Annotated in this window: 53 protein-coding genes and 1 pseudogene (1 of these 54 cut by a window edge); 49 read left to right on the plus strand and 5 right to left on the minus strand. The window is 63.4% G+C overall.

Going from position 1 to position 56,623, the window contains the following annotated elements; all coding sequences use genetic code 11:
• Positions 1-410 (plus strand): annotated as a pseudogene (locus ACYVB7_RS18520) (methyl-accepting chemotaxis protein); the annotation flags it as partial.
• 6 nt (positions 411-416) lie between these two features.
• Here the strand turns inward: ACYVB7_RS18520 and ACYVB7_RS18525 are convergent.
• Positions 417-1,238 carry an IclR family transcriptional regulator gene (locus tag ACYVB7_RS18525; protein ID WP_460510222.1) on the minus strand — a complete coding sequence of 274 codons (822 nt, stop codon included), beginning with the start codon at positions 1,236-1,238 and terminating at the stop codon, positions 417-419.
• A 174-nt stretch (positions 1,239-1,412) separates the two neighbouring features.
• On the opposite strand from ACYVB7_RS18525, the gene ACYVB7_RS18530 reads away from it, so the two are divergent.
• The 14 genes from ACYVB7_RS18530 (at position 1,413) to ACYVB7_RS18595 (ending at position 16,828) form a co-directional block, all read left to right on the plus strand.
• Positions 1,413-2,174, plus strand: a complete 762-nt coding sequence (locus ACYVB7_RS18530; RefSeq protein WP_460510224.1) for a Rossmann-fold NAD(P)-binding domain-containing protein — start codon at positions 1,413-1,415, stop codon at positions 2,172-2,174.
• 32 nt (positions 2,175-2,206) lie between these two features.
• Complete coding sequence (locus ACYVB7_RS18535; RefSeq protein ID WP_460510226.1) at positions 2,207-3,718, plus strand: sugar ABC transporter ATP-binding protein; 1,512 nt, start codon at positions 2,207-2,209, stop codon at positions 3,716-3,718.
• Positions 3,719-3,761: 43 nt separating this feature from the next.
• Entirely contained in the window at positions 3,762-4,760 is a 999-nt protein-coding gene (locus tag ACYVB7_RS18540; RefSeq protein WP_460510228.1) for an ABC transporter permease, read from the plus strand.
• 74 nt (positions 4,761-4,834) lie between these two features.
• Positions 4,835-5,776 (plus strand): ABC transporter substrate-binding protein, encoded by a 942-nt coding sequence (locus tag ACYVB7_RS18545; protein WP_460510230.1) that lies wholly within the window; start codon positions 4,835-4,837, stop codon positions 5,774-5,776.
• A gap of 81 nt (positions 5,777-5,857) precedes the next feature.
• Complete coding sequence (locus ACYVB7_RS18550; RefSeq protein WP_460510232.1) at positions 5,858-6,712, plus strand: fumarylacetoacetate hydrolase family protein; 855 nt, start codon at positions 5,858-5,860, stop codon at positions 6,710-6,712.
• Between the two features lie 33 nt (positions 6,713-6,745).
• Entirely contained in the window at positions 6,746-8,035 is a 1,290-nt protein-coding gene (locus ACYVB7_RS18555) for an L-fuconate dehydratase (protein ID WP_460510234.1), read from the plus strand.
• Positions 8,035-8,913, plus strand: coding sequence for an amidohydrolase family protein (locus tag ACYVB7_RS18560; RefSeq protein ID WP_460510236.1), 879 nt, complete (start codon positions 8,035-8,037; stop codon positions 8,911-8,913). The genes ACYVB7_RS18555 and ACYVB7_RS18560 overlap by 1 nt, the downstream gene beginning before the upstream one ends.
• Positions 8,914-8,927: 14 nt before the next feature.
• Positions 8,928-9,704 carry an SDR family oxidoreductase gene (locus ACYVB7_RS18565; RefSeq protein WP_460510238.1) on the plus strand — a complete coding sequence of 259 codons (777 nt, stop codon included), beginning with the start codon at positions 8,928-8,930 and terminating at the stop codon, positions 9,702-9,704.
• A gap of 38 nt (positions 9,705-9,742) precedes the next feature.
• On the plus strand, positions 9,743-10,087 hold the full coding sequence (locus ACYVB7_RS18570) for an L-rhamnose mutarotase (RefSeq protein WP_460510391.1): 345 nt from the start codon (positions 9,743-9,745) through the stop codon (positions 10,085-10,087).
• 18 nt (positions 10,088-10,105) lie between these two features.
• A complete protein-coding gene (locus ACYVB7_RS18575; RefSeq protein WP_460510240.1) occupies positions 10,106-11,116 on the plus strand; it encodes a zinc-binding alcohol dehydrogenase family protein in 1,011 nt (336 codons plus the stop codon).
• Complete coding sequence (locus ACYVB7_RS18580) at positions 11,116-12,255, plus strand: mannitol dehydrogenase family protein (RefSeq protein WP_460510241.1); 1,140 nt, start codon at positions 11,116-11,118, stop codon at positions 12,253-12,255. Before ACYVB7_RS18575 ends, ACYVB7_RS18580 begins: the two co-directional genes overlap by 1 nt.
• Before the next feature lie 13 nt (positions 12,256-12,268).
• Positions 12,269-13,801 carry a UxaA family hydrolase gene (locus tag ACYVB7_RS18585; RefSeq protein WP_460510243.1) on the plus strand — a complete coding sequence of 511 codons (1,533 nt, stop codon included), beginning with the start codon at positions 12,269-12,271 and terminating at the stop codon, positions 13,799-13,801.
• A gap of 5 nt (positions 13,802-13,806) precedes the next feature.
• The gene (locus ACYVB7_RS18590; protein ID WP_460510245.1) at positions 13,807-14,763 is read left to right on the plus strand and encodes a sugar kinase; all 957 of its coding nucleotides are present in this window, start codon (positions 13,807-13,809) and stop codon (positions 14,761-14,763) included.
• A gap of 229 nt (positions 14,764-14,992) precedes the next feature.
• A complete protein-coding gene (locus ACYVB7_RS18595; protein ID WP_460510393.1) occupies positions 14,993-16,828 on the plus strand; it encodes a methyl-accepting chemotaxis protein in 1,836 nt (611 codons plus the stop codon).
• Positions 16,829-17,001: 173 nt separating this feature from the next.
• Here ACYVB7_RS18595 and ppc read toward each other — a convergent pair whose 3' ends face one another.
• Positions 17,002-19,869, minus strand: coding sequence for a phosphoenolpyruvate carboxylase (gene ppc / locus ACYVB7_RS18600; protein ID WP_460510247.1), 2,868 nt, complete (start codon positions 19,867-19,869; stop codon positions 17,002-17,004).
• A gap of 168 nt (positions 19,870-20,037) precedes the next feature.
• Here ppc and hemC point away from each other — a divergent pair, with 168 nt between their 5' ends.
• Genes hemC through ACYVB7_RS18620 form a run of 4 tightly spaced genes read left to right on the plus strand, consistent with a single transcriptional unit; the run spans position 20,038 to position 24,688 of the window.
• Complete coding sequence (gene hemC / locus ACYVB7_RS18605) at positions 20,038-21,006, plus strand: hydroxymethylbilane synthase (RefSeq protein WP_460510249.1); 969 nt, start codon at positions 20,038-20,040, stop codon at positions 21,004-21,006.
• 56 nt (positions 21,007-21,062) lie between these two features.
• Positions 21,063-21,965, plus strand: coding sequence for a uroporphyrinogen-III synthase (locus ACYVB7_RS18610; protein WP_460510251.1), 903 nt, complete (start codon positions 21,063-21,065; stop codon positions 21,963-21,965).
• Positions 21,966-21,980: 15 nt separating this feature from the next.
• On the plus strand, positions 21,981-23,387 hold the full coding sequence (locus ACYVB7_RS18615; protein ID WP_460510253.1) for a uroporphyrinogen-III C-methyltransferase: 1,407 nt from the start codon (positions 21,981-21,983) through the stop codon (positions 23,385-23,387).
• Positions 23,388-23,389: 2 nt separating this feature from the next.
• Positions 23,390-24,688 (plus strand): heme biosynthesis protein HemY, encoded by a 1,299-nt coding sequence (locus tag ACYVB7_RS18620; RefSeq protein WP_460510255.1) that lies wholly within the window; start codon positions 23,390-23,392, stop codon positions 24,686-24,688.
• Positions 24,689-24,822: 134 nt separating this feature from the next.
• Here ACYVB7_RS18620 and ACYVB7_RS18625 read toward each other — a convergent pair whose 3' ends face one another.
• A complete protein-coding gene (locus tag ACYVB7_RS18625; RefSeq protein WP_460510257.1) occupies positions 24,823-27,747 on the minus strand; it encodes an Rne/Rng family ribonuclease in 2,925 nt (974 codons plus the stop codon).
• A 535-nt stretch (positions 27,748-28,282) separates the two neighbouring features.
• Here ACYVB7_RS18625 and ACYVB7_RS18630 point away from each other — a divergent pair.
• From ACYVB7_RS18630 to galU, 6 genes are all read left to right on the plus strand, one after another.
• Positions 28,283-29,269 carry an RluA family pseudouridine synthase gene (locus ACYVB7_RS18630; RefSeq protein ID WP_460510259.1) on the plus strand — a complete coding sequence of 329 codons (987 nt, stop codon included), beginning with the start codon at positions 28,283-28,285 and terminating at the stop codon, positions 29,267-29,269.
• 110 nt (positions 29,270-29,379) lie between these two features.
• Positions 29,380-29,688 (plus strand): H-NS histone family protein, encoded by a 309-nt coding sequence (locus ACYVB7_RS18635; protein ID WP_460510261.1) that lies wholly within the window; start codon positions 29,380-29,382, stop codon positions 29,686-29,688.
• Between the two features lie 132 nt (positions 29,689-29,820).
• Positions 29,821-30,495, plus strand: a complete 675-nt coding sequence (locus ACYVB7_RS18640) for an HAD family hydrolase (protein ID WP_460510263.1) — start codon at positions 29,821-29,823, stop codon at positions 30,493-30,495.
• The gene (locus ACYVB7_RS18645; RefSeq protein ID WP_460510265.1) at positions 30,495-30,899 is read left to right on the plus strand and encodes a Rieske (2Fe-2S) protein; all 405 of its coding nucleotides are present in this window, start codon (positions 30,495-30,497) and stop codon (positions 30,897-30,899) included. Before ACYVB7_RS18640 ends, ACYVB7_RS18645 begins: the two co-directional genes overlap by 1 nt.
• A gap of 50 nt (positions 30,900-30,949) precedes the next feature.
• Positions 30,950-31,909 carry a S49 family peptidase gene (locus tag ACYVB7_RS18650; RefSeq protein ID WP_460510267.1) on the plus strand — a complete coding sequence of 320 codons (960 nt, stop codon included), beginning with the start codon at positions 30,950-30,952 and terminating at the stop codon, positions 31,907-31,909.
• A 46-nt stretch (positions 31,910-31,955) separates the two neighbouring features.
• Positions 31,956-32,846 (plus strand): UTP--glucose-1-phosphate uridylyltransferase GalU, encoded by an 891-nt coding sequence (gene galU / locus ACYVB7_RS18655; RefSeq protein ID WP_460510269.1) that lies wholly within the window; start codon positions 31,956-31,958, stop codon positions 32,844-32,846.
• Between the two features lie 33 nt (positions 32,847-32,879).
• On the opposite strand, the gene ACYVB7_RS18660 is transcribed toward galU, so the two are convergent.
• Positions 32,880-33,683 (minus strand): SAM-dependent methyltransferase, encoded by an 804-nt coding sequence (locus ACYVB7_RS18660; RefSeq protein WP_460510271.1) that lies wholly within the window; start codon positions 33,681-33,683, stop codon positions 32,880-32,882.
• Positions 33,680-34,294, minus strand: a complete 615-nt coding sequence (locus ACYVB7_RS18665; RefSeq protein ID WP_460510273.1) for a Maf family protein — start codon at positions 34,292-34,294, stop codon at positions 33,680-33,682. The genes ACYVB7_RS18660 and ACYVB7_RS18665 overlap by 4 nt, the downstream gene beginning before the upstream one ends.
• Before the next feature lie 25 nt (positions 34,295-34,319).
• Here ACYVB7_RS18665 and ACYVB7_RS18670 point away from each other — a divergent pair, with 25 nt between their 5' ends.
• From ACYVB7_RS18670 to ACYVB7_RS18785, 24 genes are all read left to right on the plus strand, one after another.
• Entirely contained in the window at positions 34,320-34,898 is a 579-nt protein-coding gene (locus ACYVB7_RS18670; protein ID WP_460510275.1) for a YceD family protein, read from the plus strand.
• A 95-nt stretch (positions 34,899-34,993) separates the two neighbouring features.
• Positions 34,994-35,176, plus strand: a complete 183-nt coding sequence (gene rpmF / locus ACYVB7_RS18675) for a large ribosomal subunit protein bL32 (protein ID WP_460510277.1) — start codon at positions 34,994-34,996, stop codon at positions 35,174-35,176.
• An 87-nt stretch (positions 35,177-35,263) separates the two neighbouring features.
• Positions 35,264-36,319, plus strand: a complete 1,056-nt coding sequence (gene plsX, locus ACYVB7_RS18680; protein WP_460510279.1) for a phosphate acyltransferase PlsX — start codon at positions 35,264-35,266, stop codon at positions 36,317-36,319.
• 8 nt (positions 36,320-36,327) lie between these two features.
• Positions 36,328-37,347 (plus strand): beta-ketoacyl-ACP synthase III, encoded by a 1,020-nt coding sequence (locus tag ACYVB7_RS18685; protein ID WP_460510281.1) that lies wholly within the window; start codon positions 36,328-36,330, stop codon positions 37,345-37,347.
• A 41-nt stretch (positions 37,348-37,388) separates the two neighbouring features.
• The gene (gene fabD, locus ACYVB7_RS18690) at positions 37,389-38,333 is read left to right on the plus strand and encodes an ACP S-malonyltransferase (RefSeq protein WP_460510283.1); all 945 of its coding nucleotides are present in this window, start codon (positions 37,389-37,391) and stop codon (positions 38,331-38,333) included.
• Complete coding sequence (gene fabG / locus ACYVB7_RS18695) at positions 38,330-39,079, plus strand: beta-ketoacyl-ACP reductase (RefSeq protein ID WP_460510285.1); 750 nt, start codon at positions 38,330-38,332, stop codon at positions 39,077-39,079. Before fabD ends, fabG begins: the two co-directional genes overlap by 4 nt.
• A 116-nt stretch (positions 39,080-39,195) precedes the next feature.
• Entirely contained in the window at positions 39,196-39,435 is a 240-nt protein-coding gene (acpP, locus tag ACYVB7_RS18700; protein ID WP_460510287.1) for an acyl carrier protein, read from the plus strand.
• 7 nt (positions 39,436-39,442) lie between these two features.
• Positions 39,443-40,690, plus strand: coding sequence for a beta-ketoacyl-ACP synthase II (fabF, locus tag ACYVB7_RS18705; RefSeq protein WP_460510289.1), 1,248 nt, complete (start codon positions 39,443-39,445; stop codon positions 40,688-40,690).
• 455 nt (positions 40,691-41,145) lie between these two features.
• The gene (rpoE, locus tag ACYVB7_RS18710) at positions 41,146-41,787 is read left to right on the plus strand and encodes a sigma-70 family RNA polymerase sigma factor (protein ID WP_460510291.1); all 642 of its coding nucleotides are present in this window, start codon (positions 41,146-41,148) and stop codon (positions 41,785-41,787) included.
• 35 nt (positions 41,788-41,822) lie between these two features.
• Positions 41,823-42,518 carry a hypothetical protein gene (locus tag ACYVB7_RS18715; RefSeq protein ID WP_460510293.1) on the plus strand — a complete coding sequence of 232 codons (696 nt, stop codon included), beginning with the start codon at positions 41,823-41,825 and terminating at the stop codon, positions 42,516-42,518.
• A gap of 115 nt (positions 42,519-42,633) precedes the next feature.
• Complete coding sequence (locus tag ACYVB7_RS18720) at positions 42,634-43,584, plus strand: MucB/RseB C-terminal domain-containing protein (RefSeq protein ID WP_460510295.1); 951 nt, start codon at positions 42,634-42,636, stop codon at positions 43,582-43,584.
• Between the two features lie 104 nt (positions 43,585-43,688).
• Positions 43,689-45,185, plus strand: a complete 1,497-nt coding sequence (locus tag ACYVB7_RS18725) for a DegQ family serine endoprotease (RefSeq protein WP_460510297.1) — start codon at positions 43,689-43,691, stop codon at positions 45,183-45,185.
• 124 nt (positions 45,186-45,309) lie between these two features.
• Positions 45,310-47,121, plus strand: a complete 1,812-nt coding sequence (lepA, locus tag ACYVB7_RS18730; RefSeq protein WP_460510299.1) for a translation elongation factor 4 — start codon at positions 45,310-45,312, stop codon at positions 47,119-47,121.
• A complete protein-coding gene (gene lepB / locus ACYVB7_RS18735) occupies positions 47,121-48,104 on the plus strand; it encodes a S26 family signal peptidase (protein WP_460510301.1) in 984 nt (327 codons plus the stop codon). Before lepA ends, lepB begins: the two co-directional genes overlap by 1 nt.
• Positions 48,105-48,156: 52 nt before the next feature.
• Positions 48,157-48,501 (plus strand): DUF4845 domain-containing protein, encoded by a 345-nt coding sequence (locus ACYVB7_RS18740; protein ID WP_460510303.1) that lies wholly within the window; start codon positions 48,157-48,159, stop codon positions 48,499-48,501.
• Positions 48,498-49,184, plus strand: coding sequence for a ribonuclease III family protein (gene rnc, locus ACYVB7_RS18745; RefSeq protein WP_460510305.1), 687 nt, complete (start codon positions 48,498-48,500; stop codon positions 49,182-49,184). Before ACYVB7_RS18740 ends, rnc begins: the two co-directional genes overlap by 4 nt.
• Positions 49,181-50,206 (plus strand): GTPase Era, encoded by a 1,026-nt coding sequence (gene era / locus ACYVB7_RS18750; RefSeq protein ID WP_460510307.1) that lies wholly within the window; start codon positions 49,181-49,183, stop codon positions 50,204-50,206. The genes rnc and era overlap by 4 nt, the downstream gene beginning before the upstream one ends.
• Before the next feature lie 44 nt (positions 50,207-50,250).
• Positions 50,251-51,024 (plus strand): DNA repair protein RecO, encoded by a 774-nt coding sequence (gene recO / locus ACYVB7_RS18755; protein ID WP_460510309.1) that lies wholly within the window; start codon positions 50,251-50,253, stop codon positions 51,022-51,024.
• A gap of 21 nt (positions 51,025-51,045) precedes the next feature.
• Entirely contained in the window at positions 51,046-51,813 is a 768-nt protein-coding gene (locus ACYVB7_RS18760; RefSeq protein ID WP_460510311.1) for a pyridoxine 5'-phosphate synthase, read from the plus strand.
• 22 nt (positions 51,814-51,835) lie between these two features.
• Entirely contained in the window at positions 51,836-52,237 is a 402-nt protein-coding gene (gene acpS / locus ACYVB7_RS18765) for a holo-ACP synthase (RefSeq protein ID WP_460510313.1), read from the plus strand.
• Complete coding sequence (gene nagZ, locus ACYVB7_RS18770; protein ID WP_460510315.1) at positions 52,234-53,343, plus strand: beta-hexosaminidase; 1,110 nt, start codon at positions 52,234-52,236, stop codon at positions 53,341-53,343. The genes acpS and nagZ overlap by 4 nt, the downstream gene beginning before the upstream one ends.
• A 13-nt stretch (positions 53,344-53,356) precedes the next feature.
• Positions 53,357-54,655, plus strand: a complete 1,299-nt coding sequence (locus ACYVB7_RS18775) for an HD-GYP domain-containing protein (protein ID WP_460510317.1) — start codon at positions 53,357-53,359, stop codon at positions 54,653-54,655.
• Positions 54,652-56,334: an ATP-binding protein gene (locus ACYVB7_RS18780; RefSeq protein ID WP_460510319.1), complete on the plus strand. Its 1,683-nt coding sequence runs from the start codon at positions 54,652-54,654 to the stop codon at positions 56,332-56,334. The genes ACYVB7_RS18775 and ACYVB7_RS18780 overlap by 4 nt, the downstream gene beginning before the upstream one ends.
• A gap of 68 nt (positions 56,335-56,402) precedes the next feature.
• Positions 56,403-56,623 carry the 5' end (the start) of a DUF1569 domain-containing protein gene (locus tag ACYVB7_RS18785; RefSeq protein ID WP_460510321.1) on the plus strand. It continues 322 nt past the right edge of the window, so the window shows 221 of its 543 coding nt (coding positions 1-221); the start codon lies at positions 56,403-56,405; the stop codon falls past the right edge of the window.

Genomic DNA, 56,623 nt, shown 5'->3' on the forward strand with positions numbered 1-56,623 from the left:
TGACCCAGCAAAACGCGGCGCTGGTGGAAGAAATGGCGGCAGCGGCCTCGTCACTCAACACCCAGGCGCAAGACCTGGTGCAGACCGTGGCCGTGTTCAAACTCTCGGCCCAAGACGGCCAGCGGGCCAGCGCACCCCGCGCAGCGGCGGCAGCACACGCCACACCCGCGGCGGCTCAGCGCAAAGCCCCGGCGGCCCGTTCCCTGGCGGCCCCGGTGAAGACGGCGGCCAAAGCGCTGCCGGCGGCCCAAGCCAGTGCCAAGGCCAGCGCCAAACCGGCGGCGGGCAAGTCGGCGGCGGAGCCCAAGCCGACAGCCAAGCTGCCCGGAGCGACGGCAGCGGCCACCTCCACCAGCACGGCCATCGCGCCCAAGGCCAAGGGTGGGGATGAGGACTGGGAAACGTTCTGAGCGCCGTCAGCGCATGTTCTTCTGGAACTCGGCCACGCCGTCGGTCAGCGACAGGGCGGCCGCGGCTTCGCGCAGGTATTCCCGCACCTGCTCACGCGGTGGGCTGATGTAGCCGTCGATCAGGCGGATGTAGGGGCAGGTGAGGGCCGCCAGGGCGCTGCCATCGGGGCCGCAGATGGGGAAGGCGATGTCCGTCACCCCGAAGGTCTGGGCGCTGTCCCGGTCGATGTAGCCGTCGTGTCGCACCATGGACAAGGTGTTGAGCAGGGCGGGCATGTCGATCTGTTTTTCGCCTTGCAAGGGCAGGTGTTCGGCCAGCATGCGGTCACGGCTGGCGGGGTCGGCAAAGGCCAGCAGCAAATGGCCCGAAGCCGTGTCCAGCAAACTCACCCGGCTGCCGCGTTGGACGGAAAAGCTCCAGCCCCGTGGGCTGTTCATCTGGGCGCTGATGAGCACGTTGCCCCGGTCGTACACACCCAGGTGGCACGACTGCTCGGCCCGGCGCGAGAACTCGTCCATGATGGGCAGCGCCTGGTTGATGAGCCGACTCAGCGGGGGGTGCATGTTGGCCAGCGCAAACAGCTTCAGGCTCAGGGCGTAGCGGTCACCTCCGGCGCTGCGACGCACGTACTGCCGGGCCACCAGCCGCTCCAGCATGCGGTAGATCTCACTGGGGCCACGCCCCATTTCCTTGACGATTTCGGCGCGTGTCAGGCCTTGGGGCTGGCTGGCCAGCAGTTCCAGGATGTCCAGACCTTTGTCCAGGGCAGGTGCCCGGTACTTGTCCGCTGCCTCGGCGGGGGAGGTGGATGCGTTGACGTCGCTCATGAAAATCAATGGTGAATGGTCGGGTTCATCAGTGATGAACAGGGTGGCAGGTTAGCCGATGTTTTCAAAGTTTGCTTGTTCTGAATGGTCATAGGGTTTTCCTGGGTGTTTTTGATGGTTGGTGGTGTTTATGATTTTCATCAGTGAATCAACAGTTTATATACAAACACTCACATGGCCAACGACAGACTTGCAGGCAAAACCGTTTTCATCACCGCCGCGGCGCAGGGCATTGGCCGGGCCAGTGCCATTGCCTGTGCCCAGGAAGGTGCTCGGGTGGTGGCCACCGATGTGAATGCGGCGTTGCTGCAGGAGCTGGCCTATGAACACCCCGCCATAGCCGTGCAGGTCATGGACGTGTGCAGCGATGCCCAGGTGCAGTCGGTGGCGGCCAGCGTGGGTGCGGTGGATGTGTTGTTCAACTGCGCGGGCATCGTGACCAACGGCACGCTGCTGGACGGGTCGGACGAGGATTGGATGCGCAGCTTCGACATCAACGTGCACGGCATGTACCGCGTCACCCGTGCCTTGCTGCCGGGCATGCTGGCCCGCGTGGCGGAGTCGGGTGGCACGGCGTCGGTCATCAACATGGCGTCCATGGCGTCCAGCATCAAGGGATTTGTCAACCGCTGCGCCTATGGGGCCACCAAGGCCGCGGTCATCGGGTTGACCAAGTCGCTGGCGGCGGACTATGTGAAGCAGGGTTTGCGTGCCAATGCGCTGTGTCCGGGCACGGTGGATACACCTTCTTTGCGTGGCCGCATTGCGTCCGCCGCTGATCCGGTGCAAGCTGAAAAGGATTTCATTGCCCGTCAGCCCATGGGGCGTCTGGCCACGGTGGATGACATCACGCCCATGGTGGTGTACCTGGCCAGCGACGAGTCGCGGTTTGTGTCAGGGCAGGCGCTGTTGGTGGACGGTGGCGTCACCATCTGAAGCCGCATCGCAGTCAACACATCAAAGCAGTCATGGACGCCAAAGACGCAGCGTGTTTGATCCGGGCCGAGGGCTTGGGCAAGGCCTTTCCGGGTGTGGTCGCGTTGGACGATGTGTCGTTCGATCTTCGCGGTGGTGAAGTGCATGCCCTGATGGGGGAGAACGGTGCGGGCAAGTCCACGCTGATGAAAATCCTGGCCGGTGTGTACCGCAAGGACAGCGGGCGGTTGTGGGTGCACGGCGAGGAGGTGGACTTTCACACCCCCGCGCAAGCCCAGGCCAAAGGGGTGGGCATTGTTCACCAGGAGTTGCACCTGGCGCAGCACCTCACGGTGGCGCAGAACATGTACATCGGGCGGGAGGCTCACCGCTGGGGTTGGTTGGACGAGGGGCGCCTGAACCGCGACGCCGCCGTGCTGTTCGAGCACCTGAACGTCAAGCTTGACCCGGCTGCGCAGGTGTCGGGCTTGACGGTGGCGGCCCAGCAGATGGTGGAGATTGCCAAGGCGCTCACGTTCCGTTCGCGGGTGCTCATCATGGACGAGCCCACAGCCGCGCTCAACACCCGTGAGGTGGAGGAGCTGTTCCGGGTCATCCGGCAGTTGCGTGACGAGGGGGTGGGCATTGTCTACATCTCCCACAAGATGGATGAGATCCAGCGCATTGCCGATCGGCTGACGGTGATGCGTGATGGCAAGACCATCGCCTCCGTGCCCGCCGACACGCCCATGCCCCAGGTGGTGGCCATGATGGTGGGGCGGGAGATCAAGGCCCATGTCAAAGAGGTGCCTGACACGTCCGGCAACCCCGTGCTGCTGGAGGTGAAGGGCCTGAGTCGGGGCCGGGCGGTGCAAAACGCCAGCCTGACGGTGCGGCGAGGCGAGATCGTGGGCCTGGCCGGTCTGATGGGGGCGGGGCGCACCGAGCTGGCCCGTCTGGTGTTTGGGGCCGACCGCCGCGAGTCCGGCGACATCTGGGTGGATGGCCAAAAAATCGACATCCGCTCCCCCAAGGATGCGGTGCAAGCGGGCATTGGCTACCTCTCCGAGGACCGCAAGATGCTGGGCCTGGCCACGGGCATGAATGTGGAGGCCAACGTCACCTTGGCCAGCCTGCACCGCTTCAAGCGTGGGGTGGGTTGGCTGCACCACAAGGCCATGCGCGAGCACGCCCACGAGCTGGTGAAGAAGCTGCGGGTGAAAACCCCGGGGCTGGACCAGACGGTGCGTTTGTTGTCCGGGGGCAATCAGCAAAAGGTGGTCATGGCCAAGTGGCTGCTGCGGGATTGCCAGGTGTTGTTCATCGACGAACCCACCCGGGGCATTGACGTGGGGGCCAAGGCCGAGATCCACCACCTGCTCAACGAGTTGGCGGCGCAAGGGCGGGCCATTGTGGTCATTTCGTCCGAGCTGCCTGAGGTGCTGTTGCTGAGCCACCGGGTGGTGGTGATGTGTGAAGGCCGCATCACCGGCGAACTGCCGGGCGACACCGCCACCCAGGAGCAAATCATGGCGCTGGCCACGCAGCGCACCGCGTTGGCCTGAGTGCCCACCCCTTTGTATTCAAGCCATTTCTGACCGTTTGTTCATGACCACTCCCGCTTCTTCCTCCCAGCCATCGCCCGTCAAGTTCGCCTGGTCGGGCCAGGCCAAGCAAAAGCTGCTGGCCTTTGCCAGTTTGGTGGCGCTGATTGCCGTGTTCTCGGTGTTGCGTCCCGATGCGTTCATGACGCAGGACAACATCATCGGCATCCTGCAATCCACCACGGTGATCGGGGTGCTGGCCATTGCCAGCACCTTCGTCATCATCACCTCGGGCATTGACCTGTCGGTGGGCGTGCTGATGACGTTCTGCGCCGTCATGGGCGGGGTCTTCATGGTCAAGATGGGTTTGCCCATGTGGGCCGGGATTCCGTTGACCCTGGTGGTGGGGGCCCTGGTGGGGGCCATTTCCGGCTTGACCATCACGCGCTTGCGGGTGCCGCCATTCATTGCCACGCTGGGCATGATGATGTTGCTCAAAGGCCTGTCGCTCATCATCACCCAGACCCGTCCCATCTACTTCAACGATGTGGAGGGCTTCGACCAGATCTCGCTGGGTTCGGTGTTGGGCGACTGGATGCCCCTGCCCACCGGGGTGCTGGTGTTCTTTGTGGTGGCGGGGGTGTCGTCGCTGGTGCTCAACAAAACCCTGTTGGGGCGCTACACCTTTGCCTTGGGCAGCAACGAAGAGGCGGTGCGCCTGTCGGGCGTCAACGTGGATCGCTGGAAGGTGGTCGTCTACACCTTCAGCGGGGGCATTTGCGCCATCTCGGGGCTGCTGATTGCCTCCCGCCTGAACTCGGCCCAGCCTGCGCTGGGGCAGGGCTACGAACTTGACGCCATTGCCGCCGTGGTGATTGGCGGAACGTCCCTCAGTGGGGGCGTGGGAACCATCCTGGGCACGGTGATCGGCGCTTTCATCATGAGTGTGCTGATCAACGGGCTGCGCATCATGTCGGTGGCCCAGGAGTGGCAGATGGTGTTGACGGGCCTGATCATCATTTTGGCCGTCTACACCGACAACCTTCGACGCAACAAGTCCTGATCCCCAGGGCCGTCGCGGCGCAATTCAACCGTGCTTTGCTTTTTCACCGTGCGTTCAATCAAAGGAGACTTTTCATGATCACCAAACGCAAACTCGTGGCTCTGTCCGCCGTGCTGGCATTGGCGGGCTTTGGCCCGGCCGTGAATGCCCAGGAGGTGTACATCCCCCTGGTGTCCAAGGGGTTCAATCACCAGTTCTGGCAGGCCGTCAAGCAAGGGGCGGACCAGGCGGCCAAGGAATTCAAGGTCAAGGTGTCGTTTGAGGGACCTGAAACCGAGCAGCAGGTGGACAAGCAGATCGACATGTTGTCGGCCGCCATCGCCAAGAAGCCCCAGGCGCTGGGCTTTGCCGCGCTGGACAGCAAGGCCGCCATTCCGCTGCTGAAAAAGGCCCAGGCCGCCAAGATTCACGTCATTGCGTTTGACTCGGGTGTGGACAGCGACATCCCCGTCACCACCGCCACCACGGACAACGTGGCCGCCGCGGCCCTGGCCGCCGACAAACTGGCCGAAAAGATTGGCGGCGAAGGTGAAGTGGCCGTGATCGCCCACGACCAGACCAGCCGCACCGGCGTGGACCGTCGCGACGGTTTCCTGAACCAGATCAAGGCCAAGTACCCCAAGATCAAGGTGGTGGATGTCCAGTACGGTGGCGATCAGCTCAAGTCGGCTGAAATCGCCAAGACCCTGTTGCAGGCCCACCCCAAGCTCAAGGGCATTTTCGGCACCAACGAACCCGGGGCCATCGGTGCCGGCAAGGGCATGAAGGAAGCCAAGAAAACCGGCGTGGTGATCATCGGCTTCGACTCTGGCAAGGCCCAGAAGGACATGATCAACGACGGCACCATCGCCGGCTCCATCACCCAGAACCCCGTGGGCATTGGCTACCGCACGGTGGAAGCAGCGGTCAAGGCCATCAAGGGTGAGAAGCTGCCCAAGATCATCGACACCGGCTTCTACTACTACGACAAGACCAACATCAACGACCCCAAGGTGGCTGCGGTTCTGTACGACTGATCGCCTGTGGTGATGGCCCCTGCGGGGGCTGTCACCGGGGGTGATTCCCTCTCTTTTATTCTTTCCCCAGAGGCAAATCAAGTGAAATTGTTGCGATATGGCCCCGTTGGCCACGAAAAACCCGGCATGCTGGACGCTCAAGGCCGTGTGCGGGACCTCAGCGCGTTGGTGACCGACATCGCGGGTGACGTGTTGTGCCCCGAGGGTCTGGAGCGCCTGAAAGCCGTGGACCCCGACAGCCTGCCGCTGGTGGATGGGGCGCCGCAACAAGGCTTGCGTCTGGGGCCTTGTGTGGGCCGTGTGGGCAAGTTCGTCTGCATCGGCCTCAACTACTCCGACCACGCGGCGGAAAGCGGCATGCAGGTGCCTCCCGAGCCGGTGGTCTTCAACAAATGGACCAGCGCCATCATCGGCCCCAACGATGACGTTCGCATTCCCCGCGGGTCGCTCAAGACCGACTGGGAAGTGGAGCTGGGCGTGGTGATTGGCCGCGGCGGTGCCTACATCCGCCAGGAAGATGCGCTGTCGCATGTGGCGGGGTATTGCGTCATCAACGACATCTCGGAACGCGAGTACCAGCTGGACCGCAGCGGCACCTGGGACAAGGGCAAAGGCTGCGACACCTTTGGTCCCCTGGGCCCCTGGCTGGTGACGGCCGACGAGGTGCCCGACCCCCACAACCTGGGCATGTGGCTGGACGTGGACGGCCAGCGCCAGCAAAACGGCAGCACCCGCACCATGGTGTACCGGGTGGACTTCCTCATCAGCTACCTCAGCCAGTTCATGAGCCTGCAGCCGGGCGACGTCATTTCCACCGGCACGCCACCCGGGGTGGGCATGGGCAAGAAGCCCCCCACCTACCTGCGTGCCGGGCAAGTCATGCAACTGGGCATTGACGGCTTGGGCACGCAGATGCAGCGCACTGTCGACGCCTGAGTTCTTTCCGTACTTTTCAAATCGCTTTCACCCATGACTGTCATCCGGTCCATGCGCGTCCTGGACGTGCGCTTCCCCACCTCCACCCGCTTGGACGGGTCGGACGCCATGAACCCCGATCCCGACTATTCGGCAGCGTATGTGGTTCTGGAAACCGACGATCCGACACTGCAGGGCCATGGGTTGACCTTCACCATCGGGCGCGGCAACGAAGTCTGCTGCGCCGCCATCGAGGCCATGCGCCACCTGGTGGTGGGGCTGGACATGGACTGGGTGGTCGAGGACATGGGGCGCTTTTGGCGTTTCATCACCTCCGACAGCCAGTTGCGCTGGATCGGCCCTGACAAAGGGGCCATCCACCTGGCCACGGGCGCCGTTGTCAACGCCGTGTGGGACTTGTGGGCCAAGATGCGGGGCTTGCCCCTGTGGCAACTGGTGGCGGAAATGTCACCCGAAGAGCTGGTGCGCTGCATCGACTTCCGCTACATCACCGATTGCATCACCCCGCAAGACGCACTGGCGCTGTTGCGCCAGCGTGCCCAGGGCAAGGCCGAGCGCATCGCAACGCTGCGCGCCGAAGGTTACCCCTGCTACACCACGTCAGCGGGCTGGCTGGGGTATGACGATGACAAACTGCGCCGACTGTGCCAAGAGGCCGTGGACGCGGGCTTCAACCACATCAAGCTCAAGGTGGGGCGTGACCTGGAGGACGACATCCGCCGCCTTCGCATCGCCCGGGAGGTGCTGGGGCCTGATCGCAAACTGATGATCGACGCCAACCAGGTGTGGGAAGTCGACCAGGCGGTGGATTGGGTGCGGCAGCTGGCGTTTGCCCAGCCCTGGTTCATTGAGGAACCCACCAGCCCGGACGATGTGGAAGGCCATCGCGTCATCCGTGCCGGGGTGTACCCGGTGCAGGTGGCCACGGGCGAGATGTGCCAGAACCGCATCATCTTCAAACAGCTCATCATGCGCGGTGCCATCGACGTGGTGCAGATCGACTCGTGCCGCCTGGGCGGCGTCAACGAAATCCTGGCCGTCATGCTCATGGCCGCCAAACACAACCTGCCGGTGTGCCCGCATGCCGGGGGGGTGGGCCTGTGTGAGTACGTGCAGCACCTGTCCATGATCGACTACCTGTGCATTGCGGGCACCCGCGAGGGCCGTGTCATCGAATACGTGGACCACCTGCACGAGCACTTTGTCGACCCCTGCGTGGTGCGCAACGCGGCCTACATGCCGCCCAGCCGCCCGGGCTTTTCCATCGAAATGAAGGCGGAGTCGTTGGCGCAGTACCAACACCGTCCGCAAGCCCTGCCGTGATGAAGATCGACAGCCATCAGCACTTCTGGCGTTATCGGCCCGAAGACTATCCCTGGATCACCCCCGACCTCGGGGTCTTGCAGCGGGATCGTTTGGCTGCCGATGCCCAACCGGGCTGGACCGAAGCCGGGGTGAGTGGGTGTGTGGCGGTGCAGGCCCGCACCATCGAAGCCGAAAACGCCGACTTGCTGGCCATGGCGGCCCAAGACCCGCGGATTCGGGCCGTGGTGGGGTGGGTGGACCTCACCGCCCCCACCGCAGCGGACCGTCTGGCGCATTGGGCTGAACACCCCCGTTTCAGGGGCGTGCGCCATGTGCTGCAGGGTGAGCCCGATGTGGACGCCTGGGTGCAGCAGGTGCAGGTGAACCGCGCCCTGGCCACGGTGCAGCGCCTGGGCCTGGTGTACGACGTGCTGGTGTACAGCCACCAATTGGGCCGCCAGGTGTTGGATTTCTGCGCCCGCCATGGCAATCATTGGCTGGTGCTGGACCATGCCGCCAAACCCCCGTTGGCGGCCACCTTGGAGGGCGATGCCGAGCCCCTGCGCCTGTGGCGCAGTCACATCCAGGCGCTGGCCCGTTTGCCCCATGTGGTGTGCAAGTTGTCCGGCCTGGTGACCGAACTGGGGGGTGTGTCGCCCCAAGGACTCAGCGCGGTGCAACGCACCCTCATTCACCAGGTCATGGACCACGTGCTGGACTGCTTTGGTCCGGACCGGATCTTGTATGGATCGGATTGGCCGGTGTGCGAAGTGGCCGTGCCCATGGCCGAGGTGCATGCCCTTTCCAACCACTGGGCCAGCAGCCGTTTGAGCGAGTCGCAGCAGCAGGCCTTTTGGGCCGACAACGCCCAGCGCTGCTACCAGTGGGCCGACTGAACAGGAGTTTTTTCATGGATTTGCAACTCAAGCACAAAGTCTTCATCGTCACCGGCGGTGGCGCGGGCATTGGCGGCGCCATCTCCGAGGTGCTGGCCCAGGAAGGCGCCATCGTGGTGGTCTTCTCCAAAAGCAAACCCGCTGACGACTGGTGGCAGCAACTGGCCAGCCACCCGCAGGGTTGCCAGTTTGAACAGGTGGAACTGTCCGACGCCGACGCATGCCGGGTGGCGGTTGACCGGGTCATTCAACGCTGGGGCCGTCTGGATGGTTTGGTGAACAACGCAGGCGTCAACGACGGCGTGGGGTTGGACGCGGGTCCGGATGCCTTTGTGGCCTCGCTCCACCGCAACCTGGTGCACTACTACACCATGGCTCACCTGTGTGTGCCCCACCTCAAGGCCACGCGCGGCAGCATCGTCAACGTGTCCTCCAAGACGGCGGTGACCGGGCAGGGCGGCACCAGCGGGTACACCGCCTCCAAGGGCGCCCAGCTGTCGCTCACCCGCGAATGGGCCGCCTCCTTGCTGGCTGACGGCGTGCGCGTCAATGCCCTGATTCCCGCCGAGGTCATGACGCCGCTGTACCAGCGCTGGATTGCCACCTTCCCCGACCCAGAGGCCAAGCTGGCCGACATCACGCGCAAGATTCCGCTGGGTCAGCGCATGACCACGGCCGAGGAAATGGCCCGCACCTGCGTGTTTTTGCTGTCGCCCATGTCGTCGCACACCACGGGCCAGTGGTGTTTTGTCGACGGGGGTTACACCCACCTGGATCGGGCGCTGACATGAGTGCAGACCACACCCTTTCCAGTGTCCCGGGTGCACCTGTGCGTTATGCGCTGGCCCTGGACCTGGCCGACGACCCCCAGCTGATCGCCGAATACGAGCGTTACCACCAGGCGGTGTGGCCCGAGGTGTTGGCACACCTGCAAGCCCAGGGCGTGACGCGCATGGACATCTACCGCCTGGGCACCCGCATGTTCATGCTGATGGAGGTGGACCCCACCCGATACACCCCCGAGCGCATGCGCCAGGCCAGCGAGAACGATCCGGTCATCCAACGCTGGGAGGAACTCATGTGGACCTTTCAGCGCCCCACGCCATGGACCCCCGACGGTGAGAAATGGGTGTTCATGAAACCCGTGTTCGAGTGGAGCCCCGTGGGCTCCTGATTTTCAGGATCTTGAAAAATGTTGTCTGTTGTTTGCGCTTCGCCCCGTGATCTGGTGGCCCAGCACAGTGAAAAACCGGTGCGCCAGCCCGGTGAGGTGCTGATCCGGGTGCGCCGGGTGGGTGTGTGTGGGACCGACTTGCACATCTTCACCGGCCACCAGCCCTACCTGAGCTATCCCCGTGTGATGGGGCACGAGTTTTCGGGAACGGTGGACGAGGCCGATGCCGACGCCGGTCTGAACGTGGGGGACAGGGTGTATGTCATGCCCTACCTGTCGTGTGGCCGCTGCGTGGCCTGCCGCCAGGGCAAGACCAACTGTTGCACCCACATCCAGGTGCTGGGGGTTCACCGCGACGGGGCCATGGCCGAGTACCTCAGCGTGCCGCAGGCCTTTGTGCACAAGGCCGAGGGCATCTCCTTGGACCAGGCGGCCATGCTGGAATTCTTGGCCATCGGGGCCCACGCGGTGCGCCGGGGCGATGTGGCCGCGGGGCAGCGCGTGCTGGTGGTGGGGGCGGGCCCCATCGGTTTGGCCGCCATGATTTTTGCCCGGCTGCGGGGCGCAACGGTGGTGGCCTTGGATGGCCGCCAGGACCGGCTTGACTTTGCCGCCCAGCACGCGGGTGCCACGGCGGCGGTGGCGCTGGGCGAGGGCGACGAAGACCGTTTGTCGGCACTCACCCAAGGGGAGTTTTTCGACGTGGTGTTCGACGCCACCGGCAATCCCCAGGCCATGGAGCGGGGGTTCCGCTTCATCGCCCACGGCGGGCGGTATGTGCTGGTGTCCATCGTGCAGGGCAACATCAGCTTTTCCGACCCCGAGTTCCACAAACGTGAAGCCACGCTGTTGAGCAGCCGCAACGCCACGGTGGAAGACTTCGAAACCGTGATGGCCGCCATGCGCCGTGGCGACGTGCCCGATCAGGCACTGGCCACCCATCGGCTTCAGCTGGCCGAACTGCCCACCGCGTTTGAACGTTTGCTGGACCCGCAGCAGGCGGTCATCAAGGCCATTGTGGAGTGCTGATGGCCGATCGTCGGGTCAACCCCATATTGCAGTTTGGAACCAGCCGCTTTCTGCAAGCGCATGTGGACTTGTTCGTGTCCGAGGCGCTGGACCGGGGCGAGGCCCTGGGCGGCATCACCGTGGTGCAAAGCACGCAAAATCCGGCCAGCTCGCAGCGGACCCAGGCCTTCTGCCGCCCCGAGGGCTACCCAGTGGTGGTGCGCGGCCTGTCCGAGGGCCAGGCCGTCACCACGGAAAAGACCTGCCGCGCCATCCGCAAGGCCCTGAACGCCCGCACCCAATGGGACGAGGTGCGTGCAGACATGTGCAACGGCACCGCCGTGGTCATCTCCAACACAGGTGACAGCGGCTGGTTGCTGCACGACACCGACGGCCCGCACCTGCTGGCCACGGGGCAGGCGGCCCCCGAGTCCTTTCCGGCCAAGCTGCTGGTGTTGTTGCACGACCGTTGGCAACACGTGCCCCAGCAAGCCTTGACGGTGTTGCCCTGCGAGCTGGTTGCCAACAATGGGGACCAGCTGCATGCCACCGTGGCACAGCTGGCGAGCGCATGGCAATGCGACGCCGCGTTCATGGATTGGTTGCCCCGCGGTGTGGTGTGGGGCAATTCGCTGGTGGACCGCATCGTGTCCGAGGCCTTGGAGCCCGTGGGTGCGGTGGCCGAGCCGTACGCCCTGTGGGCCGTGGAAAACCAGCCCGGGCTGCAGCTGCCGTGCCGTCACCCCGACATTGTGCTCACCGACAACCTGGCGGTTTTTGAGAAGCAGAAGCTCCATGTGTTGAACCTGGGGCACACCGTGCTGGCCGACCTGTGGTTGAAGCTGGCCCAAGGCGCCGACATGACCGTGTTGCAGGCCATGCAATACCCCGTGATGCGGGATTTGCTGGAACACATTTGGCAACACGAGGTGTGGCCGGTGTTTGATGCGGTGGGCCAGGGCGCACAGGTCCAGGGCTACATCGCCCAGGTGCGGGACCGATTGCTCAACCCCTTCCTGGCCCATCGCCTGGTCGACATCGCCCAGAACCACGCCCTCAAGAAGCAACGGCGCATTGGTGCCTTCATCCAGTGGGCGGAAAGCCAGGGCTTGTCGCTGGCCTTTCCCCGCCTGCAGCAGGTGCTGCAGGACACGAACTGACCTTCCCTGACCGATGGACATGACCCCCTCCCCGTGCAGCGCCTGGCTGCTTTCCGACCAAGATGACGTGGCCGTGGCCCGTGCGGCCCTGAACCCGGGAGACCGTTTGCCCTTGGGGGGCGGTGTGTTGGTGGTGCAGGCCATTGGCGCTGGCCACAAGGTGGCGGTGCGTGCCGTGGCGGCGGGACAGCCGGTGCGCAAGTACGGTCAGGTCATCGGCGTGGCCACGCAGGACATTGCGCCCGGGCAGCACGTTCACTCGCACAACCTGGGCATGGCCGACCATGCCACCGCCACGGCGGTGGGGGCGTCGTACCAGCCCCTGCCACGGGTGGCGGTGCCTGCGCAGTTCGAGGGGTATGTGCGCAGCAATGGCCGCGTGGGCACCCGCAACCATGTGGCCATTGTGTCCACGGTCAATTGTTCGGCCTCGGTGGCACGGGCCTTGGCCCAGGCGTTTTCAGGGGACGCCTTGGCTGCTTACCCGGGTGTGGATGGTGTGGTGGCCGTGACCCACGGCAGTGGCTGTGGCATGCGGGGCGAGGGTGAAGGGTTCGACATCCTCCAGCGCACCTTGTTGGGCTACGCCACCCACCCCAACGTGGCCGCCGTGCTGTTGGTGGGCTTGGGGTGCGAGGTCAACCAGGTGTCGGCCCTGGCCGAGCGGGTGCAGGCCCTGGCCCATGGTCCGGTGCAAACCCTGGGCATCCAGAGCGCGGGCGGTACGGCGGAGGCCATTGCCCAAGGCAAGGCGCTGCTGCACAGCTTGCTGACCCATGCCAGTGCCGCGAAGCGCAGCCCCGTGCCCGCCAGCCATCTGGTGGTGGGCTTGCAATGCGGCGGGTCAGATGGTTATTCCGGCATCAGCGCCAACCCCGTGCTGGGGGCGGCGGTGGACCGGTTGGTCAGCCACGGGGCCACGGCCATCCTGTCGGAAACCCCCGAAATTTATGGGGCCGAACACCTGCTGACCGCTCGCGCCGTCAATGCCGATGTGGCCCAGCGCCTCATGCAGCGCGTGCAGTGGTGGGAGGCCTACGCTCGGCAACATGGCGCTTCGCTGGACAACAACCCCTCTCCGGGCAACAAGGCCGGTGGACTCACCACCATCCTGGAAAAGTCCCTGGGGGCGGTGGCCAAGGCGGGCCGTTCGGGGCTGATGGACGTGCTGGCGTATGCGCAGCCGGTGCAAACGCCGGGCCTGGTGTTCATGGACACGCCGGGCTACGACCCGGTGTCGGCCACCGGGCAAGTGGCGGGTGGGGCCAACCTCATTTGCTTCACCACCGGGCGGGGGTCCACGTTTGGCTGCAAGCCCACGCCGTCGCTCAAGATCGCCAGCAACACGCCGTTGTACGAGCGCATGCGCCACGACATGGACTTCAACGCCGGGCAGGTCATCGACGGCGTGGCCAGCGTGGAGGCGTGTGGTGAACAGTTGTTCCAGTCGCTGCTTGAGGTGGCCAGCGGTCGCCCCACCGCCAGCGAGGTCCTGGGCCTGGGCGACATGGAATTTGTGCCCTGGCAACTGGGCGCGGTGATGTGATGCCCATGCACACCGAAGTGGACGTGCTCACCCTGGGTGAGGCCATGGTGCTGTTTGCCGCACAGGACGAAGGCCCGCTGGCCGAAGTCCAGCGGTTTGCCAAATTTGCCGCCGGGGCGGAGCTGAACGTGGCCATCGGCCTCAGCCGCCTGGGCTGGCGGGTGGCTTACCTCAGTCGGCTGGGTCAGGATTCCCTGGGTCAGTACCTGCTGGGCGTGATGCAGCGCGAGGGCATCGCCACCCACGGCGTGCGGGTCAGCGACGTTCACCGCACGGGTTTCATGCTCAAGTCGCGCGAGACGCAGGGGGCTGATCCCCAGGTGGAGTACCACCGCAAGGGCTCGGCGGCATCGACCATGGGGCCGGACGATCTGAAACGCCTGGTGCAGTCCAAGGCCAGGCACCTGCACATCACCGGCATCAGCCCGGCGTTGTCGCCCAGCTGCCACGAGCTGGTGCTGGTCGCCATCCGCTGGGCTAAGGCCCAGGGCATGACGGTGTCGTTCGATCCCAACCTGCGCCCCCGCTTGTGGGCAAGCCCACAGGCCATGATCGACACGCTCAACGCCGTGGCCGCCTTGTGCGACTGGGTGCTGCCCGGCCTGGCCGAGGGGCAAACCCTGACCGGGGCAAGCCACGCCGAAGAGGTGGCCCGGTTCTACCTGGACGCAGGTGCCCAGCATGTGGTGGTCAAGCTGGGGCGAGAAGGAGGCTACGGGGCCCATTGGGCCAGCGCCCAAGGGCAGCAGGCCACGGTGCCCGGCGTGCCCGTGCCGCAGGTGGTGGACACCGTGGGCGCGGGCGACGGTTTTGCCGTGGGCGTGATCAGCGGGGTGCTGGAGGGCTTGGGTTGGCCCCAGGCCGTGGCCCGTGGCAACGCCATCGGGGCCCGGGTGGTGCAGTTTCCGGGCGACAGCGACGGGCTGCCGCGCCGTCACGAGCTGGGTCCGTTGACCCTTTGAGCCGCTGCACAGGCCTGCCGACGGGTTGTTTCCGTGGCCGTTTCGTGCCGCCGCCGGTGAATTGTTGTGCTTACACCCAAGAGCGCCGGTCATCGACCACGTTTTTGAGTTCATGGTGTTGTCATTCTGTTGACCTTCCCGCACACTGGCGCACCAGCGCGGTGCCAGCTCCAGGTGGGGGTATCACGCCGAATAACTTAACTGTGTGGGAAACACCATCATGAAAAACATGACCGTTCGAGCCAAACTGACGTGGGCGTTTAGCGTGCTGGCCGCCATGGTGCTGCTGATTGGCAGCATGGCGCTTCGCGAGTTGGGTGCCGCCAACGAAGAGTTTCAGAACTTTGTGGAGGGCATCTATGCCCGCCTGGCCACCGCCAACGCGTTGATGAACGTGGTGAACGACCGGGCCATCGCCGCCCGCAACATCGTGCTGGTGACCAAGCCCGAAGACTTGCAGGCCGAAAAAGAGGCGGTGACCAAGGCCCATGTCGCGGTGGGCAAGAACTTGGCACACCTCAAGCAGATGGTCGCCACCCAGCCTGGGGTGAGTGACGAAGCCAAGCGCCTGGTGGCCGAGATCGACGCGGTGGAGCAAAAGTATGGCCCCGTGGCCCAAGCCATCGTGGAGCTGGGTCTGAACCGGCAGAACGAGGCCGCCATTGCCAAGATGAACGACGAGTGCCGCCCGCTGTTGAAAGCGTTGAACAACGTGGTTGACCAGTTCGTGGTCTTGAGCAAAGCCAACTCCGCCAAGCTGGAGGCCGACGCCAAAGAGACTTACGCCACCCAACGTGCCCTGATGATCAGCATTGCCGTGCTGGCCCTGGTGGTGGCCGTGGTGGCGGGGGCCTTGATCACCCGCAGCCTGGTGGGCGCCCTGGGGGCAGAACCTGCCGAGCTGTCCGACGCGGTCAGCCGCGTGGCCGATGGCGACCTGAGCACCCAACTCCATGTTCAGGCGGGAGACACCACCAGCGTGATGGCCGCGGTGGCGCGCATGCAGCAATCCCTGATCCGCGTGGTCTCCTCGGTGCGCCAAGGCTCGGACGGCGTGGCCACGGCCTCCACGCAGATTGCCCAAGGCAACCAAGACCTCTCGGGCCGCACCGAAAGCCAGGCCAGCGCGCTGGAAGAAACGGCCTCCAGCATGGAAGAGCTGGGCTCCACCGTCAAACAAAACGCCGACAACGCCCGCCAGGCCAACCAACTGGCCATGAGCGCCTCCACCGTGGCCGTGCAAGGTGGGGAAGTGGTGAGCCAGGTGGTGGACACCATGAAAGGCATCAACGAATCCAGCCGCAAGATCGCCGACATCATCACCGTCATCGACGGCATCGCCTTCCAGACCAACATCCTGGCCTTGAATGCGGCGGTGGAAGCCGCACGGGCCGGTGAGCAAGGGCGAGGCTTTGCGGTGGTGGCGGGAGAAGTGCGCAGCCTGGCCCAACGCAGTGCCCAGGCGGCCAAGGAAATCAAAGACCTCATCAGCGCCAGCGTCGAACGCGTGGAAGAAGGCACCCACCTGGTGGACAAGGCGGGAGAGACCATGACCGAAATCGTGACCAGCATCCGGCGGGTCACCGACATCATGGGAGAGATCAGCGCGGCCAGCAGCGAACAAGCCAACGGCGTGGGGCAAGTGGCCGAAGCGGTGCAGCAAATGGACCAAGCCACGCAGCAAAACGCGGCGCTGGTGGAAGAGATGGCGGCAGCGGCCTCATCGCTGAACACCCAGGCGCAAGAACTGGTGCAAACCGTGGCCGTGTTCAAACTCTCGGCGCAAGACGGCCAGCGGGCAGGCGCGCCCCGTGCCACGGCAGCACACGCCACACCCGCTGCGGCTCAGCGCAAAGCCCCGGCGGCCCGTTCCCTGGCGGCCCCGGTGAAAACGGCGGTCAAAGCGCTGCCAGCGGCCCAAGCCAGTGCCAAGGCCAGCGCCAAACCGGCGGTGGCCCCCAAGCCAGCGGCCAAGCTGCCCGGGGCGACGGCAGCGGCCACCTCCACCAGCACGGCCATTGCCTCCAAAGCCAAGGGTGGGGATGACGACTGGGAAACGTTCTGAGCGGACGCCAACCTGAGCGGTTGGCCCCCCATTTGCCCAGGCCCGACGGCACGCTGTGCCGATCGGGCTTTTTTCATGGGCGCTTGCGTGGTTTGAGATTCATGAGAAAAATGCTTCTAGCGCTTTATAAGAAAGCGCAAGCAGCTATCAAATAAATAGCGTTTGATGCGCACTCAACCGGTGTTGCGCAAACCCGCCGCAATGCCGTTGATGCTGATGTGGATGCCGCGTTTCACCCGGTCGTCCACCACCTCGCCGCGCTGCGTGGCCGCGCGGTGGCGGCGCACCAGTTCCACCTGCAGGTGGTGCAGCGGGTCGATGTAGGGGAAGCGGTGGCGCATGGAGCGCTCCAGCGCGCTGTTGTCCACCAGCCGTTGGGCCTTGCCGGTGATGAGGTTGAGGGCATCCACCGTCAGGTGCCACTCCGCTTCAATGGCGGCGAACACCTTTTTGCGCAGGCGGGTGTCGGTCACCAACTCGGCATAACGGCGGGCCAGGGCCAGGTCGCTCTTGGCCAGCACCATGTCCATGTTGGACAACAAGGTGCTGAAGAACGGCCACTGCGCATGCATTTGTTGTAGCAGCTTCTTATGCAGGGACAAGCGACGGGGGCCATTTTGGTTGAGGAACGCGTGCACGGCAGAGCCAAAGCCGAACCAGCCCGGGAGCGTCAGGCGGCACTGGCCCCAGCTGAAGCCCCAGGGGATGGCGCGCAGGTCCTCGATGCGTTGGGTGGCCTTGCGCGAGGCGGGGCGGGAGCCGATGTTGAGTTCGGCGATTTCGCGCAGCGGCGTGGCGTTGAAGAAGTAGTCGGCAAAGCCGGGCGTCTCGTACACCAGGGCGCGGTAGGCGGCCATGCTGGCCTCTGACAGCGCCTGGGCCGCCTGAAGGAACTCGGGGGCGGCGGGCTGGGTGGATTGCAGCAGCGTGGCTTCCAGCGTGGCGGCCACCAGGGTTTCGAGGTTGCGCCGCCCGATGTCGGGGTTGGCGTATTTGGAACCGATGACTTCACCCTGTTCGGTCAGGCGGATCTGGCCGCGCACCGTGCCCGGGGGTTGCGCCAGGATGGCCTGGTAGCTGGGGCCGCCGCCACGCCCCACCGTGCCGCCGCGGCCGTGGAACATGCGCAATTCAATGTTGTGGCTGTTGGCGAGCTGCTCGAACAGGTCCACCAGCGCCAGTTCGGCCTTGTACAGCGACCAGTTGCTGGTGAAGATGCCGCCATCCTTGTTGCTGTCGGAGTAGCCCAGCATCACGTCCTGTTCGCTGTACTGGCCCGGGCCGCCGCGTTGGACCATGTCGGCCACGCCAGGCAGGGCGTAGTACTCGCGCATGATGGTGGCGGATTGCTGCAGGTCTTCAATGGTTTCGAACAGCGGCACCACGATCAGGTCGGCCTCTGCTTGTTCTGCCAGCAGGCCGCGCATCAGGCCCACTTCCTTTTGCAGCAGCAGCACCTCCAGCAGGTCGCTCACCGTTTCGGTGTGGCTGATGATGTAGTGGCGGATGGCGTTGGCCCCGTAGCGCTGGCGCATGCGCAGGGCGGTTTCGAAAATGCTCAGCTCGCTGCGAGTCCAGTCGCTGTAGCTGGCACCCATCACGCGCAGGGGGCGGGCGTCGTTGAGCAGGCGCAGCAGCAGTTCGCGCTTGGCGGTTTCGTCCAGCGCGGTGTAGTCGGGGCAGATGCGGGCGGTGGCCAGCAGCTCGGCCAGCACGGTTTCGTGCTGATCGGAGCTTTGGCGCAGGTCCACCGTGGCCAGGTGAAAGCCAAACACCTCCACCGCACGGATCAGCGGTGCCAGGCGCTGGCGCACCAGGGCCTGGCCGTGGTGGGCGTTCAGGCTGGCTTCGAGGGTGCGCAGGTCGGCCAGCAGCTCGTCGGCCTGGGCATAGGGGTTCTGCGGGGCCACGGCATGGCGGGCGGCGGTGGTGCCGGTCAGCTCGGTGAGGGTGGCGGCCAGCCGGGCGTACATGCCGGTCAAGGCCCGGCGGTAGGGCTCATCCATGCGGTGGGCGTTGGTGTCGGGCGAGCTTTGCGCCAGGGCGCGCATCTCGGGGGTCACGCCGGTCAACATCTCGGACATGGACAGTTCGCCGCCCAGCCAGTGGATTTCGGTCAGCAGGTGGCGCAGCACCACTTCGGACTGGCGGCGCAGCGCGTATTCCAGCGTGGGCGCGGTCACGAAGGGGTTGCCGTCGCGGTCACCGCCAATCCACTGCCCCATGCGCAGGAACGGGGGCACCTGGTCGGACGCCTGGGGCAGTTCCAGCAGGTCTTCCAGGTCGCGGTACAGGCGGGGAATCTGGGTGAGGAAGGTGGCTTCGTAGTAGGTCAGCGAGTTTTCGATTTCGTCGGCCACGGTCAGCTTGGTGAAACGCAGCAGCCGGGTCTGCCACAGCTGGGTGACGCGGGCGCGGATCTGGGCCTCGTTGTCGGCCAGTTCGCGGGGCAGCAGGTGCTCGCGGGCGGCCAGCAACTGGGCAATGGCCCGCTCGGCGTCCAGGATGGCCTTGCGCTGCACCTCGGTGGGGTGGGCCGTGAGCACCGGGGACACATGGGCGTGCGCCAGCGTGCGGGCCACGGCCTGGCGGGAAATGCCGGCCTTCTGGATGCGCTGCAGCGCCATGTCCAGGCTGCCGGGTTGCACGTCGCCCTCGCGTTCGTGGATGGCCCGGCGGCGGATGTGGTGGCGGTCTTCCGCCAGGTTGGCCAGGTGGCTGAAGTAGGTGAAAGCGCGGATCACGCTCACCGTCTGGTCGTCGCTCAGGCCCTTGAGCAGCTTCTTCAAGGTTTTGTCGGCGGCGGCATCGGCGTCGCGGCGAAAAGCCACCGACAGCTGGCGGATCTGCTCGATCAGGTCGAAGGCGGCCTGGCCCTCCTGTTCCCGGATCACGTCACCCAGCAAACGGCCCAGCAGCCGGATGTCCTCGACCAAGGGGCGGTCTTTGTCGTCTTTGCCGTGGCCGGAAGGGGTCAAGGCAGCCTGGGGCGAAACAGGCGCGGCGCGGCGCGGCGCGGGGCGTCGGGCGGGGGTGTTCATGGGGGGTGTCCGGAAGGGGGGAGGGGGTACGGGTCATGCTAGCATCCTGCACCCTCAAAAACCCCGTTTTTTGGGTTACCAAACGGGTACTTTTTGGGCACCTTTCAGCCTCCCGACAGCCTTCGTCAGGGTTGACGGGGGCGTCCCTCCGCTCCAGCCGTCCTCGCCATGTCCGCACCTGCGTCCGTCTCCCCTTTGAACCTGACCATCGCCACCCGCGAAAGCCGGTTGGCCTTGTGGCAGGCCGAACATGTGCAGGCGCTGCTGCAAGCCCAAGGCCACACCGTCACGCTGCTGGGCATGACCACTCGGGGCGACCAGATCCTGGATCGCACCCTCAGCAAGGTGGGCGGCAAGGGCCTGTTCGTGAAGGAGCTGGAAACTGCGCTGGCGGAAGGTCGGGCTGACCTGGCCGTGCATTCGCTCAAGGACGTGCCCATGGAGCTGCCCGAGGGCTTTTCCCTGGCCTGCGTGATGGAGCGCGAAGACCCGCGTGACGCCTGGGTGTCGCCCCACTGTGCGGGTTTGGCAGACCTGCCGGAAAACGCGGTGGTGGGCACCTCCAGCCTGCGCCGCCTGGTGCTGCTGCGTGAAGCCTTGCAGCGCCTGGATCGCAACGATGTGCACATCGAACCCCTGCGCGGCAACCTGGACACCCGCCTGCGCAAGCTGGACGAGGGACAGTACCAGGCCATCGTGCTCGCTGCTGCGGGCCTCAAGCGCCTGGGCTTGGCGGCGCGCATCCGGCAGGTGTTTGAGCCCGAATCCATGCTGCCGGCCGCGGGGCAAGGGGCCTTGGGCATCGAGATTTGCAGCCACCGCGCCGACGTGGCCGCTGCGCTGGCCCCGCTGGCCCACCTGCCCACCTGGCTGTCGGTGGCCGCCGAGCGGGCCGTCAGCCGGGCCATGGGCGGCAGTTGCTCCATGCCGCTGGCGGCGTTTTCCCGCTGGCAAGCCGATGGCGCGCTGAAGCTGGAAGCCGCCTGGGGTGAAGAATTGGTCAGCGCCCCCCTGGTGCGCACCGAGGCGCAGCGTTCGGTGGCTTCGTTGGACGAGGCCGAGGCATTGGGCCGTGAAGTGGCCCTTGGACTGGTGGCTGCAGGCGCCCGTCGTGCCGACCTGCCTTCGGTCTCCTGAGGATTGCCTGGCCCTGTGCCCAACCCGTCGCGGAGTAGCCTGTGCCCCCTCCTGTGTTGAAACCGCGCACACCACTGCCGCCGGTGGTGGTGACCCGGCCTGCGGCCGAGGCGCGTGTCTGGGCGTCGGCCCTGGCACGGGCGGGCAGCGTCACCACCGAGTTGCCGCTGATCGAATTCGGCCCGCCGAGTGACCTGGCCGCCTTGATGCACTGCCGGGAGCATTGGACGGAGTACACCGCGGTCATGTGGGTCAGCCCCCAGGCGATTGCTGCCTTTGACGTGGCAAGCTTGATGTCAAAAGGCAAGCTACCGCTTGATTGGCATGACTTTTCTGCTATCGAAATGAGTTGGGTGGACGGTGCCGATGCGCGTCCATTGAGGGATCTGGGGGAACCTCAGGGACCTCGTTGCTGGGTGCCAGGTCCGGGGTCCGCCCGGGCGTTGCGGGTGGCGGGGGTGCCCAGCGTGGTCATCGACCAACCTCGGGCCGACGCCGAACAGTACGACTCCGAAGCCCTGTGGGCGGTGGTGAGCGAGCAGGTGCGGCCCGGTTTTCGTTTGCTGGTGGTGCGCGGCCAGTCGCCGTCGGCCTCTCCGGCATCGTCTTCGGTCGAGGGGCAAGGGCGCGACTGGTTGGCCGACCAGGTGCGAGCCAAGGGCGGTGTGGTCCATGCGTGTGCGGCTTACGCCCGTTCGTGTCCCCGGTGGGCGGTGGCCGATCACGTGCGGGCGAACGCCGCTTTGAACGCAGATGCCGTCTGGCTGTTCAGCAGTTCCGAAGCGGTGGCGCACTTGGCGCGGTTGAAACCGGGTCAGGATTGGTCGGGAACCCGGGCGTTGGCCACCCACCCGCGCATTGCCCTGGCCTTGCAGACACTGGGTTTTGGCCAGGTGGTGCGCAGCCGTCCGTCGCTGGCAGAGGTGTCGAGCACACTGGCGGACATGGCCCCAACCTAAAATGGGTCGCAACCCATGACTGAATCGACCTCATCCCCTTCCGCTTCCACGGCTTCGGACGCTGCTGACGTTGCGACACCGGGAACTGCCGCGCCCACCCCTGGGGGGGAGTCGGTTGGCAAACCCGCGGTGCCGCCTGCGGCGCCGCGTGCCCCAGCGCCTGCGTCTGGCGGGTGGTTCACCATGGTGCTGCTGGGGGTGGCTCTGGTGGCGTTGCTGCTCAGCGGCATGCTGTGGCAGCGTTTGGACCACATCCAGCAGGAGTTGGCCAAGCGCGCGGCGTCGGTGGCTGACGAGTCGGAGCAATCCCGGGAGACCGCCGAAGAAGCCAAGACCCTCACCCAAGAGTTGCAGGCACGGCTGACGGTGGCCGAAGTGAAGTTGTCGGAGGTCAGCCTTCAGCGCACCCAATTGGAAGAGCTGATGCTCAGCGTGTCCCGCTCCCGCGATGACACCTTGGTGCTCGACATCGAGTCGGGCATTCGCCTGGCCATCCAGCAGGCCGAACTGACCGGCAGTGCACAGCCGCTGGTGTCGGCCTTGCAGGCGGCCGACCGCCGCATCGCCAAGGCCGCCCAACCGCGGCTCAATCCGGTCCAGCGCGCCATGGCGCGGGACTTGGAGCGCATCAAGGCCTCGTCTGTGGCCGATTTGCCGCTGTTGGCGGCCCGGCTGGACGAGTTGGCCCGCTCGGTGGACGACTGGGTGCTGACCCAGGCGGCGCCCGTCTCCCGGACCAAGTCTGCGGTGCCCGCGGTGGCCAAGTCCACACCGGTGGTGTCGTCTGTTGCTCCTGTGTCGCCAGCACCGCGCCAGCCGCCAGATTCCACACCTGCAGAGGCGGAGGATGCGGGTCCACCGTCAACGCCCGTGGCGGCGTCCAGCGGTGCCGCCGATGGAGCCGAGGCCTCGCCGCCCACGGCCGCCGCGACGCCTGCAGCGCCCAAACCCGCACCCGTGCACAAGGCCAACAAGAGTGGGCGCACAGCGCCAGTGGCTGCGGAGCCTGCTCCCAGTGCCATGAGCGGGGGCTGGGCGGGGTGGTCACTTCGGATTCGCAGCCTGTGGGACGATTGGATGCGGCAGGTGGCTCAGGCTGGGCGAGATCTGGTGAGGGTCAGCCGCATTGACGAGCCCGATGCCGTGCTGCTGGCTCCCGAACAAGCGGTGTTCATGCGCGAAAACCTCAAGCTGCGGTTGCTCAACATCCGCCTGAGCCTGCTGGCGCGACAGATTCCTGCGGCTCGGGCCGACATGCAGTTTGTCCGTGCAGCCTTGACCAAGTATTTTGACCCACAAGCCCCCATGAACAAGCAGGCCCTGCTGGTGCTCAACGAGGTGCTGCAGGCCTCTCGTACCTTGGACCTGCCTCGCCCCGATGACACCTTGTCGGCCCTGGCAACAGCGGCCGGTGGACGTTGACCATGAAGGCCGTGTTCTGGTTGGTGGGCCTGTTTGCCGCCGCGGTGGCCTTGGCGCTGTTGATGGGGCAGAACGGCGCCACGGTCACGCTGTTCTGGTTGCCGTACCGGGTGGACATGTCGTTCAATCTGGTTCTGGCCTCGGTGTTGTTGTTGTTTGGGCTGCTTCATTTGGCGTTGCGCTCGGCGTCTGCGTTGCGCAGCCTGCCCGAGCAGGCCCGCCGTTGGCGCGCGCTCCAGCGGGAGCGTGCCGTCCATGCCGCGTTGTTGGACGCACAGGTTCACCAGACGGCGGGGCGCTTTGTGCGAGCAAAAGGGGCTGCACAGCATGCCGCGGAGTTGCTGGCGGCTGAGGCTGCCCAACCGCGCGATGGCAGCGTGGCTGGACGCACGCGGTTGGCCATGGCGCACTTGATGGCGGCGGAGGCGGCGCATTCGCTGCAAGATGCCGATGCCCAAGGGCGACATCTGGAACAGGCCCTCGTGGCCGCCGATCACCCAGACCTCGTCACCGTGCGCGAGGCGGTGTCCCTGAGGGCTTTGCGTTGGGCGGTGGATGACCGCCGCTTGCCCGCGGCTCAGCGGCTGCTGTCGCAGTTGCCCCAGGGAGCTGCACGGCGCACGTTGACCCTGCGGCTCAAGCTCAAGCTGGCTCAACTCAACAGCGACCACACCCAGGCGTTTGACACGGCACGCCTGTTGGCCAAGCACAAGGCTTTTTCGGAGGCGGTGTCCGAGAGTCTGATGCGTCGATTGCGCGTGGCTTTGTTCGCCGATTGCCACGACGTGGCCCAGCTGCTGGGGGTGTGGCGTTCCATGGACGCCACTGAACGCCGGGATGCCGCGGTGGTGCTGGCGGCCATGGCCCGTTTGTTGGCGGTGTGGTCTGAAGAAATGGACCACGACTTGGGTCGCGCGTTGTTGCGTGACTGGTCTGAGCCTCTGCTGGCCGGGTATTCCTCCATGGGAGACGATTTGCGCCACCAGTTTGTGCGGGTCATGCAAGGGGTTGTTCCGCACATGGATGACCGCTGGCTGGCCCGCATCGAGTCCATGCAACTGGAGCAACCTGCAGACCCCTGCCTCTTGTTTGTGGCCGCTGAAACCTACCACCACCGACAGCTGTGGGGCAAGGCCGCCGCGGCTTTTCAACAGGCTGCACGTTTGTTGAGTGACGTCGGCACCCAATCTCTGGCCTGGGTGCGACTGGCGCAGTTGGCCGAGCAGCGTGGGGATGAGCCCGCTGCCAAGGCCGCATGGCGACAGGCGGCCTTGGCCCGTGTGGCCTCAGGGTCTGCTTGAGTTCAAGCCTGATCCAAGCGCCCAGATCCGTCCAACAAAAAGCCCCGGCAGGTTCCAGAACCTGCCGGGGCTTTTTGGTTTGAGATCAGCTGGCCATCCAGCCCCACGGTGACTTGGGGCTGGGCGGGTGTGCCTCAAGACTGGGTCGGTGCGTCAAACGGCAGGACCATGGCACTCAGGTCTTTGCGGGTTTCCACCAGCACCAACGGGCCTTCATCGATCTGCACCAGCGGCTGACGCTCCCGAGGGACGTGGACCGGTCGCGGCGTGGCCGCAATCAGCGCCTGAACCTGGGCCACTTTGGATGAATCGGACTCGACCCAAACCAAACCGGCCGATTGCGCCGTGGCCACCAAGGTCTGCACCGGCAGCTCGTAGGCTTGAACCTTGGGCATGGTTCGCTGCGCCACTTCGGGCGGCTGGGCGACCGTGGTCGGTGCGACATCCAAGACCGAAGTGGCCACGGGCGAGGTCACCTGGACTGTGTCAGTGGACTCAGGGGCAATGCTTGCGCCATCTTCCGTGCGTGCGGAGGTTCGCTCGCGGCGTTCACGGCCATAACGATCCCGGGAACGCTTTTCCCGAGGGGGACGAGCACCTGCTTCGGTGGCGTCCTGGGCTGCTGCGGCGTCAACCGGTGCGGCTTCGGTGCCATCGGCTGCCGGGGCAGTTTCGGGTGCCGAGAAATAGCTGTAGGTTGCTGCTTCCCGGTTGGGTGCGATGACCGTGGTGTCCTCGGTTTCCGAAGCCTGCGTCCGCGTTTCGGGGGTGGCTTCAACCGATGGCATGTTTTCAGGGCCGGTGGCATCGCTGGGGCGTCGTTCACGGCGTCCACCCCGGTCGCGGCGACCTTCTCCACGGCCTTCAGTGCGCTCTCCTCGGGGGGGGCGGTTGCCCGATGCATTGGCATCAGGCGCAGTGGATGCTTCGTCCCCCAACATCGCCGGGGACGGAGACGTCACGGGTGACAGGTTGTCAATGTCGCGGTCACGAGGGGTGCGTTCGCCACGCCCGCCCCGACCATTGCCGCGACCTTCGGTGTTGCGCTGTTCGGCATTGCCGCTTCGCTCGCCACGCTCACGTGGAGGACGTGTGTCGGTGGCAGTTTTGCCGTCAACCCGTGCTTCGGAGCGGTGATCTCCTGCGCGGTTTTCTCGGTTCTCTCCACGTCCTTCGCCTCGGCGGCCCTGGCGAGGGCCTCGATCGCGCCCGCCACGACCCTCTCCTCGGCCTGCACCTTCACGGGCCGTGCTGTCCGTCTTGGCTTCTGCCTCGCGGGTGGCTGGGGCGGGTTCAATGGCGCTCGGCACGGCTGGTGCATCACCGCCCAGGAGTTTTTTCAGCCAACCAAAGAAACCACCCGAAGCAGCCGGAGCGGGCGACGCCGCCACCGGAACAGGGGCAGACACGGGTGGAAGTGCTGCAACCTCGGGTTTCGGTGCTGCCACGGGGGCGGGCTGATCGGGCAGGACGCCTTTGATCACAGGTTCTTGCTTGTTGCTGCGCTCCTGGCTGCGGCGGGTGAAGGTGGTGGCTTCTTCCACTTCGTCGGCCAGTTTGTAGCTGGCATCCAGCGAATCCAGGCGAGGGTCGTCGTGCTTGAGGCGCTCCAGCTTGTAGTTGGGGGTGTCCAGCGACTTGTTGGGCACCAGCAGCACGCTGATGCGCTGCTTGAGTTCGATCTTGGTGATTTCGGTGCGCTTTTCGTTCAGCAGGAAGCTGGCCACTTCCACCGGGACTTGCACCAGCACGGCGGCGGTGTTGTCCTTGAGGGACTCCTCTTGGATGATGCGCAGAATCTGGAGTGCAGAGCTTTCGGTGTCGCGGATGTGGCCAGAGCCACCGCAGCGCGGGCAGGGGATGGAAGCGCCTTCATTCAACGCCGGACGCAGGCGCTGGCGGCTCATTTCCAACAGGCCGAACTTGCTGATGGCACCGAACTGCACACGGGCACGGTCCTGGCGCAACGCGTCGCGCAGGCGGTTTTCCACCTCACGGCGATTCTTGGCCTCTTCCATGTCGATGAAGTCGATCACGATCAGGCCGCCCAGGTCGCGCAGGCGGGCTTGGCGGGCCACTTCATCGGCCGCTTCGAGGTTGGTGCGCAGCGCGGTTTCCTCGATGTCACCCCCCTTGATGGATCGGGCCGAGTTGACGTCCACGGCCACCAGGGCTTCAGTGTGGTCGATGACGATGGCGCCGCCGCTGGGCAGTTGCACGGTGCGGCTGTAGGCGCTTTCGATCTGGTGTTCGATCTGGAAGCGGCTGAACAGCGGTGCGTCGTCGCGGTAGCGCTTCACGCGGTGCCCATGTTCGGGCATCACGTGGTTCATGAACTGGTGGGCTTGTTCAAAGATGTCATCGGTGTCGATGAGGATCTCGCCGATGTCACTGTTGAAGTAGTCGCGGATGGCGCGGATGACCAGGCTGGATTCCTGGTAAATCAGGAATGCGCCTTTGCCGCCTTTGGTGGCGCCGTCGATGGCGGTCCAGAGCTTGAGCAGGTAGTTCAGGTCCCATTGCAACTCGGCGGCATCGCGGCCGATGCCGGCGGTGCGGGCGATGATGCTCATGCCATTGGGGTATTCCAGCTGGTCCAGTGCGGCTTTGAGCTCTGCGCGGTCTTCGCCTTCGATGCGACGGCTCACACCGCCGCCGCGGGGGTTGTTGGGCATCAGCACCACATAACGGCCCGCAAGGCTGACGAAGGTGGTCAGGGCTGCGCCCTTGTTGCCACGCTCTTCCTTTTCAACCTGAACCAGCAGTTCCTGGCCTTCTTTGATGACGTCTTGGATGCGGGCTTGGCTGACAGGCACACCCGCAGCAAAGTACTGGCGCGAAATTTCTTTGAAAGGCAGGAAGCCGTGACGGTCTTCACCATAGTCAACAAAACAGGCTTCAAGGCTGGGTTCAACCCGGGTCACCACGGCTTTGTAGATGTTGCCTTTGCGCTGTTCGCGCCCTTCGATTTCGATTTCGTAGTCAAGCAGCTTTTGTCCGTTGACGATGGCCAGGCGGCGTTCTTCGGCCTGCGTGGCATTGATCAGCATGCGTTTCATGTGTGCGTCCTTTGCGTAAGCACGTGTGGTCACAACGCCTTCCGGATGGCCGGAGGCGACGATGAGCCAAGGAACGCCAGCGTGATGAACGGGGAGGAATTGCCGGAGAGCGATCAGGCAGATTTGGGTTTGCTCCCCACGGCGTGATGAGTCGCTGCGGTTGGGGAAGAAACGCTGCCTGGGCGTGGGCGCGTGGAGAGTTGTGAACAAGGCAAATTGCCATGACCATGTGTCACCATGGGTTCACTGTCTCCCCATTCAGCATCGATGTCTGAATGGTTGGGGTATTCCGTAATCTTGATTCAACAACGAACTGGGCATTCCAACCGCTGCCTGGGACGTGTCTGCCAGTTCAGGGGATGAACGGGCAGGGTTCGTGGGGAGGCTGCGGGTGGCTGGGTTGCTGCCACGTCCGTTAGCTGGCCTTACACTTGAACAGACCAGCGCGTTCAGCACAGACGACGTGAAAGCGCTCCGATTATAGGTACAGCGTGGGCGGTTTCAGCCGTCTGGCGGCATTGCGAACCGACACAGCGTGAACGATCAATCAGTCCGTTGGATCACTGTTGACCCTGATTCCGATGGGCAGCGGGTGGACAACTTTTTATTCCGCCTGCTCAAAGGCGTTCCCAAAACCCATGTCTACCGGGTCATTCGCTCGGGCGAGGTACGGCGTAACAAAGGACGAGTCAGTGCCGACACCCGTTTGCAGGCAGGCGATGTGTTGCGGCTTCCTCCTGTGCGTCAGGCCGAGCGGTCTTCCGAGTCCTCGGCGGATCGCGTTCCGGCCCGCGAGTTTCCCGTCTTGTGTGAAGACGATTGGTTGTTGGCGGTGGACAAGCCCGCAGGCACGGCCGTGCATGGTGGGAGCGGGGTGAGTTGGGGCGTCATTGAACAACTGAGGCAGGCGCGTCCCCAGGCGCAATGCTTGGAGCTTGTGCATCGTTTGGATCGAGACACCAGCGGCATACTGCTGGTGGCCAAGAAAAGAAGTGCGTTGCGTGCTTTGCAAGATCAATTTCGAGAGCGGGAAACACAGAAAACCTATTTGGCGTTGGTCAAGGGGGTCTGGCCTGCCAAGTGCAAGGTGATTGATCTGAGTTTGCAGAAATACCTTTTGCCCGATGGAGAGCGTCGAGTTCGGGTGGTGCCTGCTGACCATCCGGATGCCATGCGCAGCATCTCGTTGGTGTCCGTGATGGGGGTTGGCGTGTTGGGTGAAGCCAAAGAGCCCGTGTCGTTGTTGGCGGTCACGATCAAGACCGGGCGAACCCATCAGATCCGGGTTCATCTTTCTTCTTCGGGCCATGCGATTGCGGGTGATGACAAATACGGGGACTATGAGTGGAACAAAAGCCTCACCAAAATGGGGCATAAGCGCATGTTCTTGCATGCTTGGCGCTTGGGGTTTGAACATCCTCATTTGAAAACACCTGTGCAACTGGCTTCTGGCTTGCCGCAGGAGCTCAGGCTGATGCTGAAGGGGTTTTCGACGGATGTTTTGGTCAAGACGGAAGTCTGAATGCGGATGTATTGATTTATTGAATTAAAATGCCAATCCGGAGTGGTGCAGGCTTTGTGGCAAGTGACCTGCCCTATCATCCAGTTTTCAACATCAAAGCAGGATACCGAATGAGCACTTACGTCGAACTGAAGGCACAAGCAGAAGCGTTGCTGGCCCAAGCTGAACAAGTCCGGAAGCAGGAAATCGCTTCTGTTGTCCAGGAGATCAAGGCCAAAATGAAAGAGTATGGCTTGACCGTGGCTGATTTGGGCGGGGCTTCCTCTTCGGGGAAAAAGCCTGCCAAGTCCACGTCAACCGCTGCGGCGAAATACCGTGGGCCCAATGGTGAGCTGTGGGCTGGTGGACTGGGTCGAAAACCCGAGTGGGTGCGCAAGCTGCTGTCCGAGGGTAAGAGTTTGGATGATTATTTGATCTGAGTGTCTCGGCTGCTTTTGACACCTGTTTCGCAGGTGGTGTGAAAACCTGGCTTTGCCAGGTTTTTTTATGGGCGGGCTGGTCGTGGTGGCAAGGAGCTATCGTGGACAATCCCTCTCTTTGAATTGCCGTTGATGTCCATGTCTGTTCAGCGTCCTTCCCGATTTGATCTCATCGCCTTTGATTGGGATGGGACATTGTTTGACTCCACTGCGTTGATCGTGCGTTGTATTCAGGCCGCTGTTGCGGACGTGGGTGAAACACCGCCCAGTGTGGAAGCCGCCTCGTTTGTGATCGGCATGGGGCTGCAACAGGCTCTGGCGCATGCAGCCCCCAATGTGCCTCCATCCAAGTGGGCTCAGATGAGTGAACGTTACCGCCACCACTACTTTCGGTTCCAGCATGAGGTGGTGCTTTTTGAGGGGGTGACTTCCATGTTGGCTGATCTCAAGGCTCGCCATCACTGGCTGGCGGTGGCCACAGGCAAGAGTCGTCGTGGGCTGGACGAGGCTCTGAAGGTCGTGTCAATGTGCGATTTGTTCGATGCGTCAAGAACGGCGGAAGAAACAGCGGGTAAGCCCGATCCCATGATGCTGGAGCAACTCATGGCTGAGTTTGGCGTGGAACCCGATCGAACGCTGATGGTGGGGGACACGACCCACGATCTGCAGATGGCGGTCAATGCGGGTTGTCCTGCTGTGGGTGTGAGTTACGGTGCCCACGATCCACAGTCCTTTGACGGATTGGCGCCCCTGTTTGTTGCGCATTCGGTCCCTCAGCTTCACCGGTGGTTGCTGGAGAATGCGTGATGGTGGATGAGGTGGGGGCGTGTCCATTGACCGGGGATGTTTGGCACCCTTTGTGCAACCTGCAAAGCCTGCAGGAGCGGGGCTCGGCGGTTGCATTCGACGTCATGTATGCCGGTCAGACTTGTCGCGCATTTGCAATCTTGTACAACGACAAGCCGCATGCCTACCTGAACCGTTGCACGCATGTGCCCATGGAGCTGGATTGGCAGCCCAACCAAGTTTTTGATATTTCTGGCCGCTGGCTGTTGTGTGCGACCCACGGCGCACACTACCGACCGGATACTGGGGCCTGCGCTGGGGGGCCTTGTCGTGGGGGATTGGTCAAAATACCGTTGGATGTTCGGGATGGCGTGGTCTGGTGGCGAGCTGATCGCCTCCTACAACCTGTTTTGAATCCTCCATGAAACATTCGCCCGAGCGGCACCATGCCGGATTAGGCCAAGGACTTTGAGTGATGACTGATGACAAAACGGACGCTCTCCAAACCAAGGTTTGGGAGCGGGACATGCTGGAAAAACTTGCTTTTGCCATGCTCGCAGAGCAAAAGGCAGTGCGTCGCTGGAAAACACTCTGGCGGACTGTTTGGGCGGTATTGATTGCTGTGGCAATCTGGGCCGGCTGGAGCAAGACGCCTTCGGCCAGTGCGCCTTCCACGCCACATACTGCGGTGATTGAGCTGAGAGGGGAGATAGGGGCGGAAGGAGAAGTCAATGCGTTGTCGACGATTGACTCTCTTCGCTCCGCTTTTGATGATTCAGGTGCGCAAGCGGTGGTCCTGGTCATCAATTCTCCCGGGGGAAGTCCAGTGCAGGCGGGTTTGATCAATGATGAGATTGTTCGCCTGAAGGCATTGCACAAAAAACCTGTTTATGCGGTTGTGGAAGACAGTTGTGCGTCTGCTGCTTACTACATTGCGGTGGCAGCGGACGAAATCTATGTCGACAAAGCCAGCATCGTCGGCAGCATTGGTGTGCTGATGGACGGTTTCGGCTTCACGGGCTTGATGGACAAATTGGGGGTGGAGAGACGCTTGCTGACGGCGGGTGTGAACAAAGGTTTTTTGGACCCGTTCAGTCCGCAGTCTGAGTCCCAGAGGGCCCATGCAGTGGCCATGCTCAATGAGATTCACCAGCAGTTCATTTCGGTTGTCAAAGCGGGGCGTGGAGATCGCCTGAAAGAAACGCCGGACATGTTCAGTGGCTTGTTCTGGAGTGGCTCCCAGTCGGTTCAGATGGGTTTGGCGGATGGTTTGGGCTCCGTGGATTTTGTGGCCCGCGAGATTGTCAAAGCCGAGGACATCGTTGACTACACCCAGAAGGAAAACGTGGCAGAAAAAATTGCCAAGCGTTTCGGTGCTGCGATGGGTTATGGTGCACTGAAGGCGTTGATGATGAGCGGCTTGAACGTGAAGTGATTTTCGGTTTTTGCCTATTTTTCAATTTGATGCGAAGTGGTTTGTCATGTCCAAGTCTTTGATTCCAAAAATCACCAAGGCGGTGTTTCCTGTCGGAGGTATGGGGACGCGGTTCTTGCCGGCAACCAAGGCCATCCCCAAGGAGATGTTGCCTGTGGTGGACAAGCCGCTCATTCAGTACGCAGTGGAAGAAGCGTACGAGGCGGGGATTCGACAAATGATTTTTGTCACCGGACGGCACAAACGGTCCATCGAAGATCACTTCGACACGGCTTATGAGTTGGAGTCAGAGTTGGAGTCGGCGCACAAAGATGCGCTTTTGAGCGTTGTCAGGTCCATCAAACCTGATGACATGGATTGCATTTTCGTTCGACAGCCTCGGGCCTTGGGCTTGGGGCATGCCGTGCTGTGCGCGGAAAACTTGGTGGGTGACGAGCCGTTTGCTGTGTTGCTCGCCGATGATTTGATGGTGGGGTCTACGCCCATCCTCAAGCAGATGATTCAGGGGTTTTCTACCGCTCCTGGTACGGTGCTTGCAGTCCAGGAGGTGCCCCGTGAGCACACCAAGCGGTATGGCATCGTCAGCACCCGGGGTGACCAGCGCGCTTATGCTGCGGTTCAGGCGATTGTCGAAAAACCTGCGCCAGAGGATGCCCCCTCGACGCTCGGTGTGGCTGGACGCTACATCCTGTCCCCGCGGATCTTTCAGAGCATCCGGAATCAGCCTCGAGGCGTCGGGGGGGAAATCCAGTTGACCGATGGCATTTCTGGATTGATCGACCGAGAGCCGGTGTACGCCATGCGTTACGAAGGTCGTCGCTATGACTGTGGTAGCAAAGAGGGGTTTCTGGAAGCCACCATCGATTTGGCGCTGGCCAACCCCGAGTTGGCAGGCAGCGTGACCGCGCACATGCGACAGGTGCTTTCGGAACTCTGACGTCGATTCAATGGGGGTGATGCCGTGTTGGGGTCAGATTCCAATTGCAAACACGGCGGGATAAGCCCACGGTGTTTTGGGAGGATGCTGGCGCCAATGGGACACGGGGGCGCTGTGGTGGGTTTGATGAGTGCTTTCCGGAGGGATGGCCAAGGTCAGGCCCATTGACACCGCCAAGTGCGTGGTGGGGCGCAACACACTCACCAACGATGTGAGCAAAGCTTCATTGCGAAAGGGTGTTTCAATGAACACTTGCGTCTGTCCGGTTTGGATGGCCTTGTTCTCCAGTTCGCGGATGCGTTGAGCGCGTTCCGTGGGTGATTGTGGGAGGTAGCCCACAAAGCAGAAGTTCTGCCCGTTCAACCCACTGGCCGCCAGTGCCATGATCAGCGACGTTGGACCCACCAGCACTTCAACGCGTATGCTCAGTTGATGGGCCATGCGCACCACCAGGGCACCTGGATCGGCCACGGCGGGCATGCCGGCCTCGCTGACCAAGCCGATGTTGCTTCCTGTCAATGCAGGGGCGAGGAGTTGCCGAAGGTCGTCGGGATTGACCGGTCTTGAGCCAAAGTCTCCCTTCTTGTGCATCGTTCGGGGGAGTTCTCGTATGTCGAGGTCTTGAATCGGACAAACCAGGGGGATTGCTCGGTCTGTCCGCTTCAAAAAGGCGCGTGTTGACTTTGCGTTCTCAGTGATCCAGTGGCGCAGTTGCGACGTGATGTGCAGCGTGCCCTTTGGCAACACATCTTCGATGGACGCCCACACGGAGGCGTCACAACCGAAGTCCAGCGGTGTTGGAACGAGGTACAGCGTTCCTTTGTGGTCGGTGCTCATCTCGGGGTCGGCATCAGGGGGTTGATCCCGAGCATTCGAAGCAGTCGGGCGGTTCGGATCAATGGCAAGCCAACCAATGCAGTGGGGTCGTCACTGCGGATGTTGTCGAGCAAGGCAATCCCGAGTCCTTCGCTTTTGGCACTGCCTGCGCAGTCGTAAGGTTGCTCGGTCTCGAGGTAGTGTTCGATCTCATCGGTTGAGAGTGTTCGAAACTGAACTTCCACGGTGGCAAGTTCTTCATGAAGGCTGTTGGTGGACGCGTGCGCAACGGCCATGGCGGTGTGAAAAAGCACGGTTTGCCCGCTCATGGCTTGGAGTTGTTTCACGGCGCGGTCGTGTCGGCCGGGCTTGCCCAGTGCTTGTCCATGGAGGTCGGCCACTTGGTCACTTCCGATCACCACGGCATCTGGATGTTGCGCGGAAACGGCCAGGGCCTTGGCCTTGGCCAGACGAATGGCCAGATGGCGAGGCTGTTCTTCAGTTTGTGGGGTTTCATCCACATGAGGGGGATAAACGGTGAAGTGCAGGCCCAGGCGGCTGAGAAGTTCGTGCCGGTAACGTGACGTTGAGGCAAGGATCAGCTGGGGCTGGTGGGGGGGCGAGGGAGTCATGTGGCGATTCTCTTACACTGCTTCCATGAGTTTGACCACGTTGCCTGCGCACTTCAGTGTTTCTGCCTTTGCCTCTGGGGCTCAGACCTTGTCCGGGGTGTGGCCGCGCGACGCCATAGCGGGGCGGCCTGTGCCCTTTGAACGATTGGGGGCCGAAGCCTGTGAGGATGGCGGAGTGTCCGAGGTTTGTTGGCTCATCCGCGGTGAATTGCGTCAAGGTCCGGGAGGTGTGCTGCAACCTTGGTTGCATCTGGAGGTATCGGCTCGGTTGCCATTGGTTTGCCAACGCTGTCTGGCTCCGGTTGTGACTCGGGTGACCAGTGAGCGGTCGTTTCGGTTTGTGGCTGATGAGGTCACTGCTGCTGCAGAGGACGATGCCAGCGAGGAAGATGTCCTGGTGCTTGATGTGCGCTTTGATTGGCCTCAGCTGGTCGAAGATGAGTTGATCATGTCACTCCCGCTGGTGCCCATGCACGATCAGTGCCCTCAACCTGTTCTTCGCCTGCACCCATCGGACTCACTTTCTGCTGTGGAAGAAGGGTCTGGAGACCGGGTTCGCCCCTTTGCCGGATTGCGCGAGAAAATGGGGCGTTCCGGTGACTGAACTTAGATTGCTATAATCGACAGTTCCGTGCAGCACTGCGGTCAAAGTATCGAGTCGGTTGCACTGTTGTCCAACCCATTGACCAGGAGCCGACCATGGCCGTCCAGCAAAACAAAAAATCTCCCTCCAAGCGCGGCATGCACCGTTCGCACAACGCTCTGGGCGTGCCCGGCATTGCTGTGGAACCTACCACGGGTGAAACCCATCTGCGTCACCACATCAGCCCCACGGGCTTCTACCGTGGTCGCAAAGTGCTGAAGACCAAGAACGAGGCCTGATTTTCAGGTTTTGCGTGAAGGCCCGCATGGCTCATGCGGGCCTTTGTTTTGTGCGGTGTGCCGTTGCACAGCGCTCTTGGGTAGTACATGATCACCATTGCAGTGGACTGCATGGGGGGCGATCACGGTCCGTCCGTGACTTTGCCTGCCTGTGAATCTTTTTTGTCCTCACACCCGGATGTCCGACTTTTGCTGGTGGGCAAACCGGATGTCATCGCCCAATACGCTGGTTTGAAGTTGTCTGATCGCTGCCAGGTGGTTCCTGCCACTGAAGTGGTGGAAATGGACGATCCGGTCGAGACGGCTTTGCGTCGGAAAAAAGACTCGTCGATGCGAGTGACGGTGACGCAGGTCAAAGAGGGGCTTGCCGACGCCGCGGTATCTGCGGGCAACACGGGCGCACTGATGGCGATTGCCCGTTATGTTCTCAAAACGCTGGACGGGATTGATCGCCCTGCGATTGCCTCCGAGTTACCCAACCGAAAGGGCGGAGGAACCACCGTGCTGGATCTGGGTGCCAATGTGGATTGCTCTGCCCAGCACTTGTTGCAGTTCGCCGTGATGGGGTCTGCGCTGGTGGCGGCGGTGTATGGGCGCGAGCAGCCTTCCGTCGGGTTGCTCAACATCGGCGAAGAAGTCATCAAAGGCAGCGAGGTCATCAAGCAGACGGCTGAGTTGCTGCGCACGGCTGGCTCCAACGGAGATCTGAACTTCTTTGGCAACGTCGAGGGCAACGACATCTTCAAGGGCACCGTGGACATCGTGGTCTGCGACGGCTTTGTGGGCAACGTGGCGTTGAAGGCCAGCGAGGGCTTGGCCAGCATGATGGGTGGCTTGCTGAAAGAGGAGTTTTCTGCCAGTCCGCTGCGCAAGCTGGCGGCCCTGTGTGCCTATCCCGTGTTGAAAGCGTTCATGAAACGCGTGGACCATCGCCGCTACAACGGTGCGGCGTTGCTGGGCTTGCGAGGCTTGGTGTTCAAGAGCCACGGATCGGCTGATGCGTTTGCTTTCGGGCGTGCATTGGAGCGGGCGTATGATGCGGCCCGCAATGGCCTGCTGCAGCGCGTGCAGTCACGCATTGCGCATGCCGCGCCTCTGATGGGGCTGACAGCGGCCACTTCTGGCAACTCTTCCGCCCTCTGACATTTCCGATGGCCCTTTATTCCCGCATCTCCGGTACCGGCAGCGCCTTGCCTGCCCGTCGTCTGACCAACCAGGACCTGGTGGACCAACTCGCTGCACGCGGCTTGGAAAGCAGTGACAACTGGATTGTTGAGCGCACAGGCATCCGTGCCCGACATTTTGTGGACGACGGCGTCAATGCCAGCGATCTGGCGTTGCGTGCGTGCGAGGCGGCGCTTGCTGCATCTGGCACGCCGTTGAGCGAAATCGACCTGATCGTGGTCGCCACGTCCACGCCCGACATGGTGTTTCCTTCAACGGCCGCCATCTTGCAGCGCAAGCTGACCGAAGCTGCGCTGGCGCGCGGTGAGGCGGGTTGCGCCGGTGGTGCGGCTTTTGACGTGCAGGCGGTGTGCAGCGGCTTCATCTATGCCCTGACCTTGGCCGATGCCATGATCCGCACGGGATCGGCTCGCAAAGCCTTGGTGGTGGGGGCTGAAGTGTTCTCGCGCATCCTGGATTTCAACGACCGCACCACGTGCGTGCTGTTTGGCGATGGTGCTGGCGCCGTGGTGTTGGAAGCTTGCGAACACGATGGTTCTGGCGCAGGCGTTTTGGCCACCGACATCCATGCCGATGGCAAACACACGTCCATTCTCTGTGTGCCCGGTACCGTCAGCGGGGGGCAGGTGCTGGGGGATCCGACCATCAAGATGGACGGGCAGGCGGTGTTCAAGCTGGCCGTCGGCCTGCTCGAAGATGCTGCCCGCGCAGCCTTGGCCAAGGCGGGGTTGACCGATGCCGATGTGGACTGGTTGGTGCCTCATCAGGCCAACATCCGCATCATGCAAAGCACCGCGCGCAAGCTGAAACTGTCCATGGACAAGGTGGTGGTCACGGTGGACCAGCACGGCAACACCTCGGCCGCCTCCATTCCGTTGGCGTTGGACCACGCTGTGCGCTCCGGTCAGATCAAGCCCGGCCAGGTCATCCTGCTGGAAGGTGTGGGTGGTGGTTTCACCTGGGGTGCTGCTGTCATCAAAATGTAGAGCGCATACATAGCGTGAAATAAGCGATGGAGGCAAAAAATATGAGTAAATTTGCGTTTGTTTTCCCGGGGCAAGGCTCGCAATCTGTGGGCATGCTGGACGCCTGGGGCGACCACCCGGTGGTGCGCGACACCTTGGCCGAGGCGTCAGACGCCTTGGGTGAAGATGTTGGAGCCCTGATTCACAACGGTCCGAAAGAGGCCTTGGCCCTGACCACCAACACCCAGCCGGTGATGCTGGTGGCTGGCGTGGCGGCCTACCGCGTGTGGCGTGCCGAGGGCGGTGCGCTGCCTGCTGTCCTGGCGGGGCATTCCTTGGGTGAGTACGCCGCCCTGGTGGCTGCCGGTGCCCTCACCTTGGCCCAGGCCGCTCCCCTGGTGCGGTTCCGTGCCCAAGCCATGCAAGATGCCGTGCCCGTGGGGCAGGGGGCCATGGCCGCCATTCTGGGCCTGCCGTCAGATCAGGTGGTGGCTGGGTGCCGTGAAGCCCAGAGCACCTTGGGAGGGGGCGAAGTGGTGGAGGCCGTGAACTTCAATGACCCCTCTCAAACGGTGATTGCCGGCTCCAAGGCGGGGGTGGAAAAAGCCTGTGAGGTGTTGAAGGCGGCGGGAGCCAAGCGCGCCTTGCCCCTCCCGGTTTCGGCACCCTTCCACTCCAGCCTGATGCGGCCCGCCGCTGAGCGGTTGGCGTCCCGGCTGGTCACCACAGACCTGGCTGCGCCAGCGCTGCCCGTGGTCAACAACATCGACGTCTCCGTGGAAACCGATGTGGTTCGCATCAAAGACGCCCTGGTGCGCCAAGCCTATGGCCCTGTGCGTTGGGTGGAGTGCATTCAGAGCATCCAGACCATGGGCGTGACCCATGTGGTGGAATGCGGCCCCGGCAAGGTGCTGGCCGGACTGGTCAAGCGCATCACCCCTGATTTGCAAGGTCTGGCCCTGTATGACCCCGCCACGCTGGCGGACGTGAAAGGCGTGTTGGCATGAGCGACATCAAGATGGAAGGGCAAGTCGCCCTGGTCACAGGTGCATCCCGAGGCATCGGCGCGGCCATTGCGCTGGAGTTGGCTCGCAAGGGTGTGAAAGTCATTGGCACCGCCACCAGCGACGACGGTGCGGCCAAGATCAGCGCGGCCTTGCAGGCCCATGCCGGTTGCAAGGGTGTGAACCTGAATGTGAACGATGTGGCCGCCTGCGATGTGTTGGTGGAGGCTGTGGTCAAAGAGCATGGGGGCTTGCACATCCTCGTCAACAACGCGGGGATCACCCGTGACATGTTGGCCATGCGCATGAAAGACGAGGATTGGGACGCCGTCTTGGCCACCAACCTCAGCGCGGTGTTTCGCCTCAGTCGCGCGGTGATTCGGCCCATGATGAAGCAGCGTTATGGGCGCATCGTGGCCATCACCAGCGTGGTCGGTGCCTCTGGAAACCCTGGGCAGGCCAACTATGCAGCGGCCAAGGCCGGTGTGGCGGGCATGACGCGGGCCCTGGCGCGTGAGTTGGGCAGCCGGAACATCACGGTCAACTGCGTGGCCCCCGGTTTCATCGAAACGGACATGACGGCATCTTTGCCCGAAGATCAGCAAAAGGCCTTGCTGGCCCAGATTCCGTTGGGTCACCTCGGCAAGCCAGCAGACATTGCCCACATGGTGGCGTTTCTGGCCAGCCCTCAGGCCGCTTACGTGACGGGGCAGGAAATGCACGTCAATGGCGGCATGTTCATGGCCTGATCGGCATCCATTGATTCTGCAACGTCGTTGACGGACCGCCCGGCGGGCCGGATCGGTTCATCGCAACCGTCCGTAGCTAAAATGGCGGCCACTTTCAACCACCCTCAGAGGGAACTATGAGCGATATCGAAGCACGTGTGAAGAAAATCATTGCCGAGCAACTCGGCGTGGAGGAGAGCCAGGTCACCAACGAAAAAGCCTTCGTGGCTGATCTGGGCGCTGACTCGCTTGACACGGTGGAACTGGTCATGGCCCTGGAGGATGAATTCGGCATCGAGATCCCCGACGAAGACGCCGAGAAGATCACCACCGTTCAAAACGCCATCGACTACGCGATGAGCCACCAGAAGGCCTGACCTGCCCATGTCCCGCCGCCGTGTTGTCGTGACCGGTCTGGGTTGTGTCAGTCCCGTGGGCAACACGGTCGACACAGCCTGGTCCAACCTTCTTGCTGGTCAGTCCGGTATCGATCTGATCACCCGGTTCGATCCTTCCAACTTCGCTTGCAAGATTGCGGGTGAAGTCAAAGGCTTTGATGTGGAAACCTACATCACGGCCAAGGAAGCGCGGACCATGGACACCTTCATTCACTATGGCGTGGCGGCTTCCGCCCAGGCTGTGGCCGATGCAGGTTTGCCCACCGGGGATGCACTGGATGAGGAGCTGGCCACGCGCATCGGCTGCATCGTCGGCTCGGGGATTGGTGGCTTGCCGCTGATCGAGAACACTCGGGACGAGCTGGTCAATCGGGGGCCACGCCGGGTGTCCCCATTCTTTGTTCCCGCCTCCATCATCAACATGGTGTCCGGCCATGTGTCGATGCGGTTTGGGTTCAAAGGCCCCAACCTGGCGGTGGTCACGGCATGTACCACCGGTTTGCATTGCATTGGTGAGGCCGCGCGGAAAATCGAATACGGTGATGCCGACATCGTGGTCGCCGGTGGTTGTGAGGCCACGGTGTCTCCGTTGGGTGTGGGTGGCTTTGCGGCCATGCGTGCCCTCAGCACCCGCAACGACGACCCTCGCACGGCGTCCCGTCCCTGGGACAAGGACCGCGATGGGTTCGTGCTGGGTGAAGGTGCAGGCGTCATGGTGCTGGAGTCGTATGAAAGCGCCAAGGCCCGTGGTGCACGCATCTACGCCGAAGTGGTGGGCTACGGCATGAGTGCCGATGCAGGCCACATGACCGCCCCCAACATGGACGGCCCTCGCCGTGCCATGGTCAATGCATTGCGCAATGCGGGTGTCAATGCCGATCAGATCGATTACCTCAACGCCCACGGAACGTCCACTCCTCTGGGGGATGTGAACGAAACCAATGCCATCAAGGCGGCCTTGGGTGACCACGCACGCAAGGTGGTGGTCAACTCCACCAAGTCCATGACCGGGCATTTGCTGGGGGGAGCCGGTGGTCTGGAGAGTGTCGTCTCGGTGCTGGCCCTCTACCACCAGAAGAGCCCGCCCACCATCAACATCTTTGAGCAAGACCCTGAGTGCGACCTGGACTACTGCGCCAACACCGCCCGGGACATGCCCATCCGTTACGCCCTCAAGAACAACTTTGGTTTTGGTGGCACCAACGGATCATTGGTGTTCAAGCGCTTCGAGTGAAGGCAGCATCCGGCGGGTTGTTTCACCTGTCGGCGTGTTTTCATGGCCCGATTCCACGCCCCGCCCGTGTCCTATCCGGCGGGGCGTTTTCATTCCACGTCTGTTCGTTGGGGGTGGTCATTGCTGTCGTGGCAGCGCCCGATGTCGGGCTGGGTGGCTTGGTCCAATGGTGGAGACCAGGGGCCACCGCGATGGCAGTGGGCGGATGAACGTGGAGAGCATGCGGTGACGCTGAGGGCGGTTCACGTGGTGTGGTCGTTCCCCAGGGCCTTGCTGTTGCGCTGTGAAGCGGTTTCTGGGCTCACCGCGCCGCGTTGGGTGTGGCTTTTTCAACGTCATGCGCCTGATCGCTGGCATGCGTTGCGCTGTGCGCTGGCGTTTCACGGCTGAACCTTGGCAACTGATCAGTCTTGGGTGGGGAAACCCCTCAGGTATAGTGCGCCCACATTTTTGCCATGTCCACCGAAACGCTTCCACCGTCCTCCCCATCGGATTCCGACGCCCTGCTGGTACAGCGGGCTGTGGCGGGTGATGACCGTGCGTTTGAGTGGCTGGTCATCAAATACCAGCGACGGGTGGAGCGCCTCATCGGGCGGATGGTGCGTGATGTCGATCTGGTGCCTGACATTGCGCAGGAAACCTTCATCCGTGCCTACCGAGGGTTGGCGCAATTCCGTGGCGAGTCGCAGTTCTACACCTGGCTGTACCGCATTGCCGTGAACACGGCCAAGAAGCACCTGATGGACCTCAAGCGCGATCCGGTGATTTCGATGTCCGCACTGCGTTCGTCCGAGGACGATGAAACTTCCGGTAACGAATTGGAACAAAGTTGGGGTGCCAGCGACGAGGAAACCCCCGAAGCCGTGCTGGCCAGCAAGGAAATCGCGCAAGCCGTCAATGAAGCCATGGACGCTTTGCCCGAGGAGCTTCGCCAGGCCATCACGTTGCGGGAGATTGAGGGTTTGAGTTACGACGACATCGCACAGGCCTTGAATTGCCCGATCGGAACGGTTCGGTCACGGATTTTTCGGGCCCGCGAAGCCATTTCAACCCGCATCAAGCCGATGCTGGCCCGACAGGCGGGCAAACGTTGGTGAAGTCACCAACGCCAGCCTCAAACAGGACGAATGCCATGAACACCACTTCCGCACAGTCGTTGGCGACCTCGTCGCAGGTTTTACCCTTGCCCGAAACTTCGGCGGTTTGGGTGTCGGCACTGGCCGACGGCGAACTCGATGCCGTGGGCTGGAGCGAAGAACGTTGGGCTCAGGCCCAAGGGTCAGGCGATGTGGCCTTGGCACTGATGGCGGATTGGCACAGCCACCACCTGATCGGTGAGGCCTTGCGCGGCGAGTTGTCGGTGCCCTCAGGGGCACTGAGCCCCCAGGGTTCACTGACGTTTGCACGACAGGTGTTGTTGCGTGCACGGCAAGACGTCGCCGATGACGGGCAGGCGTCGGCTGCACAGGCCCCGTCTTCGGTGCACATGCTGGTTCAGGTGCCCCATGCGGCGACCAACGAGGCGGCCAACGACGGGGTGTTCCGCTGGAAGATGGTGGCAGGCCTGGCGTCCATCACTGCGGTGGCATCGGTGGCATGGGTGTTGGTCAGCTTGAACCACGGCGCAGCAGGCCCTGGGGCCGAGATGGCCCAGGCGCCGACGGCCACCCCCGCCACGGTGGTGGTGGCCACCGAGCAGGGCCCCATTGAGCGCGACGCCCGCATGCAGGCCTTGATGCAGGCCCATCGCCAGAACGGCGGCGGAACCGCGTGGCAAGTGCCCGCGGGTTTTTTGCGCGCAGCCACCCACGACGCGGCGCAGCGCTGACATGAAGGAATCGTTGTTGGTGCTCAGGGGAAGTGATTTCTTGATGAAAAAAATGGCTCTAGCGCTTCATTTGAAAGCGGTGAATGCTATTTTTTTTGTATCTTTTTTTGGGGGCATGTTGTTTGCCCCTGCGCACGCAGCAGAACCGCCCCCCGGTGCAGCGGTGTCGCTGACCGACTGGTTGACCCGCCTCAACGAGGCATCAAGGCGACGGACCTTCACCGGCACCTTTGTGGTGTCCACGGCGCAGGCCATGTCGTCGGCGCGCATCTGGCACGCGTGTGATGGCGCTCAACAGTTGGAGCGTGTGGACACGTTGACCGGACCGGCTCGCACCACGGTCCGGCGCAACGACGAGGTGGTGACCTTCATTCCCGAGGCCCGCACCACGGTGCAGGAGCGCCGTGAGACGCTGGGCTTGTTTCCCGCATTGCTGCAGACCCAAGGGCAATCGGTTCAGGAGCACTACAGCCTCAAACCCTTGGGTGTGGTGGAGCGTGTGGCCGGTTTTGAAGCTGAGGCCCATGACTTGGTCCCCAAGGACGACCTTCGTTTCGGCTACCGGGTGTGGTCGGAGCGCAAAACCGGTCTGGTCCTGAAAATCCAGACCCTGGACGGGCAGCAACGGGTGTTGGAGCAGGTGGCGTTTTCCGAACTGAACCTGGACGTGCCGTTGAAGGTTGAAGCGCTGCTCAAGCTGATGAAGAACCGGCCGGGTTACACCGTGCAGACCCTCACCGTCCGTCACACCACGCCCGCAGAGCAGGGATGGCGGTTGCGCAAGGACGTGCCGGGTTTTCAAACCATTGGGTGCCAAATCAAGGACGAAGCCGATCCTCAGTCTGCGCCCCCCCCGTTGCAATGGGTGTTGTCTGATGGTTTGGCTTCGGTGTCTCTGTTCATCGAGGGTTACGACCCCAAGCGGCATGTGCAGGAGGGCAGCATGGCGTCTGGTGCCACCCGCTCCATGGCCAAGCGAATGGGAGAGCACTGGCTGACCCTGGTGGGGGAGGTGCCCGCTCGCACGCTCAGCCTGTTTGCACAGGAACTTGAGCGCACACGCTGAGTCTCTGACGTGGGGCCCTGTGGGTGGCCTCTTGAAGCACAGGTCAGCGACCCCAAGTGGGTCGCGTTTTTTTGTTCATCCTGACATCTTTCGGAGTTGAGTTCATGCAGATTGCCTCGCGACCCCCAATTTCCCTTTCTGCACAACGCTGGATCGGGGCTTTGATGCTGTCGGCAGGTTGTGCGGTGGGTTTGGCTGCCACGCCCGTGTGGGCCCAGTCACCAGCGCCGGTGGTGAAGGGGTTGCCGGATTTCACCGAGCTGGTCGAGTTGGTCGGCCCGTCGGTGGTCAACATCCGGACCTTGGAACGTGTGCGCCAGACCCCCACAGGCGGTGCGGCCGACGAACAGATGTTGGAGTTTTTCCGTCGTTTTGGCATTCCGGTGCCCCCGGGGTCTGGGCGCAGTGCGCCGCGCCAGGACCGGGGCGGACAGGATGAAGAGCGGCCCACTGGTGTGGGGTCTGGCTTCATCCTGTCCACCGATGGGTACATCATGACCAACGCCCACGTGGTGGACGGTGCCGATGAGTTGTTGGTGACGTTGCCCGACAAGCGCGAGTTCAAGGCCAAGGTGGTGGGGGCCGACAAGCGAACCGACGTGGCCGTGGTGAAAATTGAAGCCGCAGGCCTGCCCGCCGTGCGCATAGGTGACGCCAGCCGAATCCGGGTGGGTGAATGGGTGATGGCCATTGGCTCCCCGTTCGGGTTGGAGAACACCGTCACCGCGGGCATCGTCAGTGCCAAGGCGCGTGACACCGGGGACTTCTTGCCCTTCATCCAGACCGATGTGGCCATCAACCCTGGCAACTCCGGTGGGCCGCTGATCAACCTGCGGGGGGAGGTCATTGGCATCAACAGCCAGATCTACTCCCGCTCGGGTGGGTTCATGGGCATTTCGTTCGCCATCCCCATCGACGAAGCCATGCGCGTGTCCGACCAGTTGCGGGCCTCGGGCAAAGTGACCCGTGGGCGCATCGGGGTGTCCATCGATCAGGTGTCCAAGGACGTGGCCGAGTCCCTGGGCCTGGGTGAGGCGCGCGGGGCCTTGGTGCGCTCGGTGGAACCTGACTCTCCGGCGGCCAAGGCCGGACTGGAGGCCGGGGACATCATCGTCCGGTTTGAGGGGCGCTCCATTGAAAAATCGGTGGATTTGCCGCGTTTGGTGGGAAATACGAAACCCGGTACACGCAGCACCATCACGGTGTTTCGCCGCGGCAAGATGAAAGACATCTCCGTGTTGGTGGGGGAGGTGGAGGCCGACGCCAAGCCGTCGGCCCGCCGCTCGGGTTCGGGTGAGGGCAAACCCGTGCCAGCCTCCGGGGCCAAGGCGCTGGGGCTGACCGTGGGGGATTTGACCGAGGCCCAGCGCAACGAGTTGCGTCTGAAAGGCGGCGTGCGTGTGGATGCCGTGGAAGGTGCCGCCGCCCGTGCCGGCTTGAACGAAGGCGATGTGATTCTGAGCGTGGCCAACACCGAGGTGGCCTCGGTGCGTGAGCTTGAGGCGGTGCTGGCCCGTCTGGACAAAACCAAGGCCATCAGCGTGTTGTTGCGCCGAGGGGAGTGGGCTCAATACGTGCTGATTCGCCCCAGTGGCCGGTGATGAAGGCGGCATGCCTTCGGCCTGACGGGTAAAATCCGCGGTTTCAACGGGCGCGCCCGCATCAGGCGCGCCCTTTTTCTTGGCTCCGTCTGTTTTTTGGAGCCCTGCGCTGGCCGCACTGTTCATGAACCACATCCGCAATTTCTCCATCATCGCGCACATCGACCACGGCAAGTCCACCCTGGCCGATCGCCTCATTCAGCGCTGCGGCGGTCTGGCCGATCGCGAAATGAGCGAACAGGTGCTGGACTCCATGGACATCGAGAAAGAGCGCGGCATCACCATCAAGGCTCAGACCGCAGCGCTGCACTACACCGCCCGTGACGGTCAGGTCTACAACCTCAACCTCATCGACACACCCGGCCACGTGGACTTTTCGTATGAAGTCAGCCGCTCTTTGTCGGCGTGCGAGGGCGCGTTGCTGGTGGTGGATGCCAGCCAGGGGGTGGAAGCCCAGACCGTGGCCAACTGCTACACCGCACTGGACCTGGGTGTGGAAGTGCTGCCGGTGCTCAACAAGATGGACCTGCCCCAGGCCGATCCGGACAACGCCAAGCAAGAGATTGAAGACGTGATCGGCATCGACGCCACCGATGCCGTGCCGTGCTCTGCCAAGACCGGCATGGGTGTGGACGACATCCTGGAGCTGGTGGTGGCCAAGGTGCCCGCACCGCGTGGCAACCCCACGGGGCCGCTGCGCGCCATGATCATCGACAGCTGGTTCGACGCCTATGTGGGCGTGGTGATGCTGGTGCGCGTGGTTGACGGGCAACTGAACCGCGGTGACCGCATCAAGCTCATGGCCACCGAGGCGCTGTACAACGCCGAGAAACTCGGTGTTTTTACCCCCCACAACGTACCTCGCGATGCCTTGAAGGCGGGCGAGGTGGGTTATGTGATTGCGGGCATCAAGGAGCTGAAAGCCGCCAAGGTGGGTGACACCATCACCACCATCAAGACCTCCAGCGGTGCCAACCTGGCGTTTGCCACCGCGCCGCTGCCGGGCTTCAAGGAAGTCAAGCCGCAGGTGTTCGCTGGTTTGTACCCGTCCGAAGCCAGCGAGTACGACCAACTGCGCGACGCGCTGGAAAAGCTGCAGCTCAACGACTCGGCTTTGCAGTACGAGCCCGAGGTGTCCCAAGCCCTGGGCTTTGGCTTCCGTTGCGGCTTTCTGGGCTTGCTGCACATGGAAATCGTGCAGGAGCGCCTGGAACGCGAGTTCGACCAGGACCTGATCACCACCGCACCCAGCGTGGTGTATGAGGTGGTCAAGGGGGATGGCGAAGTCATCCAGGTGGAAAACCCCTCCAAAATGCCGGAGGTGGGGCGCATCCAGGAAATCCGCGAACCCATCGTGACCGTGCACCTGTACATGCCGCAGGAGTATGTGGGTCCGGTGATGACACTGGCCAACGTCAAGCGCGGTCAGCAACTCAACATGGCCTACCACGGCAAACAGGTCATGCTGACCTACGACATGCCGCTGGGCGAAATCGTGCTCGACTTCTTCGACAAGCTCAAGTCGGTCAGCCGGGGTTATGCCTCCATGGACTACGAGTTCAAGGAGTACCGGGCGTCCGATGTGGTCAAGGTGGACATGCTGCTCAACGGCGAAAAGGTTGATGCGCTGTCCATCATCGTGCACCGCACCCAGGCCCAGTACCGGGGGCGTGCGGTGGCGGCCAAGATGCGGGAAATCATCAGCCGTCAGCAGTTCGATGTGGCCATTCAGGCCGCCATCGGCGGCAATGTCATTGCCCGCGAAACCATCAAGGCGCTGCGCAAAAACGTGCTGGCAAAATGCTACGGCGGCGACATCACCCGCAAGCGCAAGCTGCTGGAAAAGCAGAAAGCGGGTAAGAAGCGCATGAAACAGATCGGATCGGTGGAGGTGCCGCAAGAAGCCTTCCTGGCCATTTTGCAGGTGGAAGACTGATGAACGAGAACGCGGTGTCCACGCTGACCGGGGTCATCCTGGCTGCGTTTGGTGGCTACATGGTGGCTTGGTATCTGGGGCAGGTGGAAGGCAACTTTGCCCTCATGCTTTTGCTGGCCACCTTGGTGACCGGGGTGTACTGGTTGGCCGAGAGGTTTCATTTCTTGCCGCAACGGCAGCGGTCGGTTCAGGAGGCCGAAGCGCAAGCCGAGCAACGCTTGGCGCAGTTGAAAGCCCAGGGCATTGCCCAAGTGGATGGCGGCCTCAGCGCCGACGCCCGCGAACGCATGTTGCGCCAGCCTTGGTGGCTGGATTGGACCGCCGGCCTGTTTCCGGTGATCGCGGTGGTGTTTGTGCTGCGCTCGTTCCTGTTCGAGCCCTTCAAGATTCCTTCCGGCTCCATGATTCCCACGTTGCTGGTGGGCGATTTGATCTTGGTGAACAAATTCCACTATGGGGTGCGTTTGCCGGTCATCCACACCAAGATCATTGCCAATCACGAGCCTGAGCGCGGGGATGTGATGGTGTTCCGTTATCCCCCTCAACCCAGCCTGGACTACATCAAACGTGTGATCGGGGTGCCCGGGGATGAGGTGGCCTACCTCAACAAAAAACTCACCATCAACGGTCAGCCCGTGCCCAAGGTCGCGCAGCCGGATTTTTTTGACCCGGACAGCATGCGCTATGGCAAGCAGTACCAGGAGCAGCAAAACGGCAAGACCTACAACACGCTCAACGACGACGACCGTCCGGCCTTTGTGCCCGGTGCCAGTGATTTCCTGTACAAAGACCACTGTCGTTACAGCGTGGAAGGTGTGGTGTGCAAGGTGCCACCTGGCCACTACTTCATGATGGGTGACAACCGCGACAACTCGCTGGATTCTCGGTATTGGGGTTTTGTGCCGGAGCAGAACATCGTGGGCAAGGCGTTTTTTGTGTGGATGAACTTCGGCAACATCAAGCGCATTGGCAGCTTTGAGTGAACGTGTTGATCAATCAGGGTTGCCGTGCATGGGTCAATCAGGAGGCAGTTTCATGAAACAACGTCAACGGGGCATGACCTTCATCGGTTTGCTGTTTGTCGGCAGCGTGGTGGCATTTTTGGGCATTGTCTTGGTGCAAGCGGTGCCCACTTACATCGAGTACATGACCATTGTCAAAGCGGTCAAAAAGGCGGCCAATGGGGCCACCACGGTGCAAGACGTGCGCATCAGTTTTGACAAAACCACCTCCATTGACCAGATCAGCAGCATCACCGGCAAAGACCTGGAGGTGACCAAGGAAAACGACAAGGTGGTGGTGTCGTTTGCCTATCAGCGTGAAATTCACCTGGGCGGGCCGGCTTACCTGGTCATGAAGTACCAGGGCAGCTCTCGGTGACCCCTGCTGCCGAGACGCTTCAGCGCCGACTGGGGCACCGATTTGCCCAGCCGTCTTTGCTGGAGCGGGCGTTGACACACCGCAGTTTCAGCGCAGACCACAACGAGCGGCTGGAATTCCTGGGTGATTCAGTGCTCAACCTGGCGGTGTCTCGCCAGTTGTACGAACGCCTGTCGGCAGCCCCAGAGGGTGACCTGTCTCGCACCCGGGCCAACCTGGTCAAGCAGGACACGCTGCACGCGCTGGCCATGCGACTGGGCTTGGCCGACGCGCTGATGCTGGGCGAGGGTGAGTTGCGCACCGGCGGGCGCCAACGTCCCTCCATCCTGGCCGACGCTTTGGAAGCCGTTTTTGGCGCCGTGTATTTGGACGCTGGGTTCGACACCGCCTGCGCCCTGGTGCAGCGCTTGTTTCAGGACATTCCGCTCCAGGCCGCACAGGGTGCCATGGCCAAGGATGCCAAGACCGAATTGCAAGAGTGGCTGCAAGGCCGCAAGCACCCGGTGCCCGCCTACCAGGTGGTGGGGGTGACCGGGGCTGCCCATCAACAACTGTTCAACGTGGTGTGTGATGTGCCCGCACTGTCGCTGACTGCACCGGGCCAAGGCCCTTCTCGTCGAGCAGCCGAGCAGGCTGCGGCCGCGGCCATGCTCGCCCAACTGAAAAACCGGAACCGTTCATGACCCGTCGCCCAGCTTCGCCTGCTCAACCCGCACCCGCGGCCGTGGACCCCCATCTGGAGGCGCTGCTGGCCAAGGCCTTGCGTCGGCCCGCACCGTCGGCAGGTACCGAGGTGGCGCCCGAGCTGCCGGACGTGCCGCCCGAGCAGCAGCACTGCGGTCTGGTGGCCATTGTGGGCAAACCCAACGTGGGCAAGTCCACCTTGCTCAACGCCCTGGTGGGGCAGAAGGTGTCCATCACCTCGCGCAAGGCCCAGACCACGCGCCACCGCATCACTGGGCTGCGCACGCAGGGGGAAAGCCAATTCGTGTTTGTGGACACCCCGGGTTTCCAGACCCGGCATGGCAACGCCCTCAACCGCTCGCTCAACAAAACCGTGCTGGGCGCGGTGACCGACGTGGACCTGGTGCTGTTTGTGGTGGAGGCGGGGCGTTTCCAACCTGCCGACGCCACGGTGCTGGGCCTGCTGCCCGAAGGCAAGCCGGTGATTCTCCTGGCCAACAAGTTCGACCTCATCCACCGCCGGGCCGAGTTGGCCCCGTGGCTGCAGGAGATGCAAGGCAAACACCCGTTTGCCGAAATCGTGCCCCTGTCGGCCAACAGCAAACGCGACGTGGAGCGCCTGCTGGCCGTCTGTGCCAAGTACCTGCCCCAACAGCCCTGGATGTATGGGGCCGACGAACTGACCGACCGCAGCGAGCGGTTTTTGGCCAGCGAAATCGTGCGTGAAAAGCTGTTCCGCTTGACCGGCGACGAGTTGCCCTACACCTCCACCGTGGTGATTGACAAGTTCGAGGAAGAGGGCGGGCTGCGCCGCATCGCCGCCACCATCGTGGTGGAACGCGAGGGCCACAAGGGCATGGTCATTGGCGAGGGCGGCGAAAAGCTCAAACGCATCGGCTCCGAGGCGCGGGTGGAGCTGGAAAAACTGCTCGACGCCAAGGTGTTCCTCGAACTGTGGGTCAAGGTCCGCTCCGGTTGGGCCGACGACGATGCCCGGGTGCGCTCGTTTGGCTACGAGTGAGGCGTGCCGCTGTCGCGTGACCCCGCCCCGTTGGTGAGCTGAGTGTGGCCTCACCCACCCGTTACACCGACGAACCGGCCTTTGTGCTGCACCGCCACGACTGGAGCGAGAGCAGTCTGATCCTGGACGTGTTCACCCGCCACATGGGCCGCGTGGCCTTGGTGGCCAAGGGGGCCAAGCGGCCCACCTCGCAGTTGCGCCCGGTGCTGTTGCCCTTGCAGCCGCTGCTGTTGGCCTGGTCGGGCGACGGCGAGGTGCGCACCCTCAAGACCGCTCACTGGCGTGGCGGGCATGTGATGCCGGTGGGCGAGTCGCTCCTGTCGGGCATCTACCTCAATGAAATGCTGCTCAAGCTGCTGGCCCGGGACGATCCCCACCCCGTGTTGTTCGATGCCTACACCCAGGCCGTGGCCCGTCTGGCCGAATCGCCTGAACCCTGGCCGGGCGTGCTGCGCGCTTTTGAGCTGACCCTGTTGCGCGAGGCGGGCTTTTTGCCCTCCCTGGCCGTTGAAGGCCACACCCTGGAGCCCTTGGTGCCGGGGCACCGCTACGGTTTGGAGGCCGACCATGGCCTGGTGGCGACCGGAGCCGCGTGGGATGGCGTCGAGCGGCCCTCGTTGCTGGCTGAGCAATGGCAGGCGTTGCAACAGGCGCTGGACCAGCGTCAACCGTTCAATGCCCTGTTGCAGGTGCTCGAAACCGGCATACCCGCGGCGCTGCAAACGGTGTTGCGGGGCATGCTGCACTACCATAGTGGCGTTCGAGTTTTCAAAACCCGCCAGATGATGCGCGACGTGCACACCCTGGCCCGCCGCTGACCCCAGCGGCCCTTTGCTTCCATGGCCACCATGACCTCCCACACCGCGGGCCGTTGCGCCCTGTCCGTCAACCTCAACAAGGTTGCCACCGTGCGCAACACCCGGCACCTGGGCATCCCCAGCCTGACCCGGGCCGCCACCTTGTGCCTGCAAGCGGGGGCCGCGGGCATCACCGTGCACCCCAGGCCGGACGAGCGCCACATCCGTGCCCATGACGTGCACGACCTGTCCGCCCTGCTGCAAGGCTGGCCGGGCCGCGAATACAACATCGAGGGCAACCCCCTGCACAACCTGCTGGGTTTTGTGGAGGCGGTGCGCCCGGCGCAGGCCACCTTCGTGCCCGACGCCGAGGGCCAGTTCACCAGCGACCACGGCTGGCAGTTTCCGCAAGACCTGGAGCGGCTGGCACCCCTGGTGGCGCAGGCCAAGGCGGCCGGGGCCCGCGTCAGCCTGTTCATGGACCCGGTGCCCGAACACATGGCCTGGGCGCGCAAGGTGGGCGCCGACCGGGTGGAGCTGTACACCGAGCCCTATGCCGCCGCCTTTGCGCGGGGCCAGGCCGCCGAGGAACTGCCCCGCTACCGCGATGCCGCTGTGGCCGCGCAAGAGGCGGGCCTGGGGGTGAACGCGGGGCACGACCTCAACCTGGACAACCTGGGCCCCTTCCTCCGCGCCGTGCCCGGCGTGGCCGAGGTGTCCATTGGCCATGCCCTGTTGGCCGACGCGTTGGAACTGGGTTACGGCGGCGCGGTTCAAGCTTATTTGGCAGTCATCGCTTCTTCTTATTGAAGTCTTTGCTATAGTTTTTGGAATGATCTTCGGCATTGGCACCGACCTGTGTGACGCCCGGCGTGTGGCCGAGGCGCTGGCACGCCACGGTGACCGCTTTGCCGAGCGCATCCTGTCCCCTGGTGAGCTGTCCATTTGGCGTGCCCGCCGCGAGCGCAGTGCCCAACGGGGCTTGACTTACCTGGCCACCCGTTTTGCCGCCAAGGAAGCGTTCAGCAAGGCGGTGGGGCTGGGCATGCGCATGCCCATGAGCTGGCGGCGTTGCGAGGTGGTCAACCACCCCAGTGGGCAACCGGCCCTGGCGCTGCACGACGACTTGAAAACCTGGTTCGACCAACGGGGCCTGCGGGCCCACCTCACCCTCACGGACGAGGGTGACATCACCGCGGCTTTTGTGGTGGTGGAACAGAAAGATTCCCCATGACCTCCCATCCCGCCCCTGTGGTGCTGGACATCGCCGGCACATCGCTCACCAAGGCCGACAAGCGCCGGTTGCAACATCCGCTGACCGGCGGCCTCATCCTGTTTGCCCGCAACTTCGAGAGCCGCGAGCAACTCACCCGCCTGTGCCGCAAGATCAAGAAGGCCCGGCCCGACATCCTCATTGCCGTGGACCATGAGGGCGGGCGCGTGCAGCGCTTCAAGACCGACGGCTTCACCCATCTGCCCCCCATGCGAGCCCTGGGCCGACTGTGGGAGGCCGAAGCGCCCGCTGAGGCCTCGACCGCTCACCGCCTCAGCCCGCACCTGCACGCCACCAATGTGGCCAGTGCCTGTGGGTTTGTGTTGGGTGCCGAGCTGCGGGCCTGTGGTGTGGACCTGAGCTTCGCCCCCGTGCTGGACCTGGACCATGGCGGCAGCACCGTCATTGGCGACCGGGCCTTTGCCCGCGACCCCCGGGTGGTCAGCATGCTGGCCAAAAGCCTGGCGCTGGGCCTGCTGCAAAGCGGCATGGCGCACTGCGGCAAGCATTTCCCTGGGCATGGCTTTGTGCAGGCCGATTCGCACCTGGCCATTCCGGTGGATGAGCGCCCGTTGGAGGCGCTGATGGCCGACGACGCCGCACCCTACGCCTGGCTGTCGTCCAGCCTGACGGCGGTGATGCCCGCCCACGTCATCTACCCCCAGGTGGACAGCCGTCCGGCCGGGTTTTCGCCACGCTGGTTGCAGGACATCCTGCGGGGCCAACTGGGCTTCCAAGGGGCGGTGTTCAGCGACGACCTCAGCATGGCCGCGGCCCGCGTCATCAACGGCCAACCCGTCAGCTACACCACCGCGGCGTTGGCAGCGCTGGAGGCGGGGTGCGACCTGGTGCTGCTGTGCAACCAGTCGCTGGAAGGGGGTGGCGAAGCGGTGGATGAACTGCTCAGCGGCCTGAGCGAAGCCATCGTCAAAGGGCGATGGACCCCCAGCGACGCCAGCGAGGAGCGCCGCCAGGCCCTGCTGCCCCGCACGCCAGCCCAACCGTGGGACAGGCTGATGACCGATCCGCGCTACATGCACGCGCTCGATCTGGTGACCACCTGCTGATGCGGAGGGTGAGGTGGCCACGGTCAACACGTTATGGATCGACACACAGCAGCTGCGGGCGGGCTTGCATGTGTACCTGGACCTGAGCTGGTTTGACCACCCGTTTCCCTTCAGCCACTTCAAGATCACGTCCGACGACCAGATTCGCACCCTCCGGTCGCTCGGGTTGACACGGATTCGATACAGCCCCGAACTGAGTGACGAGCCCGTGGCCTTGGCCGTGGCGGCCCGCCCTGCCGCGCCCCCCGTGTCCGAGGCCGCCGCTCCTGCGCCTCCCGAGGCGGCCTCGCCCATGATGAAGGCCAAGGAGGCCATGGTTCAGCGGGCGCGTGAGCGTCGACTGGCCGCCGAACGGGTGGAAAAAGCGTTCGTGGCCACCGCGCGCACCTTGAAGGAGCTTCAGCGCAACATGTTCAGCCGCCCCGCCGAGGCGCTGGCGGTCACCCAGGGGCTGGTGTCGGACATCGCCGACGCCATCCTCACCGCGCCCGAGATGGCCATTCAGGTGATGGCCGAGAAGCCGGGCGGCGAAGAGCTTTACCTGCATTCACTCAACGTGGCCACGCTGTCGCTGATGGTGGCGCGCGACCTGAAACTGCCTCGGACGGTGGCCGAGGCCCTGGGGGTGGGGGCGTTGCTGCACGACATGGGCGAGCACGAGGTGCCCGACCGCATCCTGCACAAACGCACGCCGATGACCCCCGCGGAGCGCCATTTCTTTGAGCAACACCCGGTGTATGGTGTGGCCATGGCGCAAAAGCTCAACCTGGCCCCCATGGTCTTGGCCGTGATTGGGCAGCACCACGAATTTTTTGATGGGTCGGGCTACCCCGCCGGGCTCAAGGGTGAGCAGATCGAACTGCTGGCACGCATCGTGGTCATCACCAACCATTTTGACGAGCTGTGCAACCCCGCGTCGATCGACGATGCCATGACGCCGCACGAGGCCCTGGCCCTCATGTTTGCGCGGCAGCAGGCCAAGTTCGATCCGCGCCTGCTCAAGGTGTTCATCCGCTGCATGGGGGTGTACCCGCCGGGCAGCATTGTTCAGTTGTCCAATGGCGCCCTGGGCATCGTGTCGTCGGTCAACACCGACCACCCCATGCGTCCGGTGGTGCTGATTTACGACGAAAGCGTGCCCCCTGAGGCCGGATTGATGATCGAGCTGGAGGCCGAACCCAGCTTGAACATCAGCAAGGCCATCCGTCCCGCCCAGTTGCCTCGGGAAGTGCTGAAATACCTCAGCCCCCGCATGCACCTGAGCTACTACTTCGACACCTCGCCATCCTCTTCCGGCAAACCCTCGCCATGACGGCCGTTCCAGACCTGTCCGCCAACGCACCGGCGCCTCCGCTGACCTTGGTGGTGGACGGTGCGTCTTTGTGTGTGACCCTGGCCAGCCACGACACCGCACGTGTACTGGGCCACCCCTTGTCGGTGTTGGTGGGCATGCCCATCACCGAGATTGAATGCGCCTTGCAAGGGGTGTTCTTCTGGGAAGAGGTGAAGGCCGGTCGCCCCCAGGGGGTGTTGCAGCAGGAGGACCTGTACCGTTGTGCCGACGGTCGTTTGATCGAGGTGGTCAAGACCGTCACCCCCCTGGTGCAGGGCGACCACGCCGCGTCGTCCTACCTCATCGTGGCCGCCGCCAGCGATGCTTCCCGCGAGGTGCATGACGTGCTGGCGCAGACCTTGTCACGCCTGCGCGCCACGCTGGAAGCCACCAGCAACGGCATCATGGTGCTGGATTGGAACGGTCAGATCGGCAGCATGAACCGCCGTTTTGGCCAGATGTGGGGTGTCCCTGAGACCCTGCTGAACCGACAGGACGACGCCCAAATCGTGGCCCACCTGGTGGGGGCCGTGCAGGAATCTGCGCTGATGCATGCCCGCTTGAGCGCGGTGGCCGATCCGGGAAGCACCGAAGACGTGGTGCACCACCGCGACGGGCGGATTTTCGAGTTCAGTGCTCACCCCCAGTACATGGACGAGCAGATCGTGGGCCGCGTGTTCAGTGTGCAGGACATCACGCAGCGCACCCACGATGCCGAGGCCCTGCGGGCCTCGCGCGACGAGTTGGAGCGGCGTGTGCGGGAGCGCACCGCCGATCTGGAGCAACTCAACCTGACCCTCAACGCCGAGAAGGAGCGTCTGGCCCGCCTGGTGCGCGAGCTGGAAGCGGCCCAAGCCCAGTTGATGCAGTCCGAACGCATGGCCTCCATCGGCCAGCTGGCGGCCGGGGTGGCCCATGAAATCAACAACCCGGTGGGGTTTGTGTACTCCAACCTGGGCACGCTGAAAACCTACGTCCACAGCCTGTTGCAGCTGCTGTCGGCGTACGAACAGGTGGCCCCCCAGTTGCCCGACGTGGCCCGCCAAACCGTGGAGCGGGTGAGCCAAGAGGCCGACCTGGCCTACCTGCGCGAAGACGTGGGTTCGTTGTTGACCGAATCGCTGGAGGGTTTGCAGCGCGTCACCCGCATCGTGCAGGACCTGAAGAATTTCTCCCACCCCACCGAGAGCGAAAACCAGCTGGCCGACCTGGAGCAGGGCTTGGAGAGCACCTTGCGCGTGGTCTGGAACGAGCTGAAGTACAAAACCCAGGTGGTGCGCGAGTTTGCCGGTCTGCCCAAGGTCATGTGCCGCCCATTCCAGCTCAACCAGGTGTTCATGAACCTGCTGGTCAACGCGTCGCAAGCCATCGAGACGCAGGGCACCATCTGGGTCCGCACCGGGTTTGACGCGCAATGGTTGTGGGTGGAGGTGCAGGACACGGGCAAGGGCATCCCCGAAGAGCACCTGGCCCGCATTTTTGACCCCTTCTTCACCACCAAGCCCGTGGGCAAAGGCACGGGCTTGGGCTTGTCGCTGGCCTATGGCATTGTGCAAAAGCACGGGGGGCGCATCGACGTGTCCAGCGTGGTGGGGCAGGGCAGCACGTTCCGGGTGTGGATTCCGCGGGATCCCTCGGTCGGTGTGGTGGTGGGCTGAGGGGCTCAAGCGCAATCGCCCCAAAACGGTCAAACTGCCTCTTTTTCACAGATGAACGTTTGACCTCCATGGCTCCATTGAACCGTCGCCGTTTTTTGCAAACCTCTGCCGTCGGCACGACGGCCCTGGGTTCGGCCTGTGCCGATCAGGGTGCGGATCGGCAGCTGTCGTTCACCACCTTGGCGACCGCCTTGCAAGAGGCGAGCCGTCTGGCCGGGGCCACCAGCCTGGAATCGTCCGCCCAGTGGTCCCTGGGGGGCACGCTGGCTCACTGTGCCCAGAGCATCGA

This window comes from Hydrogenophaga soli (assembly GCF_054777695.1).

Coding starts and splice junctions, on each gene's coding strand:
- ACYVB7_RS18525 (WP_460510222.1), bottom strand. CDS start 1,238: ATGAGCGACGTCAACGCATCCACCTCCCCCGCCGAGGCAGCGGACAAG.
- ACYVB7_RS18530 (WP_460510224.1), top strand. CDS start 1,413: ATGGCCAACGACAGACTTGCAGGCAAAACCGTTTTCATCACCGCCGCG.
- ACYVB7_RS18535 (WP_460510226.1), top strand. CDS start 2,207: ATGGACGCCAAAGACGCAGCGTGTTTGATCCGGGCCGAGGGCTTGGGC.
- ACYVB7_RS18540 (WP_460510228.1), top strand. CDS start 3,762: ATGACCACTCCCGCTTCTTCCTCCCAGCCATCGCCCGTCAAGTTCGCC.
- ACYVB7_RS18545 (WP_460510230.1), top strand. CDS start 4,835: ATGATCACCAAACGCAAACTCGTGGCTCTGTCCGCCGTGCTGGCATTG.
- ACYVB7_RS18555 (WP_460510234.1), top strand. CDS start 6,746: ATGACTGTCATCCGGTCCATGCGCGTCCTGGACGTGCGCTTCCCCACC.
- ACYVB7_RS18560 (WP_460510236.1), top strand. CDS start 8,035: ATGAAGATCGACAGCCATCAGCACTTCTGGCGTTATCGGCCCGAAGAC.
- ACYVB7_RS18565 (WP_460510238.1), top strand. CDS start 8,928: ATGGATTTGCAACTCAAGCACAAAGTCTTCATCGTCACCGGCGGTGGC.
- ACYVB7_RS18575 (WP_460510240.1), top strand. CDS start 10,106: ATGTTGTCTGTTGTTTGCGCTTCGCCCCGTGATCTGGTGGCCCAGCAC.
- ACYVB7_RS18580 (WP_460510241.1), top strand. CDS start 11,116: ATGGCCGATCGTCGGGTCAACCCCATATTGCAGTTTGGAACCAGCCGC.
- ACYVB7_RS18585 (WP_460510243.1), top strand. CDS start 12,269: ATGGACATGACCCCCTCCCCGTGCAGCGCCTGGCTGCTTTCCGACCAA.
- ACYVB7_RS18590 (WP_460510245.1), top strand. CDS start 13,807: ATGCACACCGAAGTGGACGTGCTCACCCTGGGTGAGGCCATGGTGCTG.
- ACYVB7_RS18595 (WP_460510393.1), top strand. CDS start 14,993: ATGACCGTTCGAGCCAAACTGACGTGGGCGTTTAGCGTGCTGGCCGCC.
- ppc (WP_460510247.1), bottom strand. CDS start 19,869: ATGAACACCCCCGCCCGACGCCCCGCGCCGCGCCGCGCCGCGCCTGTT.
- hemC (WP_460510249.1), top strand. CDS start 20,038: ATGTCCGCACCTGCGTCCGTCTCCCCTTTGAACCTGACCATCGCCACC.
- ACYVB7_RS18615 (WP_460510253.1), top strand. CDS start 21,981: ATGACTGAATCGACCTCATCCCCTTCCGCTTCCACGGCTTCGGACGCT.
- ACYVB7_RS18620 (WP_460510255.1), top strand. CDS start 23,390: ATGAAGGCCGTGTTCTGGTTGGTGGGCCTGTTTGCCGCCGCGGTGGCC.
- ACYVB7_RS18625 (WP_460510257.1), bottom strand. CDS start 27,747: ATGAAACGCATGCTGATCAATGCCACGCAGGCCGAAGAACGCCGCCTG.
- ACYVB7_RS18635 (WP_460510261.1), top strand. CDS start 29,380: ATGAGCACTTACGTCGAACTGAAGGCACAAGCAGAAGCGTTGCTGGCC.
- ACYVB7_RS18640 (WP_460510263.1), top strand. CDS start 29,821: ATGTCCATGTCTGTTCAGCGTCCTTCCCGATTTGATCTCATCGCCTTT.
- ACYVB7_RS18645 (WP_460510265.1), top strand. CDS start 30,495: ATGGTGGATGAGGTGGGGGCGTGTCCATTGACCGGGGATGTTTGGCAC.
- ACYVB7_RS18650 (WP_460510267.1), top strand. CDS start 30,950: ATGACTGATGACAAAACGGACGCTCTCCAAACCAAGGTTTGGGAGCGG.
- galU (WP_460510269.1), top strand. CDS start 31,956: ATGTCCAAGTCTTTGATTCCAAAAATCACCAAGGCGGTGTTTCCTGTC.
- ACYVB7_RS18660 (WP_460510271.1), bottom strand. CDS start 33,683: ATGAGCACCGACCACAAAGGAACGCTGTACCTCGTTCCAACACCGCTG.
- ACYVB7_RS18665 (WP_460510273.1), bottom strand. CDS start 34,294: ATGACTCCCTCGCCCCCCCACCAGCCCCAGCTGATCCTTGCCTCAACG.
- ACYVB7_RS18670 (WP_460510275.1), top strand. CDS start 34,320: ATGAGTTTGACCACGTTGCCTGCGCACTTCAGTGTTTCTGCCTTTGCC.
- rpmF (WP_460510277.1), top strand. CDS start 34,994: ATGGCCGTCCAGCAAAACAAAAAATCTCCCTCCAAGCGCGGCATGCAC.
- plsX (WP_460510279.1), top strand. CDS start 35,264: ATGATCACCATTGCAGTGGACTGCATGGGGGGCGATCACGGTCCGTCC.
- ACYVB7_RS18685 (WP_460510281.1), top strand. CDS start 36,328: ATGGCCCTTTATTCCCGCATCTCCGGTACCGGCAGCGCCTTGCCTGCC.
- fabD (WP_460510283.1), top strand. CDS start 37,389: ATGAGTAAATTTGCGTTTGTTTTCCCGGGGCAAGGCTCGCAATCTGTG.
- fabG (WP_460510285.1), top strand. CDS start 38,330: ATGAGCGACATCAAGATGGAAGGGCAAGTCGCCCTGGTCACAGGTGCA.
- acpP (WP_460510287.1), top strand. CDS start 39,196: ATGAGCGATATCGAAGCACGTGTGAAGAAAATCATTGCCGAGCAACTC.
- fabF (WP_460510289.1), top strand. CDS start 39,443: ATGTCCCGCCGCCGTGTTGTCGTGACCGGTCTGGGTTGTGTCAGTCCC.
- rpoE (WP_460510291.1), top strand. CDS start 41,146: ATGTCCACCGAAACGCTTCCACCGTCCTCCCCATCGGATTCCGACGCC.
- ACYVB7_RS18715 (WP_460510293.1), top strand. CDS start 41,823: ATGAACACCACTTCCGCACAGTCGTTGGCGACCTCGTCGCAGGTTTTA.
- ACYVB7_RS18720 (WP_460510295.1), top strand. CDS start 42,634: ATGTTGTTTGCCCCTGCGCACGCAGCAGAACCGCCCCCCGGTGCAGCG.
- ACYVB7_RS18725 (WP_460510297.1), top strand. CDS start 43,689: ATGCAGATTGCCTCGCGACCCCCAATTTCCCTTTCTGCACAACGCTGG.
- lepA (WP_460510299.1), top strand. CDS start 45,310: ATGAACCACATCCGCAATTTCTCCATCATCGCGCACATCGACCACGGC.
- lepB (WP_460510301.1), top strand. CDS start 47,121: ATGAACGAGAACGCGGTGTCCACGCTGACCGGGGTCATCCTGGCTGCG.
- ACYVB7_RS18740 (WP_460510303.1), top strand. CDS start 48,157: ATGAAACAACGTCAACGGGGCATGACCTTCATCGGTTTGCTGTTTGTC.
- era (WP_460510307.1), top strand. CDS start 49,181: ATGACCCGTCGCCCAGCTTCGCCTGCTCAACCCGCACCCGCGGCCGTG.
- ACYVB7_RS18760 (WP_460510311.1), top strand. CDS start 51,046: ATGGCCACCATGACCTCCCACACCGCGGGCCGTTGCGCCCTGTCCGTC.
- acpS (WP_460510313.1), top strand. CDS start 51,836: ATGATCTTCGGCATTGGCACCGACCTGTGTGACGCCCGGCGTGTGGCC.
- nagZ (WP_460510315.1), top strand. CDS start 52,234: ATGACCTCCCATCCCGCCCCTGTGGTGCTGGACATCGCCGGCACATCG.
- ACYVB7_RS18780 (WP_460510319.1), top strand. CDS start 54,652: ATGACGGCCGTTCCAGACCTGTCCGCCAACGCACCGGCGCCTCCGCTG.